General features: G+C 58.7%; 40 protein-coding genes and 2 tRNA genes. 24 read left to right on the top strand and 18 right to left on the bottom strand.

The genetic code is table 11. The features are described from left to right. The first annotated feature begins 11 nt into the window (after positions 1 to 11). Together HW554_RS21110 and HW554_RS15800 are read left to right on the top strand one after the other, a co-directional pair. Positions 12 to 131 carry a DUF2382 domain-containing protein gene (locus HW554_RS21110; protein ID WP_394354322.1) on the top strand — a complete coding sequence of 40 codons (120 nt, stop codon included), beginning with the start codon at positions 12 to 14 and terminating at the stop codon, positions 129 to 131. Between the two features lie 35 nt (positions 132 to 166). Next, positions 167 to 1,027 (top strand): YsnF/AvaK domain-containing protein, encoded by an 861-nt coding sequence (locus HW554_RS15800; RefSeq protein ID WP_246285341.1) that lies wholly within the window; start codon positions 167 to 169, stop codon positions 1,025 to 1,027. 100 nt (positions 1,028 to 1,127) lie between these two features. Here the strand turns inward: HW554_RS15800 and HW554_RS15795 are convergent, their stop codons facing one another. The 4 genes from HW554_RS15795 to HW554_RS15780 form a co-directional block, all read right to left on the bottom strand. Beyond that, entirely contained in the window at positions 1,128 to 2,588 is a 1,461-nt protein-coding gene (locus HW554_RS15795) for a hypothetical protein (protein ID WP_176909547.1), read from the bottom strand. 102 nt (positions 2,589 to 2,690) lie between these two features. Beyond that, positions 2,691 to 6,374: a DNA polymerase III subunit alpha gene (dnaE, locus tag HW554_RS15790; protein ID WP_246285339.1), complete on the bottom strand. Its 3,684-nt coding sequence runs from the start codon at positions 6,372 to 6,374 to the stop codon at positions 2,691 to 2,693. Positions 6,375 to 6,721: 347 nt separating this feature from the next. Then, positions 6,722 to 8,089 (bottom strand): hypothetical protein, encoded by a 1,368-nt coding sequence (locus tag HW554_RS15785; protein WP_176909545.1) that lies wholly within the window; start codon positions 8,087 to 8,089, stop codon positions 6,722 to 6,724. A 97-nt stretch (positions 8,090 to 8,186) separates the two neighbouring features. Further along, positions 8,187 to 9,332, bottom strand: a complete 1,146-nt coding sequence (locus tag HW554_RS15780) for a thioredoxin family protein (protein WP_176909544.1) — start codon at positions 9,330 to 9,332, stop codon at positions 8,187 to 8,189. 182 nt (positions 9,333 to 9,514) lie between these two features. Here HW554_RS15780 and HW554_RS15775 point away from each other — a divergent pair, with 182 nt between their 5' ends. The 6 genes from HW554_RS15775 (at position 9,515) to HW554_RS15750 (ending at position 17,308) form a co-directional block, all read left to right on the top strand. Then, entirely contained in the window at positions 9,515 to 11,380 is a 1,866-nt protein-coding gene (locus HW554_RS15775) for an ABC transporter ATP-binding protein (RefSeq protein ID WP_176909543.1), read from the top strand. Positions 11,381 to 12,411: 1,031 nt separating this feature from the next. After that, positions 12,412 to 12,918, top strand: coding sequence for a nucleoside deaminase (locus tag HW554_RS15770; protein ID WP_176909542.1), 507 nt, complete (start codon positions 12,412 to 12,414; stop codon positions 12,916 to 12,918). A gap of 150 nt (positions 12,919 to 13,068) precedes the next feature. Then, positions 13,069 to 13,674 (top strand): DUF4136 domain-containing protein, encoded by a 606-nt coding sequence (locus HW554_RS15765; protein WP_176909541.1) that lies wholly within the window; start codon positions 13,069 to 13,071, stop codon positions 13,672 to 13,674. Positions 13,675 to 13,898: 224 nt separating this feature from the next. Continuing rightward, positions 13,899 to 15,023: a fatty acid desaturase family protein gene (locus tag HW554_RS15760; protein ID WP_176909540.1), complete on the top strand. Its 1,125-nt coding sequence runs from the start codon at positions 13,899 to 13,901 to the stop codon at positions 15,021 to 15,023. A gap of 81 nt (positions 15,024 to 15,104) precedes the next feature. Continuing rightward, positions 15,105 to 16,088, top strand: a complete 984-nt coding sequence (locus tag HW554_RS15755) for a hypothetical protein (protein ID WP_176909539.1) — start codon at positions 15,105 to 15,107, stop codon at positions 16,086 to 16,088. 155 nt (positions 16,089 to 16,243) lie between these two features. Continuing rightward, on the top strand, positions 16,244 to 17,308 hold the full coding sequence (locus HW554_RS15750) for an MJ1255/VC2487 family glycosyltransferase (RefSeq protein WP_176909538.1): 1,065 nt from the start codon (positions 16,244 to 16,246) through the stop codon (positions 17,306 to 17,308). 78 nt (positions 17,309 to 17,386) lie between these two features. On the opposite strand, the gene HW554_RS15745 is transcribed toward HW554_RS15750, so the two are convergent. Beyond that, positions 17,387 to 17,995, bottom strand: coding sequence for an HD domain-containing protein (locus HW554_RS15745; protein ID WP_176909537.1), 609 nt, complete (start codon positions 17,993 to 17,995; stop codon positions 17,387 to 17,389). A gap of 200 nt (positions 17,996 to 18,195) precedes the next feature. On the opposite strand from HW554_RS15745, the gene HW554_RS15740 reads away from it, so the two are divergent. Then, a complete protein-coding gene (locus HW554_RS15740; protein WP_176909536.1) occupies positions 18,196 to 20,901 on the top strand; it encodes a cyclic nucleotide-binding domain-containing protein in 2,706 nt (901 codons plus the stop codon). Positions 20,902 to 21,055: 154 nt separating this feature from the next. On the opposite strand, the gene HW554_RS15735 is transcribed toward HW554_RS15740, so the two are convergent. The 5 genes from HW554_RS15735 to HW554_RS15715 all read right to left on the bottom strand — a co-directional run bounded on the left by HW554_RS15735 (position 21,056) and on the right by HW554_RS15715 (position 26,023). Beyond that, on the bottom strand, positions 21,056 to 22,102 hold the full coding sequence (locus HW554_RS15735; RefSeq protein WP_176909535.1) for an adenylate/guanylate cyclase domain-containing protein: 1,047 nt from the start codon (positions 22,100 to 22,102) through the stop codon (positions 21,056 to 21,058). Beyond that, complete coding sequence (locus HW554_RS15730; protein WP_176909534.1) at positions 22,077 to 22,505, bottom strand: response regulator; 429 nt, start codon at positions 22,503 to 22,505, stop codon at positions 22,077 to 22,079. Before HW554_RS15730 ends, HW554_RS15735 begins: the two co-directional genes overlap by 26 nt. 92 nt (positions 22,506 to 22,597) lie before the next feature. Continuing rightward, the gene (locus HW554_RS15725) at positions 22,598 to 24,007 is read right to left on the bottom strand and encodes a sensor histidine kinase (RefSeq protein ID WP_176909533.1); all 1,410 of its coding nucleotides are present in this window, start codon (positions 24,005 to 24,007) and stop codon (positions 22,598 to 22,600) included. 100 nt (positions 24,008 to 24,107) lie between these two features. Beyond that, positions 24,108 to 25,658: an ATP-binding protein gene (locus HW554_RS15720; RefSeq protein WP_246285332.1), complete on the bottom strand. Its 1,551-nt coding sequence runs from the start codon at positions 25,656 to 25,658 to the stop codon at positions 24,108 to 24,110. Between the two features lie 23 nt (positions 25,659 to 25,681). Next, positions 25,682 to 26,023, bottom strand: coding sequence for a hypothetical protein (locus HW554_RS15715; protein WP_176909532.1), 342 nt, complete (start codon positions 26,021 to 26,023; stop codon positions 25,682 to 25,684). A gap of 215 nt (positions 26,024 to 26,238) precedes the next feature. Between HW554_RS15715 and HW554_RS15710 the strand changes: the two genes are divergently transcribed. Further along, on the top strand, positions 26,239 to 28,230 hold the full coding sequence (locus HW554_RS15710; protein ID WP_176909531.1) for a peptidylprolyl isomerase: 1,992 nt from the start codon (positions 26,239 to 26,241) through the stop codon (positions 28,228 to 28,230). A gap of 251 nt (positions 28,231 to 28,481) precedes the next feature. Here HW554_RS15710 and HW554_RS15705 read toward each other — a convergent pair whose 3' ends face one another. Next, the gene (locus HW554_RS15705) at positions 28,482 to 28,823 is read right to left on the bottom strand and encodes a cupin domain-containing protein (RefSeq protein ID WP_176909530.1); all 342 of its coding nucleotides are present in this window, start codon (positions 28,821 to 28,823) and stop codon (positions 28,482 to 28,484) included. A 182-nt stretch (positions 28,824 to 29,005) separates the two neighbouring features. On the opposite strand from HW554_RS15705, the gene HW554_RS15700 reads away from it, so the two are divergent. Together HW554_RS15700 and cysK are read left to right on the top strand one after the other, a co-directional pair. Then, positions 29,006 to 29,845 carry a serine O-acetyltransferase gene (locus HW554_RS15700; protein WP_176909529.1) on the top strand — a complete coding sequence of 280 codons (840 nt, stop codon included), beginning with the start codon at positions 29,006 to 29,008 and terminating at the stop codon, positions 29,843 to 29,845. A gap of 158 nt (positions 29,846 to 30,003) precedes the next feature. Continuing rightward, on the top strand, positions 30,004 to 30,924 hold the full coding sequence (cysK, locus tag HW554_RS15695; RefSeq protein WP_176909528.1) for a cysteine synthase A: 921 nt from the start codon (positions 30,004 to 30,006) through the stop codon (positions 30,922 to 30,924). Between the two features lie 122 nt (positions 30,925 to 31,046). On the opposite strand, the gene HW554_RS15690 is transcribed toward cysK, so the two are convergent. The 4 genes from HW554_RS15690 to HW554_RS15675 form a co-directional block, all read right to left on the bottom strand. Continuing rightward, positions 31,047 to 31,120 (bottom strand) — tRNA-Ala (locus HW554_RS15690). Between the two features lie 36 nt (positions 31,121 to 31,156). Further along, a tRNA-Ala gene (locus HW554_RS15685) sits at positions 31,157 to 31,230 on the bottom strand. A 142-nt stretch (positions 31,231 to 31,372) separates the two neighbouring features. After that, positions 31,373 to 34,540 carry a TonB-dependent receptor gene (locus HW554_RS15680; protein ID WP_176909527.1) on the bottom strand — a complete coding sequence of 1,056 codons (3,168 nt, stop codon included), beginning with the start codon at positions 34,538 to 34,540 and terminating at the stop codon, positions 31,373 to 31,375. A gap of 181 nt (positions 34,541 to 34,721) precedes the next feature. Continuing rightward, positions 34,722 to 35,336, bottom strand: a complete 615-nt coding sequence (locus HW554_RS15675) for a C40 family peptidase (protein WP_317170890.1) — start codon at positions 35,334 to 35,336, stop codon at positions 34,722 to 34,724. Positions 35,337 to 35,445: 109 nt separating this feature from the next. On the opposite strand from HW554_RS15675, the gene HW554_RS15670 reads away from it, so the two are divergent. Continuing rightward, positions 35,446 to 36,864, top strand: coding sequence for an FAD-binding oxidoreductase (locus HW554_RS15670; protein WP_176909526.1), 1,419 nt, complete (start codon positions 35,446 to 35,448; stop codon positions 36,862 to 36,864). 228 nt (positions 36,865 to 37,092) lie between these two features. Here the strand turns inward: HW554_RS15670 and HW554_RS15665 are convergent, their stop codons facing one another. Beyond that, on the bottom strand, positions 37,093 to 37,560 hold the full coding sequence (locus HW554_RS15665) for an acyl-CoA-binding protein (protein ID WP_176909525.1): 468 nt from the start codon (positions 37,558 to 37,560) through the stop codon (positions 37,093 to 37,095). Positions 37,561 to 37,748: 188 nt separating this feature from the next. On the opposite strand from HW554_RS15665, the gene asnB reads away from it, so the two are divergent. From asnB to HW554_RS15610, 11 genes are all read left to right on the top strand, one after another. Beyond that, positions 37,749 to 39,653, top strand: a complete 1,905-nt coding sequence (gene asnB, locus HW554_RS15660; protein ID WP_176909524.1) for an asparagine synthase (glutamine-hydrolyzing) — start codon at positions 37,749 to 37,751, stop codon at positions 39,651 to 39,653. A gap of 99 nt (positions 39,654 to 39,752) precedes the next feature. After that, positions 39,753 to 40,469, top strand: a complete 717-nt coding sequence (locus HW554_RS15655; RefSeq protein WP_176909523.1) for a glycosyltransferase family 2 protein — start codon at positions 39,753 to 39,755, stop codon at positions 40,467 to 40,469. A 52-nt stretch (positions 40,470 to 40,521) separates the two neighbouring features. Next, positions 40,522 to 41,859 (top strand): UDP-glucose dehydrogenase family protein, encoded by a 1,338-nt coding sequence (locus HW554_RS15650; protein ID WP_176909522.1) that lies wholly within the window; start codon positions 40,522 to 40,524, stop codon positions 41,857 to 41,859. Positions 41,860 to 41,915: 56 nt separating this feature from the next. After that, the gene (locus tag HW554_RS15645; protein ID WP_176909521.1) at positions 41,916 to 42,902 is read left to right on the top strand and encodes a UDP-glucuronic acid decarboxylase family protein; all 987 of its coding nucleotides are present in this window, start codon (positions 41,916 to 41,918) and stop codon (positions 42,900 to 42,902) included. 169 nt (positions 42,903 to 43,071) lie between these two features. Next, positions 43,072 to 43,647, top strand: a complete 576-nt coding sequence (locus tag HW554_RS15640; RefSeq protein ID WP_176909520.1) for a hypothetical protein — start codon at positions 43,072 to 43,074, stop codon at positions 43,645 to 43,647. Positions 43,648 to 44,105: 458 nt separating this feature from the next. Then, on the top strand, positions 44,106 to 44,525 hold the full coding sequence (locus tag HW554_RS15635) for a sugar 3,4-ketoisomerase (protein WP_176909519.1): 420 nt from the start codon (positions 44,106 to 44,108) through the stop codon (positions 44,523 to 44,525). After that, the gene (locus HW554_RS15630; RefSeq protein WP_176909518.1) at positions 44,507 to 45,466 is read left to right on the top strand and encodes a GNAT family protein; all 960 of its coding nucleotides are present in this window, start codon (positions 44,507 to 44,509) and stop codon (positions 45,464 to 45,466) included. The genes HW554_RS15635 and HW554_RS15630 overlap by 19 nt, the downstream gene beginning before the upstream one ends. A gap of 68 nt (positions 45,467 to 45,534) precedes the next feature. After that, positions 45,535 to 46,647 (top strand): DegT/DnrJ/EryC1/StrS family aminotransferase, encoded by a 1,113-nt coding sequence (locus tag HW554_RS15625; protein ID WP_176909517.1) that lies wholly within the window; start codon positions 45,535 to 45,537, stop codon positions 46,645 to 46,647. Between the two features lie 568 nt (positions 46,648 to 47,215). Further along, entirely contained in the window at positions 47,216 to 48,571 is a 1,356-nt protein-coding gene (locus tag HW554_RS15620) for a hypothetical protein (protein WP_176909516.1), read from the top strand. Between the two features lie 167 nt (positions 48,572 to 48,738). Continuing rightward, on the top strand, positions 48,739 to 49,668 hold the full coding sequence (locus HW554_RS15615) for a glycosyltransferase family 2 protein (protein ID WP_176909515.1): 930 nt from the start codon (positions 48,739 to 48,741) through the stop codon (positions 49,666 to 49,668). Positions 49,669 to 49,699: 31 nt separating this feature from the next. Beyond that, positions 49,700 to 51,235 (top strand): DUF6056 family protein, encoded by a 1,536-nt coding sequence (locus HW554_RS15610; RefSeq protein WP_176909514.1) that lies wholly within the window; start codon positions 49,700 to 49,702, stop codon positions 51,233 to 51,235. Positions 51,236 to 51,633: 398 nt separating this feature from the next. On the opposite strand, the gene HW554_RS15605 is transcribed toward HW554_RS15610, so the two are convergent. Next, positions 51,634 to 51,990 carry a hypothetical protein gene (locus tag HW554_RS15605; RefSeq protein WP_176909513.1) on the bottom strand — a complete coding sequence of 119 codons (357 nt, stop codon included), beginning with the start codon at positions 51,988 to 51,990 and terminating at the stop codon, positions 51,634 to 51,636. A 119-nt stretch (positions 51,991 to 52,109) separates the two neighbouring features. Next, a complete protein-coding gene (locus tag HW554_RS15600) occupies positions 52,110 to 52,676 on the bottom strand; it encodes a helix-turn-helix transcriptional regulator (protein ID WP_176909512.1) in 567 nt (188 codons plus the stop codon). Positions 52,677 to 52,827: the final 151 nt, after the last annotated feature.

The following is a 52,827-nucleotide window of genomic DNA, read 5'->3' as shown; positions in this document are numbered from 1 at the left end:
TGGTAGAGGAAATGCGTATCAGCAAACGCGTGGTGGAGGAGCATTTCACCAGCACCGTGCAGTTGCGCCAGGAGCATATCGAGGTGACACGCACCACCGCAGACCCGGCAGCGGGTGACACCCAACAGTAAAACCTTTCTTTTCAAACATTTTATAAATCAATCCCATGAACCAGAATCCCATGAATCAGACCGTAGTAGGAATTTTCGATACCGCCGCTCACGCCAATCAAGCTGCGCAACAACTTAAAACCGCAGGCTTCTCGCTCGACGATGTCGATACCATCTCTCGCGACTCGAAAGACGGTAGCAACTACTATAACAGCACTAATACTACTACCGAAGCCGCAGGCGACGCCGCCGGCCGCACCGGCGACAGCATCGGTAGCTTCTTCGATAACCTGTTCGGCGGCGACAGCGATAATGCCAGCCGTTACTCTCATGCCGCCCGCAACAGCAATTCGATGGTAACCGTGCATTGCAAATCGGCCGACCATGCCCACAAGGCCGCCGAAATCATGGACAATGCCGGAGCTGTTGATGTCGACGAGAAAGCCCAGCAGACTGGTTACCAGGCAAACGCCATGAACGCTGGCAACGATGCCAAAACGATGACAGCCGGTAACAACGAAATGTCTGCCAAAGTAATTGAGGAAGAGTTGAAAGTAGGTAAGCGCGTGGAGCAGACCGGTGGAGCCCGCCTACGGAGCCGCATCGTGGAGCGTCCGGTAGAAGCCAGTGTGCGTCTGCGTGAGGAGCACGTTACCGTAGAACGCACTGCCGTAAATCGTCCGGCCACGGAAGCCGATTTCAATGCCTTTAAAGAGGGTGAAATTGAAGTAACCGAGAGTGCCGAACGGGCCGTAATAGCCAAAGAGGCTCGTGTGGTGGAGGAAGTAACGCTTGGTAAAGAAGTAACTCAGCGCGAAGAAACCATCCACGACACGGTGCGCAAAACCGAAGTGGAGGTGGAGAAGCTCGGCACCAAGGGCGTGCGTAATGACCAGAATACGTCTAACCAGAAGTAATAATTGACTTGGCGGATTAGTATTTGTGTTTAGCCAACATTGCAAAATCCCCGTCCGGTATTCCGGGCGGGGATTTTTTATGCCCGTTAGTCAACTGTTGCTAACGTGGACCCGTGTTGCGTTGCCGGTCGATTTCATTGAGGTCGGCCTCGCCTTGTTGAGTGCTAACCCACTCGCAGATTGGACGTTTAGTAGCTCCGCCGTTGGCTGTTACCCGCAGGTAGTTGAGGCCCGCTGGGTTGGGAATGATGAGTTGGCAGGGCAGGCCGGGTAATTCCAGGCACAGGCGCAACATCTGGCCGGGGTCGGGCCACGGAATCTCAAGGTACTCGCGTACTGGCAGCGGGCCGACGGTTTGATTGTCGAGCGAAAACGAAACCGGCGCGGTAGAAGTGTCGGCGTAACGGTACATATAAATGTAGGCCGTATCGGTGCGGTGCGGCGCTGGCAGCAATGGGTTCGGGAACTGCCCGGCCGCGCCGGTACGCATGTCTACGGCGTAGCCCATTGGCTCGGCCGAGTGGTCGATGCCTGCCGCCATGCCGGAAGTCAGCAGGGCTCCAGCCAGTCCGCCCACAACGGCCGCACTGCCAGTGGCCCGGGCCTGCATGTAGGCTACGTCGGGAGGTGCTTCGCCCACAAAGGTGAAAAAGTTGCGGTGACGGTGGAGCGGAAAAAACCGCTTCTGGTGCTGCACAAACAGCTGGCGGCCATCCGAAAATCCCCAGACCTGCTTCGTGGGCTGACTCTGGTTTTTCTCGTTTAAAATTTTAACCCGCAACCGGGGTATACCGAGCCAGAGCAACCGGGCTTGTGGCGGCCCGAAGCCAAAGGCCACTGTATCGGTTGAGGCGCTCAACTCGGGGGCAGGCGTGTTGGCCAGAAACTGCTCGAAGGTGTAGTAGACACCCGGCCGGGGAATTTCCCGCAGAATAGCGGGCCCGGCTCCGGCAGTAGCCGTGGCGGAGATGGTAGGCACGTCGGTGGGTAGTTGGGCGAGGGTAAGCGCCGGGCCGGCGGTGCGTTCGGCCCAATTATGCGTGGTGAGCTGCTCCAGGCACTTTTGCAGCAGCAGCGCCACGTGCTCGGCGTGGAGCGAAGTGGTTTCGAGGGCACGCGCAGAAGTGTACGCTGACACGCTGCGCACAAAATGGTAGCCGTCGGGAAGATGCTCGTACACGTCGGCTGCCAGGTCGGCACTGGCTTTTTCGGTCAGGCCATTGAGCTGCTCGCCCACCCGCAGCTGGCGCAGGCACAGCACAATGGCATGGTCGTCGGGCCGGGCCGGCAGCTGCTGCCGGAGCAGATCAGTCAGCTCTGCCTCCAGGCCCCGCCGGAACACAATCAGCTTCGAACGATTGTCGAGGCCCCGGTACACCATGCCAATCGGTGGCTTGCCCGGCCGGCCATCCACCACCTGCTCCACATGCACCGTGCGGGAGGGCAGGTTAATCGTCTGGCGGCTCACGTCGAGATAATACTGCGCCATGGCCGCCGGCGCCAGCAAAACACCCCATAACACAGCCAGCACCACAAGGCCACGGCGAAATAATAACGACATTCTGCAGTATAGCATAACCTGAAAAAAACTGCCGCTACAACTCAGCGAGTTATAGCGGCAGTAAAAATCAGCGTTATCAATTACATCTGCAACAGCTGAAGTTTAGATCAGCTGGCAGGCCTCAATTTCCATCTCCCGCATCCGCCGGATGAACTCCTTGGGCTCGATGCGGTAGCGGCGCGAATAGGTGTCTACGGCGAGGTGCTCGTGGGGCTCGGCGAATTTGATTTCGAGCTTTTTGGAGCCGGCGGCCCCTTCCACGGCCTCCATGAAACGGTCCATGAACGGCTCGGTAATGGTGCGCAAATCGAGTTGCACGCGCACGCCGTTGGCCAGCTTTTCGGCCACATTGAACAGCGGCTCCATGGTCATGATTTTGAACTCGAACTGGTCGGAGTCGCGGAAGCGTTGGGCGTACTTGCCCCGCATGAACATGGGCGGCACCTGTTCCTTGTCGTAGTTGCGCGGGTTTATCAGGGCCGAGAACTTGGAGTAATCGTCGCGGAACAAAGCCAGGTTGAGGCTCGAATCGTAATCTTCGATGTTGAAGCTGACGAAGGGCTGGCCGGTTTTGGTGGTTTTGAACAGCACGTTGGAAATCAGCCCGGCTACGGTAATGTCGCGGTTCTTGTAGCTCTCAATCTTATCGAGCCCACAGGTGCAGTAGGAGTCGATTTCAAGCTTGAAGTCGTCCAAAGGGTGGCCCGAGAGGTAGAAGCCCACCACTTCCTTCTCGCGGCGCAGCTTCTCGGTGGGGCTCCAGGGCTCCATGTCCTGAATCTTGGGCATCGGAATGGCCATTTCGCCGCCGCCGCCGCCAAACAGGCTTTGCTGGGCCGATTCCTTGGCCGCTTGGTGCTGCTGGCCCACTTTCATGGCCTTCTCAATCAGACTCTGGTCGTTGCCGGGCGCTTCCAGGAACTGGCGGCGGTGGTAGCGGTCGAACGAGTCGAAGGCGCCAGCCTGGGCCATGCTCTCGAATGTTTTCTTGTTCACGGCCCGCAGATTCACCCGGCGCGAGAAGTCGAAAATATCGGCGTAATGGCCACCCTTCTCGCGCTCCTGCACAATTTCTTCTACGGCGGCTTCGCCCGCACCCTTCACGGCCGCCATGCCAAAACGAATCTGGCCCTGCTTGTTCACGTTGAACTTGAGGATGGATTCGTTGACATCGGGCCCGAGCACGGCCACGTTCTGCTTGCGGGCTTCCTCGATGAAGAAGGTCACCTTCTTGATGTCGCCCATGTTGTTGGTGAGCACCGCGGCCATGTACTCGGCCGGGTAATGGGCCTTGAGGTAGCCGGTCTGGTAGGCCACCAGCGAGTAGGCGGCCGAGTGGGAGCGGTTGAAGCCGTAAGCCGCAAACTTCTCCATCACGTCGAACACCTCGTTGGCTTTTTTAGCCACGATGCCGTGCAGGTTCTTGGCGCCCTCGCAGAATTTGTCCCGCTCCTGGGCCATCTTCTTCATGTCCTTTTTGCCCATGGCCCGGCGCAGCAAATCGGCGCCGCCCAGCGAGTAGCCGGCCAGAATCTGGGCCGCCTGCATAATCTGCTCCTGGTACACCATAATGCCCTGCGAGTAGTTCAGGATGGGTTCCAGCAACTCGTGCGGGTACTCCACAGCCTCGCGACCGTGCTTGCGGTTGATGAAGTTGGGAATGAACTGCATGGGGCCCGGGCGGTACAGGGCGTTCATGGCAATCAGGTCCTCGATGTTGGTCGGCTTGAGGTCCTTGAGGTACATGCGCATGCCCTCACTCTCGAACTGGAACGTGCCGATGGTGTCGCCGCGCTGGTAGAGCTCGTAGGTCTTCAGGTCGTCAATCGGAATCTCGTCGATGTCGATTTTGACGCCGTGATTTTTCTCAATCAGGTTGATGGCATCCACGATAATCGTGAGTGTCTTCAAACCCAAAAAGTCCATTTTCAGCATCCCGGCACTCTCAATCACCTTGCCGTCGAACTGGGTGATGAGCAATTCCGATTCCTTGGAGGTCGAAACCGGGATGTACTTGGTGATGTCGTCGGGGGCGATGATGATGCCCGCCGCGTGGATGCCGGTGTTGCGCACCGAGCCTTCGAGCTGGGTGGCGAGGCGCAGAATGTGGCCGCGCAGGTTGTCGGGCGCGTCGTCGCGCCGGATCATGTCGAGCTCCTGGTTCTCGGCGAAGGCCTTGGTGAGCGTGGTGCCCACCTGGTCGGGTACCATTTTCACGAGGTCGTTGGCCAGGGCCAGCGGCAAATCCATCACCCGCGACACATCCTTGATGCTCGATTTGGCGGCCATCGTACCGAAGGTGATAATCTGGGCCACCTGGGTTTTGCCGTACTTGCCCACCACGTAGTCAATCACGCGCTGGCGGTTCACGTCGTCGAAGTCAATGTCGATATCGGGCATCGACACCCGTTCGGGGTTCAGGAAACGCTCGAACAACAGCGAGTACTTGATGGGGTCGATGTTGGTGATGCCCACGCAGTAGGCCACGGCCGAACCGGCCGCCGAACCCCGGCCCGGCCCTATAGCCACGCCATTGTTGCGGCCGTGGTTGATGAAATCCTGGGTGATAAGGAAGTAGCCCGCGAAACCCATCGTCTCAATCACGCGCAGCTCATAGTCCAGCCGCTCCTCAATTTCGGGAGTACGCTCGGAGTAGCGACGCTTCTCGCCCTCGAACGCACCCTGGTAGGTGAGGTGACGCAGGAAGGCGTCGGCGTTGGCGTGCTCAACCGGAATCGGGAAGTTGGGCAGCAGAATGTCACGCTGCAGCTTGGGCGGCGTGATTTTATCCACGATTTCGTTCGTGTTGTCCACGCTTTCCGGCACGTCGGCGAACAGGGCGCTCATCTCCGCCTGGCTCTTGAAATAGAACTGGTCGTTGGCGAAGCCGAAGCGCGACTTGGGCCGGGGGGCCTGGGCCTCCTCGTCGATGCGCTGGAGCTGGCGGCGCACGGCGGCATCCTGGCCGGCCAGAGGCCGCAGGTTGTCGAGGTGGTCATACAGGACTTTGTTGTCCTGCGAAATCATCCGGAAATACTGGGTCTGGAAGTCACCCACCGGGATGCTGTGCTCCTCGCCGGTATTCACGCACAGCAGAATATCGTGCGGCGCGAAGTCGGTCTGGTCGACGTAGTGCGAGTCGTTGGTGCAGATGACCTTGACGTTGTACTTGCGGGCCAGGCCCAGCAATACCTGGTTCACGTCTTCCTGGCTTTTGCCGGTGCCATCGAAGTTCATCAGCCCGTGGCGCTGAATCTCGATGTAGTAATCGTCCTCGAACACGTCGAGCCACCACTTCAGCAGCTCCTCGGCCTGAGCTTCGCCCTGGAACAGGATAGCCTGCGGAATCTCGGCGCCAATGCAGCAGGATGTGGCAATGAGGCCCTTGTGGTACTGGAGCAGCAGCTCCTTATCGATGCGCGGGAACTTGCCGTACACGCCCTCAATGAAGCTCATCGAACACAGCTTGCTCAGGTTGTGGTAGCCGTCCTGGTCCTTGGCCAGCAGCAGCTGGTGGTAGCGCTTGTCCCGCTCGCCTTTTTCGCGGCTGAAGGCCTTTTTGTGACGGTCGGCCACCATATAGAACTCGCAGCCCACAATCGGCTTCACGTTGTACTTGTTGGCCTCGGCCACGAAGTTGAACGCCCCGAACATGTTGCCGTGGTCGGTGAGGGCCACGGCCGGCATACCGTCGGCCTGGGCTTTTTTCATCAGGCCCGAAATGGAGGCCTGCCCATCGAGCAGCGAGTATTGGGTGTGGGAGTGCAGGTGCGAAAAAACGGCCATAATTGGAGCGCGCCGGGCCATCAGGACCCATCGCGAAGAGTAAAGTTACCGCCGCCGGGCCGGAAAGGAAAGTTGGAAAAGCAGCGCTTTTTGCGTAATCAGAAGAAAGGACGCCCGCTTACCGACCTGCGCTACCGGCCCGGCCCGCGGCCGCCGGAATACAACGGTTTCGGACGCATCATGAAGCGGCAGTGCTCCGCTCAAGGGGGCCTTTCAAGCACACTTCCCCATCACTGTTCAGTGGTCGATGTAGGGGCGGGGCTTGCCCTCGCCCACAGTCTGGCGATAATCGTTTAGCGGTGGGCGAAGCTAAGCCCTGCCCCTACCTACACTAACCTGCAACCCGCTCAGATGCCCTCGTCCGGAGCTGCTACCGAGTCCATGGTTTCTTCGGGCCGGGGCTCAATGGGCTCCGGGGCCGTTCCCTCTACCGAATCGGTTGGTTCCGGCTCTAGCTGCATGGTGTCGGGCTGGATATCGAACAGGGTAGGGGCGGCGGCTTCCAGATTCTCCTCATCGGTGTCAGGCTGATCTTCGCGAGGCTGGCTGCGGGTTTCCCCACTGCTGGCCGGTGGGCGTACATAGTGCTGCACGGCCCAGCCCCCTGCCCCGATAGCAGCCAGCAGCCCCAGCACCAACGCTGCCCGGGGCCACTGCAGCCGCCACTGCGCTGTGGCGGTGGCGGGGTGTAAACCGCCCGGCCTCGGCTTAACGACCGGTGCCGACGAGGCTGACGCAGTTCCCGGAGCGGCAGCGGCAGGCACAATAGTAGTTGGAGCGGCCGCCGCCGAAACTGTGGCGGTGGGGCGGGTTTGAAGCTGCGCTACTTGCTGGCCCAGCTGCTGCATGCGGGCCTCCAGCTCCCGGTTGCGGACTTCTGCTTCCTGGCGCGAAGCCGTAATGGCGGCGGCCAGCGCGTTTTTCTCCTGAGTTTCGGCGGCCAGCCGGGCCTGCAGGGTAGCTACTTCGGCGGCGGCCGATGGTGTGGTGGCCAACTGCTGCCGGAGCTGGGTAATGCTTTGCTCACGGGCAGCCTCGCGGGCCTCCATTTGCAGGCGCTGCTGCTCTAGCTCGGCAAACAGCTGCTGCCGGAGCTGCTCCAGCCGCTGCTGCTCGGCGGCTGCATCGGTGGACGGTGCCAGCTGCGCCGGGGCGGTGCCATAGGGTGGGTCGGCGGGCACATCGGCGGCCCCGAGCCAGTTCCAGAGCTGCCGGGCTTTCTGCTCCCAGAAAGCTGTCGGATATGTTTCCTCTTCCTCTGCTTCTTCCTCGTCTTCGGTGAGGCTTTCTGCCCATCGCTGCAGCAGGGTATCGGGTAGCAGCAGTGTTGTGGGCAGTGCCCGCAGCCGCTGAGGCAGGCGTTCGAGCGTTGTGATGGGCCAGGCAGTGGCCTTATCAGCCGAATCGGACCCAATGATGAAACCTGTAATGGCCGCGGCCGGCACCGCTGGCAGCTCGGGCCATGTGCCTAGCCAAGCCGCCAGCGCCGTTTGCTGTGCCTGCGTGGTGGTGCCCAATGCTTTGGCACTTGGCTGCAGCACCACCACCCGGCCCGGCAGCACGGCCACGGCAGGTAGCGTCAGGGCCTCGGATACCGTTAAGTTCGCCAGCAGCAGCCCGGTAGCGCCGTCGGCTTCCAGTGCATCGCCCAGGTTCGCAAACCAAGTGGCGGCATCGGCATCGTGGAAGGGGGCGAAGGTGAGGCGGTGGAGCATAGAAGACAAAACGGCGACCGGAACGGTAAAAGTACGCCCCGTAGCGCCGGGCGTTCTATCACTGCTGCATCAGCTGCCGAATGCATTCGGCAGCAGCTTACTTTTTCGCTTTGGCGTTGAGCGCCTGCAGCAGCTCTTGAGCTTCTTCCCCCGATTCTTTCTGCAGTTTTGCCTGTTGCAAAGCCGCCTGCGCCGCCGCCCGGGCTGGAGACTCACGCCGGGCCTGCAGCAGCAGCTGCGCGTGCAGCAGCAGGTTTTCGTAGTTGCGCTCCTGCTTCAGCAGCACCGGCATTAGGTCCAGCACCGCCGCCACGGCCTGCTGTTGCCGGGTTGGCCCTTGCTCCTTGCCAAAGTAGTAAACGTACTTCGCCGTATTGATCAGCCTATTTTTATCAGGGGCCGGCAACTGGCTATACCGGCGCGTGGCTTGCGCGTACCCAGCCCAGTCGCGACGCATTTCCAAGAAGTTGATGGTCGCAAGGGCACTGGCCTGGGCGGTATCAGCAAAGCTGGTTTTGATGAGTTGCTGAAGCTCCTGGAACGCCTGGTTATCGGGTTGTTCACCCGCCTCGGATGCCAGGCCTCTAAGCGCCCAATCTGCTTTTTGTTGCCGCTCCTTCGCCGAAAACCAGGGCGCGAAATCAGCCTGGTGAGTTAGGAAAAAGCGGTTGGTCTGCGGCGTGTACTGGGCAAAAATATAGCGCAGGTTCTGCTCGCTCCGCAGCTGCTCCGCGGTTTGCGTGGTCAGGTATTCGGCCACCACCTGGGCCTGCGGGACTTCTCTTCGGGTAGGAAAGTTCAGGGCGCGGGAGTAGCGATAGAGCAAATCGGGCGTGCGGTTGCCGCTTTGGTACTGCCGTTGCAGGCCGTAAAACGCCGTTTCGGGCGCAAATGCTGCCCGGGCATCGGCCACGAAGTCAGCCGCCGGTTTCGCGCCGCCGCCGCGGTGCAGCGGGTTGCCCGCTTCGTCGAGGTAGAGGTAGGTGGGGAAGGAGGCAATATCGTAGCGGCGGGTGAAGGCCGTATCAACTTCCGTATTCACCTTAAAGGCCACAAATGTGGCATTGTAGTAGGCCGCAACCGTGGGGTCCTGGAAAGTGATGCTTTCCATTTCCTGGCAGAAATGGCAGCCGGGCGCGTAGGCATACACAAAAATGGGCCGCTGCGTTTGCCGGGCCTTCGCCAGCGCGGCCTCCCACGAGGTCGGCTCGAAGGCTAAGCTGGCGGTTTGAGCCCGGGCCATGAGGGTAATCAGGCATAGAAGCCCTGGCGTACTCATCCGTTTCATAATCAGCACAATAAAGCCGGTGCCCGTGGCCAGAGGTGGAAAGAAATAACGACCGTAAGGTAGCGTATTTTCCGAACGAAGCCTGCCAAAACGGCCGCCCCGGCACCCCGGCCCGAAGTGTGCCGTACAAGGGGCCTATGGCTCCTTCTGATTCCTTCTTCGCTAAAAAGCCCCGCGCCGACGGCAAGCCCGCCCTTTCGGTGCGCGAGCGGTTTTCGGCCCTCAAAAACCTGCCGGCCTTCCTGCGCCTGATCTGGCAGACCAGCCCGGTCCTGACACTAGGCAACGTGGCACTGCGCCTGTTGCGGGCGGCCCTGCCGGTGGCCATGCTCTACGTAGCCCAGCTTATTCTCGACTCCATTATTGGTTTGAGTCGTCAGCCGGCCGAGGCCCGCGAGCTGACGCCGGTTCTGACGCTGGTGGCCCTGGAGTTTGGGCTGGCCATTCTGTCTGATGCTTTGGGCCGCGGCGTTGCGTTGCTCGACTCGCTGCTCGGCGACCTGTTTGCCAACCAGACCTCCATCCGGTTGATGGAGCACGCCGCCGAGCTGGACCTCGACCAGTTCGAGGACAGCACGTTTTATGACAAGCTGGAGCGGGCCCGCCGCCAGACCCTTTCGCGCACCGTGCTCATGTCGCAGGTGCTCAGCCAGGCCCAGGATGCCATTACGATGGGTTTTCTGGCCGTGGGGCTGGTAGCGTTCAACCCGTGGCTGCTGGTGTTGCTGCTGGTGGCCGTGGTGCCGGCCTTCCTGGGCGAGTCGCACTTCAACGAGCGTAGCTACTCGCTGGTACACGGCTGGACGCCCGAGCGCCGCGAGCTGGACTACCTGCGCCAGACCGGGGCTTCCGATGACACGGCCAAGGAGGTTAAAATCTTCGGCCTGTCGACCTTTCTGACGGATCGGTTTCGCACGTTGTCGGATGATTTTTACGCCAAGAACAAGGCGCTGGTGGTTAAGCGGGCTGGTTGGGGTACGTTTTTCGCGGCGGTGGGCGCGGCGGGTTACTACGCGGCCTACGTGTATATTATTATGGAGGCCGTGGCCGGGACCGTCAGCATTGGCCAGCTCACGTTTCTGGCCGGCTCGTTTGCCCGCATGCGGGGTTTGCTCGAAGGCATATTGAGCCGCTTCAGCGCGGTGGCCGAAGGGGCGCTGTACCTGCAGGATTTCTTCGACTTCTTCCGGCTACAGCCCCGCATCCGCCGCGACGAAAGCCAGCCGGTGCGGCCTTTTCCCAATCCTATCCGTGAAGGCTTTACGTTTGAAAACGTGGGCTTCCAGTACCGTAACGCCGAAAAATGGGCCCTGCGTCACCTTAACTTTCACTTGCAGGCCGGCGAGAAGCTGGCGCTGGTGGGTGAGAACGGGGCCGGCAAAACCACCATGGTCAAGCTGCTCTCCCGCCTCTACGACCCCACCGAGGGCCGCATCCTGCTCGACGGCTACGACCTGCGCGAGTACGACCCGCGGGAGCTGCGCCAGGAAATTGGCGTCATTTTCCAGGACTTCGTGCGCTTCCAGCTGCCGGCCGGCCAGAACCTGGCCGTGGGCCGCATCGAGCAGCAGCACAACCGCCCCCGCATCGAGCAGGCCGCCGCGCAAAGCCTCGCCGACTCGGTAATTGCCAAGCTGCCCGCCGGCTACGACCAGATGATTGGCCGCCGCTTCAACGGCGGCGTGGATTTGAGCGGCGGCGAGTGGCAGAAAATAGCCCTGGGCCGCGCCTACATGCGCGACGCCCAACTCCTGATTCTCGACGAGCCGACTGCTGCCCTCGACGCCCGCGCTGAGTATGAGGTGTTCCAGCGTTTCAAGGACCTAACGCTGGGTAAAACTGCCGTCCTCATCAGCCACCGCTTCAGCACCGTGCGCATGGCTGACCGCATCCTGGTTATCGAAAACGGGCAGTTCGTGGAAATTGGCAGCCATGAGGAGCTACTGGCCAAGGGTGGCCGCTACGCTGAGCTGTTCAAGCTTCAGGCGGCAGGGTATCAGTAGGGATTGTTGGGGAAGTCGGGGAATAGGGGTAAGTTTCGGGAAGCATACCAATGGTGGTACTCTTGACGCAACTTATAAAGCATTGAGTAGTGTCAATCATGGTGTTAGGCATAGAAGCTGTTTAGGAAGTACCCGGAATCAATTAGAACGTCATGCTGAGCTCGCCGAAGCATCTCTACCGCTTCGCTGAATGACTGTAACGAAACGGTAGAGATGCTTCGGCAAGCTCAGCATGACGTCCTTTTGACTTTCTAAACAGCTTCATAATAATAATAATAATAATAACTCTTGAAACAACGAACCTTCTACTTCGACCGACTTCGATCTTGGGATTACATTTCAATTTTCATTTACATCTTATTAAGCGTTACAATTTACATAGGTTACAAAGAAATAATTGACCTTGGAGATACACCGAATTACTTGCTAGGCTATATCTTAGGGACTCATCTTTTTCTTTACTTTTTCAACTATCGCTCTCTAAGAAATTTCGCTGTGTTCTTAATCTGGACGGGTATTGGATTTTTTCATCTCTTCATGTATCTCCAGTTGAGAGACGACCCCACTTTACAGCTGGCAAATGGACATGCAGCTACTGGACTTAGGAATACAATTATTCTTCTCTTGCTTTTTCAACTATTAAGAATCCTAAGTTTAAATATTCAGAAGCAAGAATTTGTGGCCGTATCAAGGAGTAGGACAGACCTTTTCGATGAGCGCAGTATAAACATGCTGGACACGCTTATTTTTATTGTGTATTTTATTTCTGCCGTCGGACTGTTAGTTTGGGAATAAGAATCACTACACCTAAAATGGGTTTTGCAAAAATGACGGGTGACGTTATTCTCGAAATTTTTCTACACTTAACTAAGTTTTTTGCCGGGTGACAATTAAGTGCTTTCTATCCGCTATCTTCGTAAATGCCTAACAATCAGGGGCGAAGCAATGCATTACACCAAATACGCACGAAACTGCTGCCCCCCCACTACGTCCCTGGTAAATCCGCATAGCGCACCTATCCACTACTAGCCATGCCCCACCCGTCCAAATTCCTCACCGAAACCGACCTCCAACACCTGCGCCACTGCCTTGCGCTGGCCGAGCAGGCCCTGGAAGCCGGCGACGAGCCGTTTGGCTCGGTGCTGGTGGGTGGCAACGGCGCGGTGCTGGCCACTGCCCGCAACCGGGTGAACGAGCTGAATAACCTGGCCCACCCCGAGCTAGAGCTGGTGCGCTGGGCCGGCGAAAATCTGTCGGAAGAGGAGCGACGGGAAGCTACGCTCTACACCAGCGGCGAGCATTGCCCCATGTGCGCGGCCGCCCACGGCTGGCTGGGCCTGGGCCCGATTGTGTACCTGAGCTCGGCCCAACAGCTGCAGGAGTGGCTGCGGGAGGCCGGCGCGCCGGCCGCACCCATTACGTTTCGGCCGGTGCAGGAGCTGATACCCGGCGTGGAGGTGCGCGGCCCCGGCAGCGGCGAGCTGCTGGAGCAGATAAAGGCGCTGCAGCTGCGCCGCCACACTCGCTCCGCAAGATAAGTTTTCAGCTATTGGGCTTCCTGCGGCTGCTCTGGGGCGGATGGAGCCAGATGGGGTAAAAAAATAAGGGCTTTTTCGGCTGATAGTCAATCGATAAGCGCGTTGGTTTTCGTAGTTTAGTAAGCACGACCTACTAACTCCCACGCGCTTATGAACTGGACGATTACTTTACTAGGCAGCGCGAGTATGCTGCTGTCGGGTTGCCTGATGTCGCAGGAGGCCCGCGTCGAATCTGACTACAGCTATGCCGGGCAGTTCCGGCGCTACCGCACCTACGAGTTCGTGAGCGGCGAGGGCCTCAACTCCGACACCAGCCGGCTGGGTGAGGCCGTGCGCGACGCCATCCGTACCCGCCTCAAAGTGCAGGGCTACCGCTCGTCCCGCCGCAAGCCCGATCTGCTGGTAAACTTTCATCTGTTCGAAGGCGATATGCGCTTTCGCGGCTATCAGCAGGAAGATTTTACCAAGTGGGTGAGCAACGGCAATGCCGAAGACGAGGACACGCCCAAAGATGCGCGCAAAGGCTACCAGCCGGTGCGGTTGCTGCTCTCAGAAGGCACACTGCTCGTCACGCTCATCGACAACCGCTCGAACAAAGCCATCTGGAACGGTTATGCCTCGGGCGTAAGCGTGCCGGCCGGGCCGCGGGGCGAAATGGTACTGCGCCGCTCGGTACGCTCCATTTTCGACCAGTACCACGTGTTTACGGCCGGTTATCTAAGTGGCCAGAGCCCGGTTGGTTCCGACGAGGAGTAGGCCCCTGGCGCTGGCCGCCGAACCAAACGCCGTTCTCAGTAGTTTAGGGCTCAGTTCGGGCCACAGTAGTAATTTTGGGGCCTGAATAGCAGAAGAAGGGGGTTGCTGCCGACCATTGGGTTGGGCAATAGCACTATCTTCGCGGCAGCCTGCCAGTTGGCGGCTACCCATTTTCACCTCTGTAGCAGAATAGCTCTGCTGCTGTTCAACAGCACCAAAGCCGCATGAGCACCAAACCCCTTCGGTTTACCAACGTCCAGCGTTCTACGTTTTTTGCCACAGTTCGCGAGCGGGCTGATGCCTATTTCCGCGACAACAACCTCTCGCGCCACGCCAACGGCGCTATGTGGGCCAAAACCGCCTTTTTTCTGGGTTCCTTCGTGCTCACCTACGGGCTGATTATCTCCAACCAGTTCAGCGTGCCGGTTATGGCAGGGCTGGCGGCGTTGCTTGGGGCCATCTGCGCCTTTATCGGCTTCAATGTGTGCCACGATGCGCTGCACGGCTCGTTTTCGGCCAGCAAGCGCGTGAACAAGGGCCTGGGGCTGATTTTCAACCTGATTGGGGCCAGCCCTTACGTGTGGAACATTACCCACAACGTGGTGCACCACACCTACACCAACATTGCCGGCCACGATGAGGACATTGAAGTAGCGCCCGGACTGGTGCGGCTCGATGCCAGCGAGCCGGTGCGCCGGATTCAGCGGTACCAGCACTGGTATGCGTTTTTGCTCTATGGGCTGGCCTCGCTCTCGTGGGTGCTGCGCAAGGATTACAAAAAGTTTTTCCAGCCTAAAATTGGGCAGCAGGTGGCCAATCATCCGCGCCGCGAATATTTCAACCTGTTCTTTTACAAGGCCATTTATTACGTGCTCTTTATTGTGGTGCCACTGTTGGTGCTCGATATTACGTGGTGGCAGTGGGCGCTGGGCTTTGTGCTGATGCACTTCGTGGAAGGGCTGGTGCTGGGCCTCGTGTTTCAGCTGGCCCATGTGGTAGAGGGCACCGCTTTCCCGCTGCCCGACGAGCAGAACGACATGCGTGAGGCCTGGGCCGTGCACCAGCTGCGCACCACGGCCAACTTTTCGCCCGACAGCCCCTTGGCCAGCTTCCTGTGCGGCGGCCTCAACCGTCAGATCGAGCACCACCTGTTCCCGAAGGTCTGCCACATCCATTACCCGGCGCTGGCCCGCATTGTGCGCGAAACGGCCCACGAATTCAATCTGCCTTACCTGGAAAACCCCACGTTTGTGGGGGCGCTGCAGTCGCACCGCCGGGTGCTGTGGCAGATGGGGGCCGGGGCTTGGGCTACGGCCCAGCAGACGCCGCGGGCGCAGGTGGCAGCGTAGCCAGCCGGCCCGGCAGTAACGAGAGCGGGGCCTCCGCTCTGCGCAATAAAAAGTACCTTCGGCCCGGTTTTAGCCCACCGAATGAACGTACTTTTTATGCGCCTCTTTATGAACACTATTTTCTCCCGGCGCTGGGTTGCCGGGCTGCTGGCGGGTAGCGCCGGCCTGCTGGCTGCTGGCTGCACCGCGCCGCGCGCCATTGTAAGCACTGGCAAAGTAACGCCCCGGGGCGAGTTTCGGGTAGGCGGCAACCTTGCCTTCAATGTGCCCACCGAAACTATCAGTAAGGCGGGCTCCACGCTCAAATCGGCCGCTCGCGAGCTGGCTCAGAAGGCCGCTAACGACACGGTGCGCTACAACCAGACCATCGAGAAGCTGCAGGTGGCCGCCATTGCCTTCGCCCTCGACCCGGTGCGGCCTTCGTCGGACCTGTACCTGCGCTACGGCGTTATCGACCGGCTCGATGTGGGCTACAAGTACGCGTTCGGCTCGCACGTATTCGATGCCATGTACCAGTTTCTGGGGCCCGTGGGCAGCGTAGAAAACCCCGGTTCCAGCCGGCCCGGCACCACTTACGCCAGCATCGGGCTGCAGTATGCCACCCAGCGTACTAAGCTGCCGAGCATTCCCTTTCTCGATGATGTGAATGCGCTGCTGGGCTTCCGGGCTTCGCGCCACGACCTGATTGTGCCGCTGGTGTTCAGCCAGTCGTTGGGGGCGGAGGAAGAAATTGGGGCCATTTCCTACGGCGTGGTGTACGCCCATACCTTCCTGCGCTACGGCCTCACGCCGGGTAACCTGTTCAACGGGCCGGGCAGCCAGTTCGTAACGGGCAAGGTGCCCGAGCTACCCACGGTTCGTCAGAATTTTGGCTCGTACGGAATATTCTTCAACGCTAAACTGGGCTACCGCTACGCCTACGTCATTCCGGCGCTGTCGGTGTACTACCAGAACTACGGCGAATACCAGCTGCTCAACAACCAAACCGCCAAGCTCAGCGGCCTCACGTTCATCCCGAGCCTGGGCCTGCAGTTCCGTATTCCGGGCTCCTCGGCGCGGCGCTAACCGGGTTTTCTCGCACAACCAACACATTAAACGGCTGTAGCGCGAAGCTCCGGCTTCGCGCTACAGCTGAACGACCTCGTATGGCAGTCAGCAATACGCGAAGCCGGAGCTTCGCGCTGCAGCCGTTCCGTAACCGATAGTCAACGCTTGCACCCATGAAAATTCTGTACGGAGTGCCCGGCGAGGGGCTGGGGCACGCTACCCGCAGCAAGGTGGTTATTGGCTACCTGTTGGGCCAGGGCCATGAGGTGCGGGTAGTGAGTAGCTCGCGAGCCTACCAGCTGCTGGCGGCAGCCTTTCCGGGAGGCGGGGTGCACGAGATAAAGGGCTTCCATCTGGCGTACAAGAACATCACGGTATCGAAGTCGCGGACGGCGGCCCTCACGCTGCGCTCGGCCCCGGAAAGCCTGCGCGTTAACTTCGGCAAGTACCGCGAGCTGCTGCGCGACTTCGAGCCCGACGTGGTGATTTCCGACTTCGAATCGTTCAGCTACTACTACGCGCAGTGGAAAGGCCTGCCGGTTATCAGCATCGACAACATGCAGATAATCAGTCGGGCCGTGCTGGATGTGGCGGTGCCGGCCGCCGAGCGGGGCAACCTGGCGCTGGCCCGCCGCCTGGTGCAGGCCAAGCTGCCGCGCAGCCAGCATTACCTCATCAGCACGTTTTTCCGGCTGCCCCTGCGTAAGGAGCGTACCACGCTGGTGCCGCCCATTCTGCGGCCCGAGGTGCTGGCTTTGGCCCCGACCAAGGGCCGCCACGTGCTGGTGTATCAGTCGGCCACTACCCAGCAAAACCTGGTGGCCCAGCTGCAGCAGCTGCCCAACCAGGAGTTTCGGGTGTACGGCTTCAACCGCGAAGAAACCCACGGCAACGTGCAGTTACGGGCCTTTAGTGAGGCTGGTTTTCTGGCCGACCTGGCCAGTGCCCGGGCCGTAATTACCAATGGAGGCTTTTCGCTGATCAGTGAGGCTGTGTACCTGCGCAAGCCCATCTGCGCGGTGCCCATTCCGGCGCAGTTCGAACAGTTTCTCAATGCCGCGCAGGTAGAGAAGCTCGGCTACGGCCGCCACTTTGCCACCATTACCCCCGATAATCTCCGGGCCTTCCTCTACGATTTATCGGGCTTCGAAGCGTCCTTGCAAACTTACGAGCAGCACGATAACCAGGAGCTGTTTACGGCATTGGAAGAAGTGCTAGCGGGTATCAGCACGACGTAGGGGCGGGGCTTGTCCCCGCCCGCCATTCGCACTATTTCAACGATTCTGTTCAACGGCGGGCGGGGACAAGCCCCGCCCCTACGTCGTGCTGTTTCCCAAACTCTCCAACCGCTCTTTTGCCTCCGCCAGGCGCTCCTGTTTGGCGGCTTCGCGGCGGGCGGTAGCCGTGGGCGTCCAGTAGTGGTGGGTGCTCAGAAACTGAACCTGCAGCTCCAACCAGGTGGTTTCGTCGGCCATGAGGCCCCGGGCTGCCAGTTCCCCGAACAGCGTCTGGCTGACGGGCCAGAAGTCGGCAGGTCGGCCAAGATAATCCAGGTCGGCATCGCACAGAATCCGGGCTAGGTGCGAGTCGCCGGGGCACTGGGGCATCTGGGTGGCCATAATAAGCTGGCAGATCAGCTCAATCTGCGGCGCTGCGTAGCCGAAGCCAGGTAGCACCTGTCGGGCCAGCACACAGCTGGCCGCCTCGTGGCCCTGGTAGGTGGTCAGGAAACCGGCATCGTGGTAATAGGCCGCCGTGCGCAGTAGGGCCAGTTCTTCGGTATCGGTAATTCCCTCGGCCCGGGCCAGCGACCCGGCCTGCTGCACTACGTCGAGGGTGTGGTGCAGGCCGTGGTAAAGCAGAGACGGGGAGAGGTTCCGGCGCAACTGGTTGAGCACGTATGTTTCGGCGCGGAGGCAATCCATTGTCGGGGAGCGGTTGGCGGCTGGCACTTGGCGGATAGCTGGCAGCGAATACGTGGCAGCTTTCGGGCAGTAAGGTAAGCGGTTGATGCGAAAAACGGGCTGTTCAGGCTTTCAAAAGGCGGCAGGCTTGTAGTTTGCACCCGGCAAGCGGTAATTTGCCGCTGTTGGCTACCTGCTATCTGCTACAAGCTCTATCAAACATGACGTTTCTCGCCCGCTGGCAGCAGTTACTGGGTATCCGGCCCGAAGAAGGCCGCTCGGTGGGGCTGTTCTTTCTGCACAACTTCCTGCTCGGCATCGGTACCATTCTGGTATACGTGGCGGCCAACGTTATTCTGCTTGAAAACCACCCTGAAACCAGCTTACCACTGGCCTACGCGGCCTCGGCGCTGGCCATGCTGGGAGCCGGGCAGGTGTACGCGCACTACGAGCACCACCTGGGCCTGCAGAAAGTAGCGGTGCGGGTGCTGCTGGCAGTAGTTGTGCTGATGGCCGTCATCGGGGTGCTGGTGGCGTTCGGCGAGTCGGTGGCGGCGGCCGTGGCTATTATGGCCGGCTACCGCGTCATCTACCTGCTCACTAACCTCGAATTCTGGGGCGTGTCGGCGGTGGTGTTTGATGTGCGGCAGGGGCGGCGGCTGTTCAGCGTCATCAGCTCGGGCGATATGCCGGCCAAGGCCCTGGGGGCCGTGCTGGCCGTGCTGGTGCATCATCATGCCGAGCTGCTGTGGCTGCTGCTGCTGGCCTTTGGGGCCTATGCGGGGGCGCTGCTGGTAGTGCAGGCTACCGGCCGCAGCCACCAGGTAGTAGTGCGCTCGGCTGCCCGTGCCGCTCGGCCCGAAGCCGTAGCCACCCCTTTGCGGCGCTGGCTGGGCAGTAGCCGGCTGGTGGGTACCATGTGCCTGAGTATGCTGCTGCTGGCGGCCGTTACTACGGGCATTGAGTATGTCTTTTTCATCAACGTAAAAGAGCAGTTCCACGATCAGGCGCAGGTAATGCGCTATGTGGGCACGGTGCTGGCTCTTACCTATCTGGTGGCCATGCTACTAAAGCTGGCGGTAACCGGCCGCGCCCTCGACCGGCTGGGGCCACGGCCGGTACTGCTGGCGCTGCCGCTGGTGCTGCTGGCCGGTTTTGCCCTGTTCGGGGTGCGCAACGAGCTGGGCCAGGAAGGGCTGCTGCTGTACCTGTGCGGGCTGTTTCTGGTGCAGGAAGTGCTGCGGCGGGCCTTTTTCGATCCGGTGTTCCTGGTGCTGTTCCAGCCGCTGCCGGCCCCCGAGCGGCTGCAGGCCCACACGCTGGCCAAGGGCGTGTACGAGCCGCTGGGCCTGGGCCTGGGTGCCCTGCTGCTGCTGGCGCTGCCTGCCGGCCTGGGCTGGCAGATTGGCTGGATGCTGCTGCTGATTGCCGGAGCCGCCCTGCTGCTCTATCGCACCTACGGCCACTACCTGGCCGAGCTGAGCCACGCCGTGGGCCGCCGGTTTGGCGAGGCCAGCCTCCCCAAACCCGACCCGCTGACGGCCGCCAACAACCCTGCCGACCCAAACCGCACCGCCGTCAACGAAGCCGAAGTGGCCGCACTGGTAGCGGCCCTGGCCAATAAAAAAAGCCGCGCCGCCGCTACCACCCAGCTGCTGGCCCTGGGCATAACGGCCCTGCCCGCACTCTGCGCTTTGTTGCAGTCGGCAGGGGCAGCTGAGGGAGCTGTGGTGCGGCGCGTGGCCTACATCTGCGGGCAGCTGCCGGTGCCGGAAAGCCGCCTGGCGCTGGTGCAGCTGGCCCGCCGGCCGCAGCTGGCCTACCGCGAAGCGGCCTTGCGCGCCCTGCGCTACCACGCCCCCAACCCAACCGATGCACCTGTTTTCCGCGAGCTGCTGGGCCAGGAGCTGCGGTTGGCCCAGCAGTTGCTACACGGCCAGACAAGTATCGGAGCCGGCCCGTTGTACCACGCCCTCGGCTACGAGCTGAAGCGGCTGGAGCAGCGGCTGTTCGGGCTGCTGCAGCAGTTGTATCCGCCCCAACCCATCCGCGATGCGCAGCGCCATGTGGCACAGGCCACCCGCGAGCGGCAGGCCAATGCCCTCGAAATCCTCGACAACCTCATCGACCGACCGACTTATCAGGCCCTGCAGACGCTACTGGAACTGGGCTCGTCTGCCGCTAAGGCCGCCCACTTCGACCGGCTGCTGCCCGGTGCTCCGGCCGCTTTTGCCCGGCTACCGGAAGCCGTAGCCGAACGCGGCGAAACTACGTTCACCGACTGGACGGTGAGCCTGGCGCTGCGGCAGCTGCCGCCCGCACGCACGCACCTGGCGCTGCTGCTGCCACACATGGCTTCGGCCAGCCCACTGGTGCGCGAAGCGGCCCTGGCTGCGCTGCAATACTGGGCAGCCACCCGCCCCGCCGACTACCAGGCCGCCCTCACCGAAAACCCCGATTTAGCCGCCCTGCTTATGCACCACTCCGCCACCGCCCGCATTTCTGCCGCCGACCGGGTGGACGTGCTGCAGCGCACGGCCCTGTTTGCCGCCACGCCGCCCAATGTGCTCAGCGCCATCGTCCCCATCATGCAGGAAGTCGACCTGAAGGCCGATGAGCAGCTTTTCGCTCAGGGCGACCTGGGCAATTCGCTGTTTATCGTGTATGAGGGGCAGGTGGGCATCTTTACCGGGGCCCGCCAACTGGCCACCTTCGGTCCGGGCGACTTTTTCGGCGAGCTGGCCCTGCTCGATGCCGAGCCTCGTTCGGCCACTGCCCGCGCCCTGGCCCCCACGCTGGCCTTTCGCCTCGATCAGGAAGATTTCTACGACGTGATGGAGGAGCGGCCCGAAGTGCTGCGCAATATTCTGCGGGTGCTCTGCCAGCGCCTGAGAAGGCAGAACGAAGCGAGTAGGGGGACAGTGTGATACGCATACGCACTGCTGGCTGCGCTAGGTAATATTGCCCTGTGCGAGCAATACACGAAGCTTTCTAAACTGTAAGCCCAAAGCCCCCAACGCCTGAGTCGACGTTGGGGGCTTTGGGACTGTGGACTATTCCACTTTGTAAGAGCAGTCTGGCCTATGCCACTACTTCGTAAATCATCACTGGCTCGGCCTTGTTCTTGAGGGCCACTTCCTGCAGCGGGCGGCACTGGAACGACTCTTTTATCTGCTCGTAGGTGGACTGTGTAACGACAATCTGGCCGGGCTGGGCGGCAGCCTGCAGGCGCTGGCTCACGTTCACGTTGTCGCCGATAACGGTGTAGTCGAGGCGCTTGAGCGAGGCCGAGCCGATATTGCCCGACACCATTTCGCCGGTATTGATGCCGATGCTTACCAGTGGCTGGTAGGGCTTGCCGTCGGGCAGCGTGTCGTGGTTGGCCTGCACGGCGGCGCGGGCAGCCAGGGCCGCATCCACGGCCCGGTCCAGGTGGTACTCGTTGCGGAAAACGGCCATTACGGCATCACCCATAAACTTATCGATGTAGCCGCCCTGCGCAATAATCTCCTTCACCATCTGGTCGAAGTAGCGGTTGAGCATCGTTACGATATCGGTGGGGGGCAGTATTTCCGAAAGCGAAGTGAAGCCGCAGATGTCGATAAACACCACCGTGGCCTGCACCGTTTCGGAGGCCATGAGCGTGTTTTTGAACTCGGGCCGGCCCACAAAATTGAGTACGGTTTCATCCACGTACATGCGCAGGATGTTGTTTTCCTGGATGGCGCGCAGCGTCTGGCGCAGCTGCTGTACGTGCAGGGCAGTTTTGTCGATAGTCAGTTCCAGGTCCTGAAAATCGACGGGCTTGGTCACGAAATCGAAGGCCCCGCGGTTCATGGCCGTGCGGATATTGTGCATGTCGCCGTAGGCCGATACCATCACCGTTTTGATGACCGGATTAACCTCCGGCAGACGGCCAAGCAACGCCAGCCCGTCCATCACCGGCATATTTATGTCGGACAGAATGATGTCGAAATCGGTTTGCTCGCCCAACGTATCGAGGGCCTGCTGGCCGTCGTGGGCAAACACGAACTCGTACACGTTCTCCCTGATTTTGCGCCGGAACTTCTGTTTGATGAGCAGCTCCAGGTCGGCTTCATCATCAACTACCAGAATTTTCGTTTTCATAAGTGTTGTCGTCTTGGGCGGCAAGTTGCAGCAATTTCTGCTTGAGAGCGGCAAAATCGACCGGTTTGGTCAGAAAGTCGCTGGCTCCTAATTCCAGTGCCTGCTGGCGGCTGGTTTCGTCGGCATAGGCCGTCAGCATCATCACCCGGGGCGGGGCGGGTGGGGGCGGGGTAGGGTATTCCTGCCGGATGCGGCTCAATAGTTCCAACCCGCTCATGCCGGGCATGTTGATGTCGGACAGAATCAGGACCAGCTCCGAAGCGTGCTGGTGCAGGTAGTCGAGCGCCTCCTCGCCTGAGTGGGCAAACGCAAACCGCAGCTGTCCGCCCCGAATCTCGCGTCGGAACCGCTGTTCAAACAGCGCCCGCACGTCCAGCTCATCGTCTACTACCAGAATATTCATGTAAGCAAAGGTATTGTGGTTGGCAGTTGATTGGCGGGCTTTCGGCCGTTCTTCTTTCGTAACGGTCAATAGCCCACAAGCAACTGAAAAATTCAGTTGGGCAGCTTGATAACGAATTCGGTTCCCTGCCCTTCCTCGGTTTCGAGGCTGAGCGTGCCGTTGTGTCCCTTGGTGATGATGTCGTAGCTGAGCGAGAGGCCCAGGCCCGTGCCCTCGCCGGCGGGCTTGGTGGTGAAGAAGGGCTGAAATATTTTCTGGCGGGCCGCTTCGGGAATGCCCGTGCCGTTGTCGCGCACCCGGATTTCCACGCCGCCCTCGGGCAGCGCGCGGGTGCGCACGCTCACGGTGGGCACGTAGTCGGGCTGGGCGGGGAGCTGTTCGCGGCGTTTCTGCACGGCGTAGAAGGCGTTGGTGAACAGGTTGAGCAGCACCCGGCCCACGTCGGGCCCGACGGCCTCGATCAGGGGTAGGTCGGGGGCGAAATCGGTGAGCAGCGTGGCGTTGAAGGTTTTGTTTTTGGCGCGCAGTCCGTGGTAGGCGAGGCGCAGGTATTCGTCGGCGAGCAGGTTGAGGTCGGTGGGCAGCCGTTCGCCGGTGCTGGCGCGGCTGTGTTCGAGCATGCCGCGCACGATGCTGGCCGCCCGATGCCCGTGGTGCGTAATCTTGCTCAGGTTCTGCTCTAAGTCGGTTAGTAGCTCTTCTTCCAGTTCAGCGTCCAGCGTTGTTCTCTTCTGCTGCTTTTCGCGCAGCTCGCTCAGCAACTCGGTACTAACGTCGGCGAAGTTGGTGACGAAGTTGAGCGGGTTCTGGATTTCGTGGGCAATGCCGGCCGTCAGCTCGCCCAGGCTGGCCATCTTCTCGCTCTGGATGAGCTGGTCCTGCGTGATGCGCAACTCCTCCAGGGTTTCGCGCAGCTCCCCGGTTTGGCGGGTGAGCGAGGCAGTGCGCTCCTCGACCAATTGCTCCAGCTCCTGGTTGCGGACTTGAATCCGGGCCTCTACTTCGCGCTCCAGCCGCTGCTGTTGCAGAAGCGTCTGCTGCTTGTAAGCCACCAACGCGCCCACTACCAGCCAAACGATGCTGAAAAACCAGAACAGATCAGCAGGCTTGCCATAAAGGATAAGTTCGCTGACGGATGGGCCGACTTCTATCGGCAGCACGAAAAGGATAAACTTGGCCAGCGCCTGGAGGGCGAATGGAGCCAGGGCCAGCAGCAGGGTCCGGGCCGGCTGTAAAGCCCGCATCCGGGTCAGCACAACGCCGGCCAGTAGCACCATCAATCCCACATACACCGCATCAATCAGCAAATGGGTGTCCGTTTCCCAACGGCTGCCAACCGTTTCCATCACCAGCAGCAGCGGCAGAGCCACCGCCCAGAGGTACTTCAGCAGCCCGTTGAGCCGCGGTGCCCGCTCGGGGAGCTCCAGAAAATGTCGCAGCGCCAGGAAGACGAACAGCGAGACAAGAATGCTGGGTATAGGTGGGAAAATGATTAATTTCATAAGCAGGCACGAGGGAAGTAAAGCGGGTGGGCTTATGAAATGAAGCAGGGTAGGAAGCTGTCAGCACATCAGGCTGTGGGCAACTAGCCACGAACTGACCTCAGTCGGGCAGTTCGATAATGAATTCGGTTCCCTGCCCTTCCTCGGTTTCGAGGCTGAGCGTGCCGTTGTGGCCTTTGGTGATGATGTCGTAGCTGAGCGAGAGGCCCAGGCCCGTGCCCTCGCCGGCGGGCTTGGTGGTGAAGAAGGGCTGAAAGATTTTCTGGCGGGCCGCTTCGGGAATACCCGTGCCGTTGTCGCGCACCCGGATTTCCACACCGCCCTCGGGCAGGGCGCGGGTGCGCACGCTCACGGTGGGCACGTAGTCGGGCTGGGCGGGCAGCTGCTCGCGGCGTTTCTGCACGGCGTAAAAGGCGTTGGTAAACAGGTTGAGCAGCACCCGGCCCACGTCGGGCCCGACGGCCTCGATCAGGGGCAGGTCGGGGGCGAAGTCGGTGAGCAGCGTGGCGTTGAAGGTTTTGTTTTTGGCGCGCAGTCCGTGGTAGGCGAGGCGCAGGTACTCGTCGGCGAGCAGGTTGAGGTCGGTGGGCAGCCGTTCGCCGGTGCTGGCGCGGCTGTGTTCGAGCATGCCGCGCACGATGCTGGCCGCCCGATGCCCGTGGTGCGTAATCTTGCTCAGGTTCTGCTCTAAGTCGGTTAGTAGCTCTTCTTCCAGTTCAGCGTCCAGCGTTGTTCTCTTCTGCTGCTTTTCGCGCAGCTCGCTCAGCAACTCGGTACTAACGTCGGCGAAGTTGGTGACGAAGTTGAGCGGGTTCTGGATTTCGTGGGCAATGCCGGCCGTCAGCTCGCCCAGGCTGGCCATCTTCTCGCTCTGGATGAGCTGGTCCTGCGTGATGCGCAACTCCTCCAGCGTTTCGCGCAGTTCCTCCGTCTGGCGGGTGAGCGAGGTGGTGCGCTCAGTTACCATTTGCTCCAGTATAGCGTTCTGAGCCTCAATACGCCGCTTTTCGAGGGCTGCGGCCTCGCGCTCCAGCCGCTCGGCCTCGGCCTGGCGCTTATGGCTGCGGGCCACAAAGGCGAAAACAATCAGCCAGAGCACGCTGAACCCCTGGGCCGAACTGAACCCTTCGCGGTAGAAGTTCAGCGTGGCAGGCGAAATAGCGTGTAGCAGCAACTCGCTCCCCTTGGCCACTGCCAGGGGCCCCAACCCCAGGAGCAGCGTCCGGGCCGGCCGATAGTCGCGCACCAATGCCAGCACGGCTATCATAAGGCCAAGCACCAGCAACACATAAAAATCGTCGGCCTTCGTGTGCTGCAGGCCCAGGATTATCATTCCCAGGTAATAGACCATGCCCAGTATCCAGAACCGGGAATACAGCTTATTCCAGAAGGGCAGTCGCTCCTTGATGTTAATGAAACGCCCCATGCTCCGCACCAGCGGAATGCTGATAGCCACCAGAAACAGGACGTTCATGCCTGAGTCGGCCACTCCCTTCTCTACGTTCCGCTTCAGCTTGTAGGTCGAGTCCTGATCCGGTTCGGTGGGGGAAAGCGAAATCGTGGCATTGGCACTGTCCTGCCGGGTAACCACGATGTCGTTACTGTAGAACTTGCTACGGATGCGGATGGTATCGGGCTGATACAGGGCCATCGTAAACGGGTTGAAGGACGACGTCAGGGAGCGGCCGGCGCTGGAGCATCGGCCACCTGAGTGCTGAAGATTTTCGGCAGGGGCAGCGTGAGTACCAGCACAGGGTTGGCCGGAGTGGGCACGGCGGCCGCATTACGGCGGGTTTTTTTTGCCGGACCTTCGAGCAAGCCGGCGGCCTCGCCCAGGCGGGCCAGCAGCGGCGGCAGCGGCAGATGGAGCGTAAGTACCCGTTCGCGCCGGGTTGGAGGGCTGGCCGCCGATTTACTTTCAATCGAACCAGCGCCGGTCGTTTGCTGTGCCTGCACGGTTGGTGCAGCAAGCAACAGTCCGGAAAATAATACCAGAAGCACGCGAACAACGGGCATAGCGGATAGCAGCGGAATGGTTGTAAAGATGCGACGATAAATGGATTTTTAGTCTCTGCCCTGTCGAAGTCAGGCAGCAGGCCGCCCCGGCCGCCCCGGCCGCCCCGGCCTGGGAGGCCACCCGGGGTAGCTTTCAGAAGTGTTCCGCCCCGGTAGATGCATTTTGGCCCGGCTAGGGTTGCCTTAGGGGCCAGAGTATCTATCTTGGGCCGACCATGACCTACTCTGCTCTTTGCCGGGCCACGGCCGCTGTGGCAATGGCCGCCGGCCTGCTGCCCGCCTGCGCCCCCCGCCCCGTTGCTTCCGCTACAGCACTCGCCTTCCCGGCCAATCAGTTCGCCCTCGATAGTGCGCTGCGCCGCATTGCCACCCTGCAGGATGAGCGCCGCACGGCCGCTTTGCTGCCTTATCTGGGGCACACCGAAGCCCGCTACCGCCAGGCGGCGGCCGAGGCACTGGCTTCGGTGCAGGATAAAGCCGCCACGCCCGGCCTGCTGCTGCTACTGCAGGAAGACGACGAGCCGCGAGTGCGCCAACTGGCCGCCTACGCGCTGGGCCAAACGGCCGACTCGACGGCTGAAACCGGCCTTTACCAGCAGCTACCCCACGAAACCGACGCTACGGCCCGCCGCTACGTGCTGGAGGCCCTGGGCCGCTGCACCAGTCGGGCCGGGCTGGCTGCCCTCACGCGCCTGCCGCCCGCCCTGGCCGCCGATACGGCCGCGCTCAGTGGCCAGGCTTGGGGCCTGTACCGCGCCGGACTCCGGGGCCTTACCTCGGAAGCTGCTGTGGCCCGGCTGGTGCAACTGCTGGCGGCTCCCAACCCCACCAGCGCCCGGCTGGCTGCCGCCAACGCCCTGGCCCGTACCCGTGGCCTCAACCTGGCTCCCTACGCCACTGCCCTACTTACCACCGCCCGCCAAGACCGGCACTACGCTGTGCGGGCGGGCGCAGCCCAAGCCCTGGCCAAAGCCGCCACCGCGCCTACCGTGCCTGCTGCCCTAGCTGCCCTGGCCCGCCGCGACCCCGACTACCGGGTGCGCCTAAGCGCGTTGCGGGCTATGTCGGCCCCCATGTATGCGCCCGTGAAGGAAGCAGCCTGGGCGGCCCTGACCGATGAAAATGCCCAAGTAGCCCTCGCGGCGGCCGAGTTCTTTCTGGCCCACGCTGCCAACGAACCCGGCCCGACATTGCTCGAAAAAGCCCAGGCCCTGTCCCAGTGGCGGGTGCGGGCCACGCTGCTGGCGGCGGCCCTGCGCCAGCCCGGCGACGGCCGCGCCGCCATTCGCCGGGCCGTGCAGGAGCGCTATACGGCTGCCACCGATGCCTATGAGAAAGGCTATCTGCTGAAGGCGCTGGGCGAAGACCCGGCCGCCTTCGACTTTGTGCGCGAAGCTACCTTCGCGCCCAGCCGCTCGCTGGTGGTGGGCACCTACGGTATGGAGGCGCTGGTGGCCCAGCGCCGGCTGCCCGACTTTCCGGCCGCCCGCCAGCCCGATTTTGCGCTGGTGCTCCGCCAGGCCGTGCTCGGCGGCGACGTAGCCCAGCTGGGTCTGGCTGCCGAAGCTATCCGTGACCCGAAGCTGAACCTGCGCCCCCTGCTGCCCAACCCCGATTTTCTGCTGGATGCCCGCGCCAAGCTGGTACTGCCCCGCGACCTGGAGGCTTTGCAGTCGCTGCAGCAAACCGTTGACTTCCTACGCGGCGTGAAACCGACGCCCGTACCGGTGGCCCAGGCCGCCAGCCACCCCATTCCGTGGGATGTGGTAATGGCGCTGCCGGCTGCCCCGCGGGCGGTGGTGCGCACCAGTAAAGGCAATGTGGTGCTACGCCTGCTCGTGAACGAGGCACCCGGCTCGGTGGCCAGCTTCGTGCAGCTAATCCGTCAGGGCTTTTATGATGGCAAGAACTTCCACCGGGTAGTCCCCAACTTCGTGGCCCAGGGCGGCTGCCCCCGCGGCGACGGTTGGGGCAGCACCGACTACAACCTGCGCTCCGAATTTGCCGACCTGCACTATGGCGAAGGAGCCGTGGGCCTGGCTTCGGCCGGCAAAGACACCGAAAGCTGCCAATGGTTTATCACCCACGCCCCCACGCCCCACCTCGACGGACGCTACACCATCTTTGCCCAGGTTGTTGAAGGCATGGACGTAGTAAGTCGCCTCGAAATCGGTGACCGGATAGATAAAGTAGAGCTGCTGAAATAATTGGTTTGTTTACCGGGAAGATCACCATGAGGCTGTTTACAAAGTACCCGGAATCAATCAGACCATCATGCTGAGCGCAGCCGAAGCATCTCTACCGCTTCGTTGAACGACTGCTGCGAAACGGTAGAGATGCTTCGGCTGCGCTCAGCATGATGGTCTGATTGATTCCGGGTACTTTGTAAACAGCCCCATAACAAAAACCCCACCCCGGCAGCTGCCAAGGTGGGGTTTTTCGTTTTTACAGCTAACAGCTACTTATCGTCGCGGCCGTGGGCCTGGGCGGGGGGCGTGGTAGCCTCTACGGCCGAAAAGGCCTCGAGAATCTTGTAGGTATGCGAGGCTCCTTTTGGCACTACCCAGGAGTTGCCGGGCTCCAGCACAACCATCTGGCCTTCTATGTGCAGCTCGGCACGGCCTTTCAGCACGTAGCCTACTGTTTCGTAGGCACTGGCCGACGACTCTTTCGGCTCGCCGGGCTGCTCGTTTTCCCACATGCGCATAGCAACGTGAACGCCCGAAGCCAGGTACTTTTCGCCATCGGGGCCTTTGGGCGAGTGTTGCGAATCTACTTTGGTGATGGTGGTATCAGCCATGGTATACGTTAAATAAAAAGTGAAGAAATTTACATTACTTCCCCGCTAACGCAGCCCGCAGCCCCGAGGTTGTTGCCTGCCGCGTCGGGTGCGGGGCCAAACCTTCGGCTCCGGCCAATGGTTACTTCTCTCTTGGGTACTGCCGTCGAGCTGCAGTTGCCCATCAGTTGTCAACTCCCTGCATGGCTCCTCCCCACGACCCCGATTTCCTCGCCCTGCTGGCCCGTGCCCACCAGGCCACGGCCGCCCCATTGCCCGGCGCCGGCTTCTGCCAGCTGGCCGATCGGCTGCTGGCGCTGTTGTTTCCGGAGCGTGCCCCGCGCCCCCTGCCCAACGCCGACGCGCTGGCCGCCACGCTACGCCTGCTCCAGAACGACCTGGCCGAACTGCTACAGGCCGTCGCCACGCCTGCCGAAGCTATCCAGTACGCGGTAGCTTCTATGGCCGCGTTGCCAGTCCTGCGTCAAACACTGCTGCTCGATGCCGAGGCCATCGTAGCCGCCGACCCGGCCGCCCAGGATCTGGCAGAGGTCATCACTACTTATCCGGGGTTCTACGCCACGGCCCTGCACCGCTTTGCCCACGGCTTGCACCGGCGCGGGGTGCCGCGGGTACCGCGCCTGCTCAGCGAGTATGCCCACCAGCGCACCGGCATCGACATCCACCCCGGTGCCAACATCGGCCCCTCTTTCTGCATCGACCACGGCACGGGCCTGGTTATCGGCGAAACCTGCCTTATCGGGGCCCGGGTGAAGATTTTTCAGGGCGTTACGCTCGGGGCCCTGAGCGTAGGCAAGCACCTGGAGGGCATCAAGCGCCACCCCACCATCGAAGACGACGTAGTAATTTATGCCGGCGCTACTATCCTGGGTGGTAGCACAACCGTTGGCCGCCACAGTATTATTGGCGGTAATGTCTGGCTGACCGAGAGTGTGCCCTCGCACTCGCGTGTTTACCATAAAGCCCAAATCCACGTTACCCGGACCGAAGACCCGGCCGGGGATATCATGTTTTCCATTTGAGAAGTGAGAGAGAACGTCATTCTGAGCTTGCCGAAGAATCTCTACCGCTTTGTTGCGGGCGACATGATTACCATCGGTAGAGATTCTTCGGCTTCGCTCAGAATGACGTTCCTTTTCTCACATCTCCCTCCTAACATCTGCCTTCTAACCCCTAAGAAATGAAAGCCAATACCATTCTCGATACCATCGGCAACACGCCGCTGCTACGCCTCAACCGCCTGTTCGCCGACCGGCCCGATGTGGAGGTCTGGATGAAGCTGGAGCGCGCCAACCCCGGCGGCAGCATTAAAGACCGTATTGCTCTGAGCATGATTGAGGAGGCCGAAAAAAGCGGCATCCTGAAACCCGGTAGCGTTATCATCGAGCCAACCTCGGGCAACACCGGCGTGGGCCTGGCTATGGTTGGCGCCGTGAAGGGCTATAAGGTGACGCTTGTAATGCCCGAGAGCATGAGCATCGAGCGCCGCCGCCTGATGGCCGCCTACGGGGCTTCCCTAGAGCTTACGCCTCGTGAGAAAGGCATGAAAGGCGCCATTGCGCGGGCCGAGGAGTTGGTAGCTGCCGACCCCAACGCGTGGATGCCGGGGCAGTTCGATAACCCGGCCAACATCAAGGCCCACACCGAGCACACGGCCCGCGAAATTCTGGCCGATGCGCCCGAGGGTTTCCACTATTACATAACGGGCGTAGGGACCGGCGGCCACCTGACAGGCGTAGCCGAAGTGCTCAAGCCGAAGTTTCCGGATATGCAGGTGTTTGCCGTCGAGCCCGAGCTTTCACCCGTCATCAGCGGTGGCGCACCCGGGCCGCACCCCATTCAGGGGGTAGGGGCGGGCTTCATCCCCGAAAACCTGCATACCGACCTGCTCGACGGCACCATTCAGGTGGGCCAGCAAGCTGCTTCCGATATGGCCCGCCGGGCCGCCCGCGAAGAGGGTATTTTCATCGGCATCTCCTCGGGTGCCTCGCTGGCTGCCGTGGCCCAAAAACTGGCCGATATGCCCCAGAACAGCCGCGTGCTCACCTTCTGCTACGACACCGGCGAACGGTACCTGTCGGTAGAAGGCCTATTCTCCTAACCGGATTAGAGCCGAACGGGCTGTGAATGAAAGCAAAAAGGCCACCTCAGTTGAGGTGGCCTTTTTGCTTTCATTCACAGAATCCGCGCAATCCGTTAAAATTCGCGCTAATCCGTAGTCCGTGGAGAATATCGGAGTCGAACCGATGACCTCTTGCATGCCATGCAAGCGCTCTAGCCAGCTGAGCTAATCCCCCGGGGTAGTACACGTTTCGCCGGTTGCGAAACGGGAGTGGAGAATATCGGAGTCGAACCGATGACCTCTTGCATGCCATGCAAGCGCTCTAGCCAGCTGAGCTAATCCCCCTCGTGGTACTGCACCAAGCCGCCGGTTGCGTTTTGGTGAGGCAAAAGTACGCGCTCTTTTTGATTCCGCAAGGCAGGGCGCAAAAAAAAACGGGCTGGCAACGCTGCCAGCCCGTTTTCAGGTACTTAACTAACTGACTGACTTAGTTGAACGAGTAGCGCAAGCCCAACTGTCCCTGCCAGCGTGAACCGAAGAACGACTCGCTGTAGCCGCGGTTGCCGTTGGCAGCAAACGTAGCGGGGAACGAGATGGTCGGCTGCGCACCAGCGGCGGCCGATTCTACGCGCAGCAATTCAACGGCGCTGTTGTTCACGAAGTACTGACGACCCCAGTCCTTATTGACCAGATTGCCCACGTTCTGTACGTCAAGCGTAATCTGGAAGGAGTTCTTCTGGCCGCCAGCCAAGAAGTTAATGTTCTGAGCAATACGAACATCTACCTGGTTGGTCCAAGGAGTACGGCCGGCGAAACGCTCGGCATATTGGCCCCGGTTGCTACGCAGGTAGGGGTCGTTTTCGATGAAGGCATCCAGCTGATTCTGGATTTCCTCGATGCTACGCGTGTCCGACGAGCCGCTCTTTACGAGGCGGATTTCGGCGGGGTTACGAACATCACGCGGGATGTAGATCAGGTCGTTAGCAAAGGCACCATCGTTGTTGATGTCGCGACCACCCAGGCCGTACACGTAGGCGATAGGCGCTCCGGCTAGGCCTTCATAGATAACCGAGATGTTGGTCGAGAGCTTATCGCCGGCGTAGCGGAAGGTATAGCCGCCGGTCAGCAGCACGCGGTGGCGCTGGTCGTTGCGCGAGAAGCCCAACTCAGGGTTGTTCGGATCGAACTGTACCTGGTTGAACTGCCAGTTCGAGAGAGCCGTGCTGCTGGCGCCGCTGTTTACTTCCTTGGAAACACCGTAGGTGTACGACGCCGACGTATTGATGCCATTGATGAAGTTTTTCTGCAGCTGGCCCGTTACGTTGTAGCGGTAACCCTTGTTCGTGTTATCAAGCAGCAGCACGTTAGTGTAGTCTTTGCTGTTAACCTGACGGGCGTTCGGATAGAACGGGCGCTGGTCGGGACCAGCCAAGCGGCCGGTTGGAGCCACCAAGTTGATGTTTTGGTAGTAGATGTCGTTGAGCGTCTTCGAGTAAATGCCTTCCAATGTGGCAATTACATCACCAGGCAGACGGAAGTCGACGGCCAAGTTGGTACGCCACACTTGGGGCAGCTTGAAGTCTTTGTTCGATACGTTGATTTCCGACCTAGGCGAAACCGAACCCGCGAAGACGGTCGGAATCTGCGATGGATCGGTTACGATGGTTGGGTACACCGTGTTGGCACCCGTGCCCGTGGGGCGGGCATCCACCGCGCCCTGAATCAGACCGCTGTTGGTGAAGTTGTTGGACAGGAACACGAATGGCACCCGGCCGCTGAAGATACCCGTACCACCGCGGAGCTGCAGGCGGGCATCGTTGTTTACGTCCCAGTTGAAACCCAGACGCGGCGCGAACAGCAACTGACCGTTGGGCAGTTCATCGGTGCGGATGCCCGGGAACGTAGTGGTAACGCCTTGGTTGAAGCCGGGCTTGTCGAAGAAGAACGGCGCGTCGACGCGAAGACCGGCGGTCAGGCGCAGGTTCTCGATGGGCGAGAATTCGTCCTGAATATAAGCACCGAACTGCATGGCACTGAACTGGGCCGCACCTCCGTCGCGGGTGGCGTAGGCCGCCTGCAGGCGGTTAGGACGCTCGTTTAGGAAGTCAGCCAGCGTGTTGAACTGGTAGTAGCCCACCCCGTTGTTAATGAACAGGTTGTTGAACTTGAAGAACTCGTTGTGCGTGCCCAGCGTAACGGTATGCTTGCCGAATGCGCGGGTCAGGTTATCGGTGAACTCGAAAATATCCTGGTTCAGGGAGTTAAAACCCGAGCTGCGCTGGGTACCCAGGGTGTAGCGGTTACCGCCCTCGTTGATTTCAAAGGTCGGGAAGAGCGTGCCCGGTACATCACGTGAGTCGCGGACGGTCTGGTAGCTGAGCAGCAGATTGTTGGAGAACTTACCCAGGCGGCTGTTGAGTTCAAGTACCGAACTGTTGGTTTTGCTGCTGATGCGGTAGGCATTGTTGCCGTACTGCAGCGAGGTGTTGCTGCGGCCAATAGCATCATCGAAGGCATCGATGAAGTTGTGGCGGATCGTCAGCTGGTTGTTCTGGTTGAGGTTGAAGTCGAGGCGGCCGAAGATTTTAGTGCTCTCGGTGAGAAGCGTTTCGCTGCCGTAGTTACCTACATCATAACCGTATTTCGACAGCGCGCGGTCGGCAATGGTTTTAGCCACCACCGGGTCGATTTGCGAGGCCGCGGTGCCTAGGTCGAAGCCCAGCGGTGAGCTGCGGCGGTCAATCTCGGCATTCACGAAGAAGAACACTTTATCTCTTACAACAGCGCCACCTACGCGTGCACCCGTCTGATAGCGGTAGAAATCGGTTGCCTTCGTACGGGGCTCGGTTACGCTCTTGCCTACCAATTTCTCGTTACGGCCGAAGGCGTACACGGAGGCCGACAGGTCGTTGGTACCCGAGCGGGTTACGGCATTCACGCCGCCGCCCGTAAAGTTGCCCAGCTTTACATCGTAGGGAGCGACGACTACCTGGATTTCCTGGATAGCGTCGAGTGAGATGGGCGAGGTGCCCGTCTGGCCGCCGGGCGTACCCGAGCCCGACAAACCGAATACGTCGTTGTTTACCGCGCCGTCAATCGTAATGTTGTTGTAACGGTTGTTGGCACCACCAATCGAGGAGCTACCGCCGCCGTTGGACTGGGGCGAGAGGCGAACGAAGTCGGTGATACTCCGGCTCAGAGTCGGCAGGCGCTGGATTTGCTCGCGCGATACCGTAGTAGCAGCACCAGTACGGCCGGCGTTGATATTACGATCTTGTGTGCCCGTTACCACTACCTCGCCAAGCGTCTGCTCCGACTCATTTAGGTTCACATCGAGGCGCAGGTTCTGGCCTAGGGTGAGAAAGATGTTCTCCCGCACCGACTCCTTATAACCTACGAACGTAACGCGCACCGTATAGGGTCCGCCCACACGCATGCCCTGAATGTTAAAGCGACCTTCCGAATTGGTAGGGGCCACGTATTGGGTGTTGGTAGGCGTGTGGACGGCAATTACCGTAGCACCGGGCAACCCTTCGCCCGATTTATCAGTAACAACACCGCTCATGGCCGAAGTTGTTACCTGGGCCCAGGCTGTGTGTGCCGATACAAGGGCCATTGGCAGCAGCGCTACTGAAGCGTAAAGGTGGCGTCTCATAGAAGAGGGGAATGGGTGAAAAAGGGGCTTTTGAAAAAAAGTAAAAAGCTTCCGCAAAGGTAAGGCCCCAAAGGCCGGTACATGTTACGGGAGTGTGATGTTTGCTTTATTCAAACCTGTAGCCAAAGCACGAAGCGTAAGCTCCGGAAGGCTTAATGGCCGCAAAGGTAACTGGTTGATTTCATAACCTGGGTCTTACGGCCTTAATAAATCGGCTCAGGTAATAATCTGTTTCCAATGCATTCTCAATAACACCCAGTGAGCTGGAAGAGTGGATAAACTGCACACTCTCAGGCGTCGCCACGGTTACCATTCCTACATGGGTAATGGTGTTGCTACCCGGCGAGGCCCCAAAAAATACCAGGTCGCCGGGTTGCAGCTCCTGCGGCTTTATGGGGGCACCCCACACCGCCTGCTCGTTGCTGGAGCGCGGGATGTCGACATTGATAGCCGCAAACGACTCGTGCAGCAGCCCCGAGCAGTCCATGCCCAGGCGGGTAGTACCGCCGTACTTATAAGGTACGCCCTGGTACGAGCGGGCAGTTTGGATTACCTCGGCAATGGGTCTGGAAACATTGGCGGCAATGGGAGCAGCCCCGGGCCGGCGTGAGACTATTTTAGTGCGGCCGGCCGCGGTTTTCGACTTGGTTTTTACGGTAACCGGGGCCCGGCCCCGGCCGCGGGCCCGCTCGGAAGCCTTTATGCGCGCCATGTCGCGCGCCGAGTGGTAACGGCCGTTGTTGTAATTTACCTTGCCGGCGTTGCAGCCCGGCAGCGCACTCAACGCCAGTAGCACTAAAACCGGAAGCGCCCATCGCCGCCACCAGGCCGAATAACTTATCTTCGTACTGTATTCCTGCATTAGCACAAAGATACGCACCCTCTTCACTTTCTCTCGCTTGCTCATGGATTTCCAGGTGCTGACTCCGGCCTTAGTGGCTCATTTTGAAGAAATTGTCGGCCCGGCCTATGTGCTTACGGCCCAGCGCACCGAAGCCGCCGAGTACGCCGGCTACGGCCGCGACCATACCGAAGACCTGCACTACGCCCCCGATGTGGTGGTAAAGCCCGCTAACGCCAACGAGATAAGCCAAATTGTGCGCCTCTGCCACGAGCATCATATCCCGGTAACGGCCCGTGGGGCGGGCACGGGCCTGAGCGGCGGGGCGCTGCCGCTGCATCAGGGGTTGGTGTTGAGTACCGAGCGGCTGAATAAAATCATCGAAATTGATGAGCGCAACCTGCAGGCCACTGTCGAGCCGGGCGTTATCAACGAGGTATTCCAGAACGCGGTGAAAGAGGTGGGCCTGTTCTATCCGCCCGACCCGGCCAGTAAGGGTAGCTGCTTTTTAGGCGGCAACCTGGCCCACAGCAGCGGCGGCCCCAAAGCCGTGAAATACGGCACCACCCGCGACTACGTGCTCAACCTGCAGGTCGTACTGCCCACCGGCGACATTATCTGGACGGCTGCCAACACGCTTAAAAACTCCACCGGCTACAACCTCACCCAGCTGATGGTGGGCTCCGAGGGCACGCTGGGGATCATCACCAAAGCCGTATTCCGGCTACTGCCCTACCCGAAGCACAATATCCTGATGCTGGTGCCCTTCCGGCAGGAGGCCCAGGCCGCCGAAGCCGTAGCGGCCGTTTTCCGCGCCGGTATCATCCCGTCGGGCATGGAATTCATGGAGCGCGAGGCCATTGCCTGGTCCAGCGAATACCTCCAGATTCCCCTCGCGCTGCCCGAAGACATAACGGCGCATTTGCTCATCGAGCTCGACGGCCAGGATATTGACCAGCTTTATAAGGAAGCCGAGCAGGTGTACGAAGTGCTGGAGCGCTACGATGTAGCAGAGATTCTGCTGGCCGACAATGCCACCCAGAAAGACGAGCTGTGGAAAATTCGCCGCAATATCGGCAACGCCGTGCGCTACAACTCAGTGTATAAGGAGGAGGATACTGTGGTACCCCGCGCTGAGCTGGCGACGCTACTTAAAGGCGTGAAAGAAATAGGCCGGCGCTACGGCTTCAAAAGTGTCTGCTACGGCCATGCCGGCGACGGCAACCTGCACGTCAACATCATCCGAGGCGACCTCGACGACGAGATGTGGAACGTGGGCCTGCGCCAGCCCATCACCGAAATATTCGAACTCTGCGTGAAGCTCGGCGGTACTATTTCCGGCGAGCACGGCATCGGATTGGTGCAGAAAGGCTACATAGGCATTGCGCTTCAGCAAGCTAACCTGGACCTGATGCGCGGCATCAAGCAGGTGTTCGACCCGCACGGCATCATGAATCCCGGCAAAATCTGGACCACGGATTAGCACAGACATAAGTGGATTTCATGGAGAAGCTGTTTAAAAAGTCAAAAGGACGCCAGATGAAGCATGACGTCCTAACTGATCTAAACAGCTTCGGATTCTAAAGCAGGTTCATTCAGCCATTTCGAAGACTTTGCTACCCTTTAAAAAGAGAAGCCCAGCTCATCCAATGAGTTGGGCTTCTCTTTTTAAAGGGTAGCAAAGTCTTCGAAAGAAGCTTAAATCCGTGGATTATTGAGCGTTTTTCAATTCATCCTCGCCGCCGTAGGGCGTCCCGTCTTTAAGGTCGCCCTTCAGGCCACCCATTTGCGACTGGCCGGCCTGTTGCTGGGCTTGAGCGGTGGGGCTGGCTTCAGCCGTACCGGGCGCGCCCAGTGGCTGGTTGGAAGCCGACTTAGGCTGGTCCTGCTGATAGTGCTGCGTCAGTTCGTCGGCGCGGCTGATGTACTGCTGCTTGGCTTCTTCGTGCGACATCCCCTTGCACTTGCTCCAGGCATCCCACTGGCCCTGCGAGAGGCCTCCGGGGCCATTGGGGTTATCGGGCGTTTCGTCGCCTACTTCGTCCCGTTTGGCATCGTGGTCGCCATCGGTGGCCTGCTTGTATAGGCCGTAAAGTTCCGTCATGTGTGCGGCGGCCATTTCGCCGGGCAGTGTGTCAATACGCTGGGCAGCGGCGTCAAAATCTTGCTGAAGGCTCATATTCGGGTGGTAAAAGGGAAGGTGAAGGGAGTAGGAGGGAGGCGGGGGGCAGAAGCCGGCCCGGGAGTTAGCAACCGGTTGCAGCCCGGCAGTGAGGGTTGTACTAGCGCGGCCCGGCTTTGGTTACGGATGAGCAGCACAGTTTTTTGCCAACCCACGTCGCAATAGTTCGTACTTTTGCCAGCCATATGTGTGGAATCTCCGGAGTATTCGCTTTTACTGAGGTTGGCCGTAGCGCGCTGACCGCCCTGCATGCCTCAACCGACGCCATCGTCAGCCGCGGGCCCGACTCGCAAGGGCACTTTATCTACGACGGTTGTGGGCTGGGTTTCCGGCGTCTGGCCATTCTCGATCTGTCGGCCGATGGCAACCAGCCCATGACCGACGATTCGGGCCGCTATACCATTGCGTTCAATGGGGAAATCTTCAACTTCCGGGAGTTGCGGCAGCAACTCCTGAAGAAAGGCCACACCTTCCACTCGCAGACTGATACCGAGGTAATCCTGCACCTGTACATGGCCGAGGGGCGCAACTTCCTGAAAAAGCTCAATGGCTTTTTCGCCTTCGCCATTTACGACAAGGAGGAGAACTCGCTGTTCGTGGCCCGCGACCGGATGGGCGAGAAGCCCCTGCTCGTGTACCGCGACGAGGATAAGCTGCTGTTTGCCTCCGAAATGAAGTCGCTGCTGGCGCTGGGTATTCCGCGCAAGCTCGATTTCACTTCGCTGAGCCAGTACCTGCAGCTGAACTACATTCCTGGTCCGGCTACTATTTTCAAGGGCGTAAAGAAGGTGCTGCCCGGCCACTATATGTTCATCAAGGATGGCAAAGTAGTGCGCAAGCAGTGGTATAAGATTCCGTATGACCCCAAGAAGGTACAGAAGAACAAGACGACCTACGAGCAGCAGCAGGCCAAGCTGGTAGAGTTGCTCGATGATGCTACTGCCCGCCGCCTCGTAGCCGATGTACCCGTGGGCGCCTTCTTGAGCGGCGGCATCGACTCGAGCGTGGTAGTAGCGCTGGCCACCCGCCACACGCCTCACCTCAACACGTTCAGTATCGGCTTCGCCGACGAGCCGTTCTTCGACGAAACCAAGTATGCGCAGCTGGTAGCCGAGCGCTATAAAACCAACCACACGGTTTTCTCGCTCCGCAACCAGGACCTCTACGACCACATCTTCGACGTACTGAATTACCTCGATGAGCCTTTCGCCGACTCCTCGGCCCTGGCCGTGTACATCCTCAGCAAGCGTACCCGCGAGAAGGCCACTGTGGCGCTAAGCGGCGACGGTGCCGATGAACTGTTTGCCGGTTACAACAAGCACATGGGCGAGTTTCAGGTGCGGCAGGGCGGCTTCAAAGCCGAAGCCGTGGCGGGCCTCGATATGCTCTGGAACGTGCTGCCCAAATCGCGCAACTCCTTTCTGGGTAATAAAGTGCGGCAGTTTCAGCGCTTCTCGCGCGGTATGCTCAGCGGCCCTAAAAACCGCTATTGGGACTGGGCTTCGTTTGCCTCGGAAACGGACGCCCGCCAGCTGCTGAGCCCCGCCGCGCGTCGCAAAATCGGCAAAAAGCTGAATGAGCGCCGCCGCCGCGACCTATTGGAAGGGCTGCATACCGATGGCGACCTGAACGAGGTGCTGCTCACCGATACGCGCATGGTGCTGCCCTACGACATGCTGGCCAAGGTGGACATGATGAGTATGGCCAACTCCCTGGAAGTTCGCCCGCCCTTCCTCGACCCCAACGTAGTGAACTTCGCCTTCTCGCTGCCCGTGAGCAGCAAGATTGACGCCGGCATGAAGAAGAAAATCGTGCAGGATGCCTTCCGACCCATGCTACCCGAGGAGTTGTACAAGCGCCCGAAGCACGGCTTCGAGGTCCCACTGCTCAAGTGGTTCCGGGGCGAGTTGCGTCCGCTCATCGAGGACGACCTGCTTTCCGACGGCTTCATCGAGGCTCAGGGCATTTTCTCCGTTGAAGCGGTTCGGCAACTCAAGAAGCAACTCTTCTCCAACAGCCCGGGCGACGTGCACGCCCGTATCTGGGCCCTCATCGTGTTCCAGTGGTGGTGGAAGAAGTGGATGGCGTAGATAGATCGAACCGTTAGCAGTCAGCTGATAGCTGTTGGCTTCCATTCTGGTAGTAACGAAGTAAACTTCATCGGCTCCGGCAGGTAGCTACTGGCTTAAATGACGCGTAAGCTCTCTATCATCATTCCGGCTTACAACGAAGGCGCCACTATCATGCGGGTGCTGGACCAGATCCGTGCCGTGGAGTTGGCTGGTGGCTTTGGTAAGGAGGTGATTGTGGTGGATGATTGTTCGTTTGACAATACGGCCGCCGAGGTGCAGCGCTACGCCTCCGAACATCCTGAGCTACCGCTGAGCTACCATCGTCACGCCGTTAACCAGGGTAAAGGTGCCGCGCTGCATACGGGCATCCGGGTAGCCACCGGCGAGTTCATCGTCATTCAGGATGCTGATCTGGAATACGACCCCCAGGAGTACAACGTGCTGCTGGCTCCCGTGCTGCGCGGCGTGGCCGATGTGGTGTATGGCTCGCGCTTTATCGGCGGCAAGCCCCACCGCATCCTGTTCTTCTGGCACAGCATCGGCAATAAGTGGCTGACCGCGCTGTGCAACGCCTGCGCCAACCTCAACCTCACCGATATGGAAACCTGCTACAAGCTGTTCCGGCGCGAGCTGGTGCAGGGTCTGCAACTACAGGAAAAGCGTTTTGGCTTCGAACCCGAAGTAACCCTGAAAATGGCCCGTATACCTGGCGTCCGTATCTACGAAGTAGGCATCAGCTACTACGGTCGCACGTATGCCGAGGGCAAGAAAATAGGCTGGCGCGACGGTTTTCAGGCCATTTATTGCATTGTAAAATACGGCTTGCTGCAATAGCGTAACTTTGCGACTTCAAAAGACAGACTCGCGTTCAACCGAACTTTACTATATGAAAATTGCAGTTGTAGGCACCGGCTATGTGGGCTTGGTAACGGGTACTTGCTTTGCCGAGGTAGGCATCGACGTCACGTGCATCGATATCGACCAGCGCAAAATCGACAATCTGCGTCAGGGTATTCTACCCATCTACGAGCCCGGGTTGGAGGAAATGGTTACCCGCAACGTTGAAGCTAAGCGTTTGCATTTCAGCACCGACCTGGGTGCGGCCATCAAGGACTGCGACGTGGCTTTTATTGCGGTGGGTACGCCCCCCGGCGAAGACGGCTCGGCCGACCTGAAGTACGTGCTGGCTGTAGCCCGCGGCATTGGTGAGCACATGAACTCCTATGGCGTAATTGTAACCAAAAGCACGGTTCCGGTGGGCACGGCGGCCAAAGTGCGCCGCGAAATAGAGCAGGCCCTCGAAAAGCGGGGTGCCCAGATTGACTTCGACGTGGCGTCCAATCCTGAATTCCTTAAGGAAGGTGCTGCCATCGATGACTTCCTCAAGCCCGACCGCATTGTGGTAGGTGTGGCTTCTGAGCGGGCCGAGGAGGTGATGAACCGCCTGTACAAGCCTTTCCTGCTCAATGGCCACCCAATTATCTTCATGGATATTCCGTCGGCCGAAATGACGAAGTACGCGGCCAACTCCATGCTGGCTACTAAAATATCGTTCATGAACGACATTGCCAACCTATGCGAAATCATGGGGGCCGATGTGAACATGGTACGCCGCGGCATCGGTTCCGACGCCCGCATCGGTCCCAAGTTCATCTATCCTGGTATCGGCTACGGCGGCTCCTGCTTCCCCAAAGATGTGAAGGCACTTATTAAAACGGCCCAGGAAAACGGCTACCAGATGCAGGTGCTGCAGGCGGTGGAAAGCGTGAACGAAGGCCAGAAGGAAGTGCTGTTCAACAAGGTGAAAAAGCACTTTGGAGGCGAGCTGAAAGGCAAGAAAATGGCCGTCTGGGGTCTGTCGTTCAAGCCCAAAACCGATGATATGCGCGAGGCTCCCTCGTTAGTTATCATTGAAAAGCTACTGGCCGAAGGCTGCTCCGTATCAGCTTACGATCCGGTAGCTGTGGCCGAAGCCAAGCATTCGCTCGGCGACCGAATCACGTACGCCGACGACCAGATGGAAGCCCTTATAGATGCCGACGCGCTGCTCATCGTGACGGAGTGGCCCGAATTCCGAGTTCCCAACTTCACCGTAGTGAGCCGCTTGATGAAGCAGAAGGTTATCTTCGACGGCCGCAACATTTACGACAAGCAGGAACTGGAGCAAGCCGGTTTCGCCTACCACTGCATCGGCGTCCGGACCGGACATCAGGAGCCGGCTTAAATTTCCTGGCAGTATCCCTGCTGTTGCTGCCTGCTTTTCCTTTAGAATTTCTCTGTATGTCTAATCAAAAACGCGTACTCATCACTGGCGGGGCCGGCTTTCTGGGCTCCCACCTCTGCGACCGGTTTCTAGCCGAAGGTTACCATGTCATTGCCATGGATAACCTTATTACCGGCGACTTGGCCAACATCGAGCATCTGTTTGGCAACGAGCACTTCGAGTTCCACCACGCCGATGTGAGCAAGTTCGTGTTCGTACCTGGTAAGCTGGACTACATCCTGCACTTCGCTTCGCCGGCCTCGCCCATCGATTACCTCAAAATTCCGATCCAAACCCTGAAAGTAGGTTCGCTCGGCACCCATAACCTGCTGGGTCTGGCCCGCGTGAAGGGTGCCCGTATGCTGATTGCCAGCACCTCGGAGGTATACGGCGACCCAGAAATTCACCCGCAGGTGGAAGAGTATTTCGGCAACGTGAACCCCGTAGGGCCTCGCGGCTGCTACGACGAAGCCAAGCGTTTCCAGGAGGCCATCACTATGGCCTACCACAACCACCACGGCCTGGAAACCCGCATCGTGCGCATCTTCAACACTTACGGCCCGCGTATGCGCCTCAATGACGGCCGCGTGTTGCCTGCCTTCTTGAGCCAAGCGTTGCGCGGTGAAAACCTGACCGTATTTGGCGACGGTTCCCAGACCCGCTCGTTTTGCTACGTCGACGACTTAGTGGAAGGTATCTACCGCTTGTTGCTGAGCGACTACGCTCTGCCTGTCAACATCGGCAACCCCGACGAAATCAGCATCAAGGAGTTCGGCGAGGAAATTGCTCGCCTGATGAATGTGGAGTTTAAGCCCACGTTCCAAGAACTGCCCCAGAATGACCCCATGAAGCGCAAGCCCGATATTACTAAGGCCCGCGAAATCCTAGGTTGGGAGCCTAAAGTAGACCGAGCCGAGGGCCTGCGCCGGACGCTGGAATACTTCAAGGAGCACGTGAGCGAGGTAATGGCCGGCAAGGTGGACAATACGCCCCGCAGCTTTTAGAAAGGTTGAGCGAGTACCCCGGGGCTGGGCTCCGGTCCATAGAACGGCTACTAACGGGCCTGTTCAACGGACCGGAACCCAGCCCCGGGGTACTCGTTTTAGGGAGTTGCCAGCATGCCCGATTTCTTTCCAGAAGCGCTATCTTGAACCGTACTAAACGGCGGTAGCTATGGCACGGGTAAAGATGGAAGCGGGTTCGGGTATTGCTGGCCTCAGCGGACGCATTGGTAACCTAGTGTTCTGGATGAGCGCCGACGGCACCACCTACGTCCAACAGGCCCCGACCATTAAAAAGCGGCCGGGTTCGGCCGCGCAGCAGCAGTACCGGAAGCGGTTCAGAGCGGCTGCGGACTACGGGCACGCACAGCAGGCCTGCGCCGAGGGACGGGCGTACTACCAGCCCTTTGTGCAGCCGGGCCGCTTTGCCAGCGTATACAGCATGGCGCTGGCCGATTTTCTCAAGCCCCCGCAGCTGCTGGCGGTGGAGGCCGATGGCTACCACGGGCAAACCGGGACGCGCCTGCGCATTCACGCCTGTAACCCCTATGGGGTGAGGGCGGTGTGGGTGTGGGTACTAGACGCCGCCGGGCGGGTGCTGGAAGAGGGCGCGGCCCAACAGGAGGGCGCCGACTGGTGGGCGTACGAAACAACACAACTGCACCCGGCAACGGCTGTGCGGCAGCTACAGGCAGTTGCCCACGACCGGCCGGGTAATGAGGCGCAGTTGACGGTGAGCCTGGAATAATACTACGCTTAGCCAGAACGAGAAAAAGTCAGAATCAGCCCAAAAGCCTATAGCCACCCTATAAGTAGCCTACATCTGCCCGGGTTCTGACCGGGATGAGCTATACCAGAAGTATACTATTAGGGGCAAGGGTAGGAGGGTGGTTGCCCGCAGGCCAGGCAAGCGCTTACACCGGGCGCATGGCAAGTACAGGTTGCGAAGAACGACGTTGGGTGCGGGGCTTAGCTTCACACCCAACGTCGTTTAGGCCAGCTACTGCGCAACCTGGGTTGGTAGCAACTGGTGCTGTTCAAGCGCAGTTTATGAAAAAAGTAAGGCAGGGTGCGGCATCGATCCGCGTTAAACCCTGAGAATATACTACTAACGATACTTGAGAGGCGGTCTACTGCCAGCGAAACGCTACCTTTGCCGGGCCCGAAGGTGAAAAACCTGCGGACTAACCTTGCTTTCTATATCCTATGGCTGAGTTTCCTAAGCCGCACCTAATTGAGTTTCCGAAGCTGGGGGAGCCGGGCATCGGCTATATCTCCGTCACCGAACAGAGTCAGCTGGTGCCTTTTGCGGTGCAACGCATCTTCTGGACCTATTACACGCCCGAAAGCATTGTGCGCGGCCGCCACGCCCACCACCGCACCGAGCAAGTGCTGATTGCCGCCGCCGGCCGCATTACGGTAACTACTGAGCTGGCCGATGGTACTATTGAGCTATTCCGGCTGGAAGACCCGAACATGGGCCTCTACGTACCGCCCCAGGCTTGGCACACCATGCAGTATTCGCACTCGGCGGTGCAGCTGGTATTTGCTTCAGCACCGTACCAGGAGGCGGATTACATTCGGGAATACGAAGACTTCAAGCGCGTATGGGGTCCACAAGTGTAGCTGCTGCCAAAGCTGACTGGATAGGAGCCCGGGCCGACGCGTTGTTCCGGCACTCACCGACGCACTTTCTGCGGCAGCTGCCGCGGGAGCCCCAGCAGCAGCGTTCCGGCACGGGCGCGGCGGCGCGCTTCGGGGGTGGGGCGGGGGAGGAGGTGCTCACGTCCGCAGATAGCCATAGTCAGTGGCTAATGCAGCACCTGCCCTGGGATACAGAATTTTTCGGGACCGATACCTACCGGTTGTTCACGGGGATATTCGGAGCGAAGGTTTCACCGGCTGCGCTGGCCTTAGCCGCGCAGCAGCTGCGCACGACGCTGGCGGCCCGCGGGGCGTACTATGCTTTCAGCGTGGTGCCCGCGGAGGATATAGAATTGTTGCAGGCCCTGACCGCCGGGGGCTGGCGGCTGGTAGAAACCCGGCTGAACTTTTACTGCCCGGTAGCCGAGGCTACTTTATCAGCGCCCGCGCCCGTGCGGCTGGCCCGAGTTGATGAGGCCACTTACATTGGCCGTATTTCCGCCACGGCCCGCAACGAATATGACCGGTTCCATGCCGACCCCTGGTTTGGGGAGGCCCGCGCCGATGCGCTGCTGGCCCGCTACGCCGAAGCCGCTACCGAAGGATCGTACGCCGATGCCGTGCTAGTGCCCAACGAGCCGGGGTTGCCCGTCGATTCGTTTCTGGCCATAGCCGATACGCCGGCCGAAGCCGGAGTACCGGGCAGCGGCTCATCGCGGGTGCTGCTGACGGCCGTGGGGCCGGCTAATCGGGGCTGGCACCTGAAGCTGGTAGCTGAAACCGTGCGCAGGGCCGCCGCGCTGTCCCTGCCGCAGGTACTTATGACTACGCAGGCCACCAACGGAGCCGTGTTCCGTACCTGCGAGAAGCTGGGCTTCCGGCTGGGTAGCACCAGCCATGTACTGGCTTGCCACGAGGGCTGATAAACTTTGTCAATCAGCCCTTTTCTCAAATATAATTTCAAATTGAAGAAGTACTAAGATTCTGTCCAATGAATACTTTAACTGTTCCGTTTCTTTCTTTTCAGCCGCAACATGTAGCGGTGCGCGAGGAAATTATGGCCGCCGTAGGCCGCGTGTATGACTCGTACTGGTACGTGTTAGGCGACGAAGTAAAAAAGTTTGAGCAGGCGTACTGTGACTTCAATCAGGTAACTCACACCGTAGGTGTGGCTAATGGCCTCGATGCACTAGTGCTGGCGTTGCGAGTGTTGGAAATTGGCCCTGGCGACGAGGTGATTGTTCCTTCCAATACATACATCGCCACCTGGCTGGCCGTAACGCAAGTGGGGGCCACACCCGTGCCCGTGGAGCCCAATCCGGCTACGAGCAACCTCGACCCCTCCCTTATTGCCGCTGCCATCACGCCACGCACCCGCGCCATTATGCCAGTGCACCTGTATGGGCAGGCCTGCGAGATGGGCGCGATTATGGCACTGGCTGCTGAGTATAACCTATATGTGGTGGAAGACAATGCCCAAGCGCAAGGTGCTGCCTTTAATGGGCAGATCACTGGCAGCTTCGGTGCTGTGAACGGCACGAGTTTCTATCCCGGCAAAAATCTGGGGGCACTAGGTGACGCTGGGGCGGTGACTACCAATGATGATGCGCTGGATCAGAAGGTGAGAGTACTGCGCAATTATGGCTCGCAGCAGAAATACTACAACGAAGTGGTGGGCTACAACTCCCGCCTTGACGAACTGCAGGCGGCCGTGCTGGAAGTGAAGCTGCGCCACCTGCCCGAGTGGACGCGCCAGCGCCAGCAAGTGGCGGCCTGGTACGACCAGCACTTGGCCGGCATTGCCGGGCTGCGGCTGCCGGTAATAGCAAAAGGTGCTACCCACGTCTACCACCTCTATGTGGTGCACACGCCGAAACGAGAGGCATTGCAGCAGCACCTCACGGCTCAAGGCATTGGCACGATGATTCACTACCCCGTGCCGCCGCACCGCCAGCAGGCCTACGCTACCATGCAGCTACCGTCTGGGTCCTTTTGCATTGCTGAAGAACTGGCCGCTACTTGCCTAAGCTTACCAATGTACCCTGGCATGAGTGAGGAGCAGGTTAAAGCTGTGGCAGCAAATATCTATAACTTCAAAGACTAAAGAACCTAACATGATGCACTACTACGTGGAATTTACGCTGAGCGTCATGCTACTATTGTGGTGTGATGTTTCAAGCAAAGAGGCGTGCAAATTCGTTATGCCTATTTAATTCGAATAGAGTGGATTATTGTAGCAGTTGCTTGAAGTAGAGATTCGAAAATACATAGATGCATTTTTTGCGTCTTGTCGCCCGTATCTTTATTCCGGCAACACTTTACAATGAGAAGCTACATCCGGCATGCTATGTTGTTTATGAAAGTGATATATAGTAATATTGTGTTTTATTGTATAGCGGTTTCGCGAACGGTGTGTCCAGCCGGGTGTAGAGACGCATATTTGCATCTCCTCGTAGAAAGATGCCGTAACAGCGTCGCGAGCGACAAGACGCAAATATGCGTCTCTACATCCTGGGTCTACGGTTCGCGAAACTGCTATAAATATTAATTTAATTAAAATCTCTCACATTAATCTTGCTAACATGCGATTTAATGAGCTTAATTTTCGATCCAATGATAAATTATATTGGTACTTTGTTGTATGTGTATTTATAATTATTTTTAGTTTATTAATGATATTTGGTTACCATGGTCCTGGCGTAGGGGGAGATGCGGACGTTTATTGGGGATTAGCGTCCCGTTTTCGTAAGGACGGTAATTTGTCACTACTTAACTTTGACTCATCTTTACGCGGCTATTTATTCCCATTATTACTGATGCCAATAAAGGCGATTGTATATTTTGATTTCGCATCTCAATCTTTTATGACTATTTTATTTAATTCAATTATTGCTGCTATTCTTTTTGGTTTTGTTGTACCCAAATTATATCTAATTATTAGACCCAGCTGTATTATAACTCCAATTAAACTAATTTTATTTACTGGATTGTCTTTATTCTTTTGGATTGGCTATTTTAATTATACCTTAACTGATTTTCCTGCCATGCTTTTTTTGGGCTTGAGTCTTTTGATGCTTCTCAATAATAATAATAATAAAATTATATTTATTTTAATAGCAGGAATATTATTTGGAGCCGCAGTCAATTTTAGACCCGTTTATATAATCAGTGTTCCATTTTTTATAATTATATCTCAGTATTCGATAAAAGGTGAATTAAAGTTTTTTAGAAAAATACTTAACTTTGTGATTATTATAGTTGGCATAGGCCTGCCAATGCTACCCCAGTTGTATATAAATAATAAAGTGTTTAAAGAAAACACACCTTTAGTGTTAACCAAAAACCAAACAGACCGAGGTACTGATTTGCTACTTGCACAATTAGGATGGGCATTGCAAATGCAAAAATTCGAAACTGCATTTGGTAGCGCACCAGGGGGACGCAACGCTGTAGTGTTTTATCGCAATCCTGCTGGAAACCGTTTATTAAATGATAATGGATATAAGTCGAGTAAACTTTGGGGAGTGGTATTTACGAGCAAGACACAATATTTAGAGCTAGTAGCTAATAACCCTATTGAGATGGTCGGTATCTATTTGAGGCAAGCTTTCAACGGATTCGATCAACATCATAATACTCCGTATATACGTCGGCCGATTCAGGATTTTACTCTCTTGCTCCCTGTCGTGAACTATACTATTTGGTTCGGTGTGCTACTACTTGCTTGGCCAATGTTAAGGAATGTAAAAAGTATTCCTATAGTAAATATATTAGCAATATTAATTTTAATATCACCTTGTATTGTGGCTTCTCTTATGGCAATGGAAACGCGTTTTTTTATTCCAATTCACTTAATTATGTACGCATTATTGTCTTTTGAATGGAAAAGCATCATGTTGAATAAATGGTTGAATAAGGATATTTATGTGAAAATATTTGTGGTGTGTTGTTATATATGCTTTGTTATTTTATGTTTAAGATTCTCCTGGTTAATTCATGAACAGCAATATATATGGTCACCTAATTAAATTTTTGTCTGTTATCAAAATATGCTTACACTTACGCGTGTGGACGCATTTACCACTCGCAATTTTATCATATATATGATGGATTTTTTGCTTACGTATAACTATTGAATTGAGTTTTCGAATATTTTGCGCTTTGTTTCTGTTAATCAAAATTTGCACCACCATGTATGACTAAACTATCTATCATCGTTCCATGCTACTATAACGAGGATAATATCCCGGTAACCGTGGGCGAGTTGGTGTCCAACGAAGCCAACTTCCCACCGGAGGTGGAGTTTGAGTATGTGTTCGTGAACGACGGCTCGGGTGACGATACGCTCGGGGCCCTGCAACGAGCCCAAGCGCAGTATCATAATCGGGTGCGCATCGTGGATCTGGCGGGCAACGTGGGTTCTTACAACGCAATTGTGGCCGGTATGGCCCACGCTACCGGTGAATGCATGGTCATCATCACGGCCGACATGCAGGATCCGCCCGCGCTGATGGTGCAGATGTATGCTTACTGGCAGCAGGGCTTCAAACTCATCATTGGTAACCGCCAGGACCGCGAAGAAACGGGTCTGCAGCAGTTCTTAGCCCGGACTTTCCACGTGCTGATGAAGAAAATTGCGCTGCCTAATATTCCGGATGGGGGCTTCGATTTCGTGTTTTTTGACCGTCAGGTAGCCGAGCATATCACCGGTATGCAGGAGCGCAACAGCAACCTGTTCTACCTGATGGTCTGGCTGGGTTATCCTTACGTGAACATTCCCTACGTGCGCCGCAAGCGCGAAATCGGCAAGTCGCGCTGGACGTTAAAGAAAAAGGCCAAGCTGTTCATTGATTCCATATTGGCCTTCTCCTTCTTTCCTATCCGGGCCATTTCGGTTATGGGGCTGGGGCTGGGGCTGGCCGCCTTTTCCTACGGCCTATATATCATTGGCCTGCGGCTGTTCGGCAGCGAGGAGCCTGAAGGCTGGTCGGCGTTGATGGTGGTGCTATTATTTGTGTCGGCTTTTCAGATGACGGCGCTGGGCATCATCGGCGAGTACGTCTGGCGCGGCCTCGACGCTGCCCGGCAGCGGCCGCTATACGTGGTAAAGGAAGTGTATGAGTAAGCTTGCTGGTCTCCGTACCTAACTTTAGCTTATGCGCACGCAAAAAGCCCTGGCGGCCCTATTGGTCTTTCTGACGATTCTGCCCTTCGTGGTCCTGTGCTTTTACAGTCACCCGGCTTTTGATGATTTTTCCGATGCCGTGCAACGGCGCAACGCTGGCTTCTGGACCATACAGCAGGACCTGTATCAGCACCTCACGGGCCGACTCTTTACGTCGGTAGTGCTCACTGAAGCGAGTCCGCTGGTATACGACAGAGGCTTAGCCAACTACTGGCTGGCCCCTTTAGGTACCTTAGTCCTACTGGGTAGCAGTCTGTATGCCCTGGTAGCGGCTGTTGTGAAGCAGGCGTGGGAGGGAGGTGCCAAGCTGCTGGCCACCGGGGTTCTTCTCGCCCTTTGGCTGGTGCAGAACCCGAGCGTGGCGGAATCGGTGTACTGGTTCAATGGCCTGGCCGTGTACACCATTCCTTGCGCGCTGCTGGTGTTCTGGCTGGCGGTGGTTGTGCAGTGGTGGCCGGCGGAGGCCCGTCACCGCACGGTGTGGCTGGTTCTGAATCTAATTCTGGGCACCTGCGTGCTATGGTCGAATGAGATAATTGCCCTGCCCTTGTTGGCTGTAATAGTGGGGCTGTGTGGCTGGGAGTGGTGGCGGCGTCGGCCGCGGCGCAAGAAGCGTCGGTGGCAGCTGTTGGGCCTTTTGAGTTGGTTTTGCGGGGCGCTGGCCTTTTCGCTGCTGGCTCCCGGCAATATGGCACGGGCTGCCATCATCGATATAGCGGTGCCCTGGCATAAGGTACTACTAGGGCCCCCGGTGGCAATGAGCTATCTGCTGCTTAACTGGCTGAGTAGCGGAGTGCTGCTGTTTGGGTCGGTGCTGGCGGTGCCGGCGCTGGTACGGCTGGTAGGTGGGGTGAAACAGGCTCCGGCCCTGGTACTGCTGGTGGCCCTGCGGCCGAAACAACTGCTCGTTGCAGGAATTACCCTCCTGCTTATCCTGCCGGTATCGGCTATGCCGAGCTATTGGGCCACGGGGGGGCTAATGCCGCCCCGCGCCCGCGCCGCATTATATCTGTTGTTTCTGCTAAGCTGGTTTACTGTATTGTTGGCAACCGTAGTCGTAACCCGGTCGTCGGCCTGGCAACGGCGGCTGACTACAGCAGGCTCCTGGCCGCGCCCCGTAGCCGCGCTACTCTGGGCCGGCCTGCTGCTCAACCTGGCCACCGACCACAACCTGCGCGTGACCCGCCGAGACGTCGGCCGGGCCAGCAATAATGCCGCACTAGCCTATTGCGACTTGTTTAGTGGCAAAGCAAGCCGTTACGATGCCCTACTGTTAGCCCGATATGATAAGTTGCGCACCAGCAAAAAGCAGCGGGTCGAAGTGGCTGCACTTCCGCCCAATGCTCGCCCGGCTAGTCTGTTTTACTATGACATTACTACTGACAGTACTTTCGGGGTAAATCGAGACTACGGTGCCTTTTTCCATAAACAGACGGTCTGGACTGGGAAGGGGGGGATGGGACACCCGCCCAAAACATATCAGCCTCCGGCGGAGGACGAGGAATAGTTACTTGTAACTGACCGGTTGCTGGTGGGGGCTATAGCCGTCTCGCGAACGGTGTGCCCTGTTGTAGAGACGCAATATTTTGCGTCTCGTCGTTGCTAATGTTTGGTGTGTGGCATGGCCGTTCAACGATGAGACGCAAAATATTGCGTCTCTACAGCAGCAGACGGATTTGCTAAACAACCTTGGTATCTGGCACTATTATACCGATGTAAATAATTGATAATAAGTCTATCATAGGCGAATGTGGAGCTGGCAACAACCACATTGTAGCTGTTGCGTCTTCACACAAAAATGCCCGCCCCGGATTGCTCCGAAGCGGGCGAATTCCTTTGTCTCCCCGCTTACAAGCTGGCTTTGCGGGCGGTTACCGCATCTATGAAGGTAGTCACTTCCGTTAGCTACGCCTCGGTTTCGGCCAGGTCCCGCTCGCGGGTGAGCAGGGCTACCGGGCCCCGAGCCTCCTGCTTATCGGTGAGCCGGGCGCGCCGATAGGTAGCAGTACGTAAATCGATTTCGCTGTTTTTGCGCGCCTTGGTACCCTCCGCCAGCGTTGGAATAACGCTGGTCAGGGCCTGAATCCCGGCGTCGAGGCCGGCCAGCGTCGCCTGGTTTTCGGTGGTCGCCTCGCTGGTGGAGTCGCGGGCATAATCCAGGTTAGTGGCCCGGTGGCGGAGCGCCTTTACGTCGCTCTTAGCTTCGACCAGCAGCTTGTCGCAGTCGGCTGCGGTAGTCAGTGCACTCACGGTGTAATCCATAGGAATAAGGGAAAGAGGTGGAAGATGCATGATGCCCTCTCAACGCCCCTGATTTATTCGTTATTGTTCGGCTCGTCGTTGCTGGTTAAATATTTATCAGGTAGTGATTTAAGTGCTGCTCAGCTTGCCAGAATTTCTTCCAGCGCGGCCACTTCCGCAGCTGTAAACCGGATGCGCAACGCCAGCAGGTAGCGCGCAGCCACGGCCCCGGCACCAAGAGCCTGGGCGGTGGTGGCAGTCCAGTGCCGCAGTAATTGGTGGCGCCGTAGCGCGGCAACATTATCAGCGGGCAGCTGCTCCGGCCCGTCCGCCCTTAATTGCTGCCAGCGGTGTGCCAGCTCTACCCGGGCATCCTCGCGGGCCAGCTCCACGCGCAGGTTGGCCAGCTGCCAATGGCATGTTGCCAGCCGCCGCCGCAATACCTTCGCCCCCGACCGGGAAGACGCAGATATGCCAGTGGGATTGAGGGCTGTTTTGGTGGCCGAACCCAGCGGCGGCGGTAACTGCGCCGCCAGCTTCCGCAGCAGCTGGCCTGGTTCGGCCGCCAACTGCCGGCGCCCCGCCTCCAGGTGCGCTACCTGCCCCCGCGAAACGCCCAGGTAGGCCGCCAACTGCTCCTGCGACAAGCCCAGGTACGTGCGCACGGCGGCGGCTAATGTGGTGGAAGGAGTGGCTTTCTGCGGCATTGTGCAGTTGAAACGAGCCGCCAGCTTTTGTAGCATTCAGAAATGGAAATTTTTTGAATGCTACAAAAAATGGGCTCTGGAAAAAAAGTATTGCAGTAGAAAACGCTGGATATACTTGGAGACTGTTTAGAGCAGATTTCAAGTCAGTGTA

Source organism: Hymenobacter lapidiphilus (assembly GCF_013377885.1).
Taxonomy (GTDB): Bacteria; Bacteroidota; Bacteroidia; order Cytophagales; family Hymenobacteraceae; genus Hymenobacter; species Hymenobacter lapidiphilus.
Note: the sequence above shows the minus strand (reverse complement) of the source record. Positions and strands in the feature narration are given on the sequence as shown.

Coding starts and splice junctions, on each gene's coding strand:
- HW554_RS15745 (WP_176909537.1), bottom strand. CDS start 17,995: ATGGATTGCCTCCGCGCCGAAACATACGTGCTCAACCAGTTGCGCCGG.
- HW554_RS15700 (WP_176909529.1), top strand. CDS start 29,006: ATGGCTCCTCCCCACGACCCCGATTTCCTCGCCCTGCTGGCCCGTGCC.
- HW554_RS15720 (WP_246285332.1), bottom strand. CDS start 25,658: ATGGCCCTGTATCAGCCCGATACCATCCGCATCCGTAGCAAGTTCTAC.
- HW554_RS15740 (WP_176909536.1), top strand. CDS start 18,196: ATGACGTTTCTCGCCCGCTGGCAGCAGTTACTGGGTATCCGGCCCGAA.
- HW554_RS15760 (WP_176909540.1), top strand. CDS start 13,899: ATGAGCACCAAACCCCTTCGGTTTACCAACGTCCAGCGTTCTACGTTT.
- HW554_RS15670 (WP_176909526.1), top strand. CDS start 35,446: ATGGATTTCCAGGTGCTGACTCCGGCCTTAGTGGCTCATTTTGAAGAA.
- HW554_RS15645 (WP_176909521.1), top strand. CDS start 41,916: ATGTCTAATCAAAAACGCGTACTCATCACTGGCGGGGCCGGCTTTCTG.
- HW554_RS15800 (WP_246285341.1), top strand. CDS start 167: ATGAACCAGAATCCCATGAATCAGACCGTAGTAGGAATTTTCGATACC.
- HW554_RS15640 (WP_176909520.1), top strand. CDS start 43,072: ATGGCACGGGTAAAGATGGAAGCGGGTTCGGGTATTGCTGGCCTCAGC.
- HW554_RS15610 (WP_176909514.1), top strand. CDS start 49,700: ATGCGCACGCAAAAAGCCCTGGCGGCCCTATTGGTCTTTCTGACGATT.
- HW554_RS15625 (WP_176909517.1), top strand. CDS start 45,535: ATGAATACTTTAACTGTTCCGTTTCTTTCTTTTCAGCCGCAACATGTA.
- HW554_RS15770 (WP_176909542.1), top strand. CDS start 12,412: ATGCCCCACCCGTCCAAATTCCTCACCGAAACCGACCTCCAACACCTG.
- HW554_RS15635 (WP_176909519.1), top strand. CDS start 44,106: ATGGCTGAGTTTCCTAAGCCGCACCTAATTGAGTTTCCGAAGCTGGGG.
- dnaE (WP_246285339.1), bottom strand. CDS start 6,374: ATGGCCGTTTTTTCGCACCTGCACTCCCACACCCAATACTCGCTGCTC.
- HW554_RS15600 (WP_176909512.1), bottom strand. CDS start 52,676: ATGCCGCAGAAAGCCACTCCTTCCACCACATTAGCCGCCGCCGTGCGC.
- HW554_RS15620 (WP_176909516.1), top strand. CDS start 47,216: ATGATATTTGGTTACCATGGTCCTGGCGTAGGGGGAGATGCGGACGTT.
- HW554_RS15705 (WP_176909530.1), bottom strand. CDS start 28,823: ATGGCTGATACCACCATCACCAAAGTAGATTCGCAACACTCGCCCAAA.
- HW554_RS15725 (WP_176909533.1), bottom strand. CDS start 24,007: ATGAAATTAATCATTTTCCCACCTATACCCAGCATTCTTGTCTCGCTG.
- HW554_RS15710 (WP_176909531.1), top strand. CDS start 26,239: ATGACCTACTCTGCTCTTTGCCGGGCCACGGCCGCTGTGGCAATGGCC.
- HW554_RS15755 (WP_176909539.1), top strand. CDS start 15,105: ATGAACGTACTTTTTATGCGCCTCTTTATGAACACTATTTTCTCCCGG.
- HW554_RS15785 (WP_176909545.1), bottom strand. CDS start 8,089: ATGCTCCACCGCCTCACCTTCGCCCCCTTCCACGATGCCGATGCCGCC.
- HW554_RS15655 (WP_176909523.1), top strand. CDS start 39,753: ATGACGCGTAAGCTCTCTATCATCATTCCGGCTTACAACGAAGGCGCC.
- HW554_RS21110 (WP_394354322.1), top strand. CDS start 12: ATGCGTATCAGCAAACGCGTGGTGGAGGAGCATTTCACCAGCACCGTG.
- HW554_RS15730 (WP_176909534.1), bottom strand. CDS start 22,505: ATGAATATTCTGGTAGTAGACGATGAGCTGGACGTGCGGGCGCTGTTT.
- HW554_RS15780 (WP_176909544.1), bottom strand. CDS start 9,332: ATGGCCCGGGCTCAAACCGCCAGCTTAGCCTTCGAGCCGACCTCGTGG.
- HW554_RS15715 (WP_176909532.1), bottom strand. CDS start 26,023: ATGCCCGTTGTTCGCGTGCTTCTGGTATTATTTTCCGGACTGTTGCTT.
- HW554_RS15795 (WP_176909547.1), bottom strand. CDS start 2,588: ATGTCGTTATTATTTCGCCGTGGCCTTGTGGTGCTGGCTGTGTTATGG.
- HW554_RS15735 (WP_176909535.1), bottom strand. CDS start 22,102: ATGAAAACGAAAATTCTGGTAGTTGATGATGAAGCCGACCTGGAGCTG.
- asnB (WP_176909524.1), top strand. CDS start 37,749: ATGTGTGGAATCTCCGGAGTATTCGCTTTTACTGAGGTTGGCCGTAGC.
- HW554_RS15765 (WP_176909541.1), top strand. CDS start 13,069: ATGAACTGGACGATTACTTTACTAGGCAGCGCGAGTATGCTGCTGTCG.
- HW554_RS15630 (WP_176909518.1), top strand. CDS start 44,507: ATGGGGTCCACAAGTGTAGCTGCTGCCAAAGCTGACTGGATAGGAGCC.
- cysK (WP_176909528.1), top strand. CDS start 30,004: ATGAAAGCCAATACCATTCTCGATACCATCGGCAACACGCCGCTGCTA.
- HW554_RS15665 (WP_176909525.1), bottom strand. CDS start 37,560: ATGAGCCTTCAGCAAGATTTTGACGCCGCTGCCCAGCGTATTGACACA.
- HW554_RS15775 (WP_176909543.1), top strand. CDS start 9,515: ATGGCTCCTTCTGATTCCTTCTTCGCTAAAAAGCCCCGCGCCGACGGC.
- HW554_RS15750 (WP_176909538.1), top strand. CDS start 16,244: ATGAAAATTCTGTACGGAGTGCCCGGCGAGGGGCTGGGGCACGCTACC.
- HW554_RS15605 (WP_176909513.1), bottom strand. CDS start 51,990: ATGGATTACACCGTGAGTGCACTGACTACCGCAGCCGACTGCGACAAG.
- HW554_RS15680 (WP_176909527.1), bottom strand. CDS start 34,540: ATGAGACGCCACCTTTACGCTTCAGTAGCGCTGCTGCCAATGGCCCTT.
- HW554_RS15650 (WP_176909522.1), top strand. CDS start 40,522: ATGAAAATTGCAGTTGTAGGCACCGGCTATGTGGGCTTGGTAACGGGT.
- HW554_RS15615 (WP_176909515.1), top strand. CDS start 48,739: ATGACTAAACTATCTATCATCGTTCCATGCTACTATAACGAGGATAAT.